Here is a 55,222-nt window from a genome sequence, read left to right as displayed (position 1 = left end):
GGCGCAGTTTTCGCTGAACACCTCTTTGCCCCGCCCCTCGGGCAAGGTGCCGGAGCTGCTGGCCAGAACGTAATCGGCCACCGCCTCCTGATCCTCGGGCGAGAGGTAGGTGAAGGCGGGCATGGCGTTGAACCGGGTGTCGGGATAGTTTTCGCTGTCGCGGATCCCATGCAAGATGGTGGTTTGAATGGCCTCGGGCGTGCCGCCCCACAACCACTCGTCGTCGGCCAGGGTGGGGAAGCCATAGGTGCCTGCGCCGCCGGCCTGATGGCAGGGCGCGCAGTTTTCCTTGAAGATCACCGCGCCGGCTCGTCTCGCATACTCGCGCAAGTCGGGGTCGGCGAGGACGGCGGTGATGTCGAGCGCGGCCAGCCGGGCGACTTTTTCTTGGTGATAGCGCTGGTTGGCGGCCTCGACCTGGGTGTCGAGAACGCTGCGGCTGTGCCAGCCCAGAAGTCCGGGGGTGTTGGTTTCGCCCAGTGGAATGGCCGGAAACAAGATGACATAGCCAATCGCCCAGACGATGCAGGCGTAGAACACCCACACCCACCACACGGGCAACGGGGTGTTGAGCTCCTTGATGCCGTCCCACTCGTGGCCGGTGGTCATGCGCCCGGTTTCGGGATCGTATTCGGGAAGGCCTGCCATGGGGATCACTCCTCGTCCGGGTCATCGCGCAAGGGCAGCGACCCCATCCGTTCCAGCCGCTCCCGGTTGGTCGGCCAGTAGGCCCAGGCCACGATGCCCACGAAGACGGCCATCAGCCACGGACCCCAAAAGGGGCGGATCCACTCTGAAAGGGGGGCGATGGTGTCCATGGCGGGGTCCTTGCACCAAGGGGAAAGGGGGTCAGCGCACGGCCTGGGCCCGGGCTGGGTCGTAGGTCGTGAAGTCCACCAGGGTTCCCAACATCTGGAGATAGGCGATAAGCGCGTCCATTTCGGTGAGGCGCTCGGGCTGGCCATCGAAATCGCCGCCGGCCACCTTGGGATAGCGGGCCTTGAGGGCGTCCTTGTCGCCCAAGGGGTCGGCTTGGGCCTTGAGGTCGTCTTGGGCATGCTCCAGGGCACCGTCGAGGGTGTCGTAGGGAACGCCCACGGCGATCAGCGCCTTGAGGTGGGCCTGGGCGTCGGGGAAGTCGAGGTCGCGCAGCAGGTGGGGGTAGCCCGGCATCACCGATTCCGGCACCACCGAGCGGGGATTGAGGAGATGGCGGCGGTGCCAGTCGTTGGAATACTTACCGCCCACGCGGGCCAAGTCGGGGCCCGTACGCTTTGATCCCCACTGGAACGGGTGATCATACATGCTTTCAGCCGCCAGTGAGTAATGCCCGTAGCGCTCCAGCTCATCGCGGAAGGGCCGGATCATCTGGCTATGGCAGGCGTAGCAGCCCTCGCGCAGGTAAATATTGCGCCCGGCCAGTTCCAGGGGGCTGTACGGTCTGACGCCCTGGACCTTTTCGATGGTGGTTTCCACGGTGAACAGCGGCACGATTTCCACCAGACCGCCGATGATCACGGTCAGGAAAATGCCCACAACCAGCAGCAAGGCGTTGGTTTCCAGGCGCGCGTGGTGGCGAACGAGGCTCATGGGGCGCTCCTGCTCACAAGGTCGGGACGGGGGTCGGCACGGGGGCTGGCGCCGGGCGACCGGCGGGACCAACAAGGGTGCGGGTGATGTTGTAGGCCATGATCAACGCGCCCACGACAAACAACAGGCCGCCCGTGGCCCGGATGACGTAGTAGGGGTGCATGGCTTTGACCGACTCCAAGAAGGAGTACTGCAAAAAGCCCATCTCGTCGTAAGCCCGCCACATCAGGCCTTGCATGATGCCCGACACCCACATGGCCGTGATGTAAAGAACAATGCCCACCGTGGCGATCCAGAAGTGGGCACTGACCAGGGCGGTGGAATAAAGACCGGGCTTTTTCCAGAGCACCGGCACCAGATAATAAAGGGCCCCAAAGGAGACGAAGGCCACCCAGCCGAGGGCGCCGGAATGCACGTGGCCCACCGTCCAGTCGGTGTAATGCGACAAGGCATTGACCGCTTTGACGCCCATCATGGGGCCCTCGAAGGTGGACATGCCATAAAAGGCCACGGAGACCACCAAGAAGCGCAACACCGGATCGGTGCGCAGCTTGTCCCACGCGCCCGACAAGGTCATGAGGCCGTTGATCATGCCGCCCCAGGAGGGCATCCATAGCATGATGGAAAAGACCATGCCCAGGGTTTGGGTCCAGTCGGGCAGGGCGGTGTAATGAAGATGGTGCGGCCCCGCCCAGATATAAAGAAAAATCAAGGCCCAAAAGTGAACAATGGACAGGCGATAACTGTAAACCGGGCGTTCCGCCTGCTTGGGGATAAAATAATACATGATCCCGAGGAAACCCGCCGTCAGGAAGAACCCGACCGCATTGTGGCCGTACCACCACTGGGTCATGGCATCTTGGACGCCGGCAAAGAAGCTGTAGCTCTTGATCCAACTCTCGCCCCCGAAGAACACCACGGGGGCCGCAAGATTATTGCCCAGGTGCAAGAGAGCGACGGTGATAATGAAGGCCAGATAAAACCAGTTGGCCACATAAATATGAGGCTCGCGGCGCTTCAAGAGAGTTCCGAGAAACTGGGCCAGATACAAAACCCATATCACGGTCAACACCAAGTCCGTATACCACTCCGGCTCGGCGTATTCCCGCCCCTGCGTAATGCCCAGAAGATAGCCGCTGCCGGCCATGACCAAAAAGACCTGATACCCCCCGAAGACCAACCAGCCCAGCCGCGCCCCGCCATAAAGCGCCGCCCGACAGGTTCGCTGCACCACGAACAAGGAGGTGCCCAGCAAGACGTTGCCGCCAAAGGCAAAAATCACCACCGACGTGTGAAGGGGGCGCACGCGGCCAAAGGTCGTCCATGGGGTGTCAAAATTCAGCGCGGGAAAGGCCAGTTGCCAAGCGATAAAATCCCCGGCCATAAAGCCCAAAACCCCCCAGATCACCGCAGCCAGGACGAAAGCCTTGACCACGCCCTCTTCGTAGGGGCCTGTATCCCTCCGATGCGCGCCCAGCGCGCGTGCCGCCTGCGTCACGGTAGCCTCCTCGTGAACGCCTGGGCCGGCCGCCGGGGGTGGATCCGATGGCCTGTCCGCCCGGGTGATGGGTCCGGTTATCAGAATAGTTTTAGAGTATGGGCTTGCCTCCTTGCCGCCATTGATGTGGATCAATATCCACCAGAAAGGATGGACCTGCCCTCCCCAGGCCCAGTCGTTTCCCCCGAATGTTTATGGAGTCCGTGCATGCTTCCCCAGGATACCCTCGCCTTCCCCAGCCCCGATCCGACCGCCCTGCCGGTGGTCCGCTTGCTGGCGGGCCATGCCAAGCGCTTGCGTCAGGGACACCCGTGGGTCTTTTCCAACGAGGTGGTGATGGACGCCGCCGCCAAGGCCCTGGCCCCGGGCCAGTTGGTGGTGGTGAGCGACGCCGGCGACGAGCGCCTCGCGGTGGCCACCTTCACGCCCCACTCGCTGATCGCCGCGCGCATTTTGGACCGCGACCCGAACGCGGTGATCGATGCGGCGTGGCTGGAGCGTCGGCTCAAGCGAGCCGCCGCCTTGCGCCATCGCCTGCCCGGCGGGACCCATGGCCGGCTTGTGCACGGCGAGGCCGATGGCCTGCCCGGCCTCGTCATTGACCGGCTGGGCGACGTGATCGCGGTGCAGGCCAACACCGCGGGCTGGGAGCGTTTGACCGAGCTGGTGCTCGATGTCTTGGAGCGGTTGTTCGCACCCCGGGCCCTTGTGCTGATCAACGACGCCGGGGTGCGCGCTCTGGAGGGCTTGCCCCTGGAAACCCGGCTGGCCCGCGGCCACCTGGAGGGGCCGGTGTCGGTGGAAGAAAACGGCTTTACCTATCGGGCGCACTTGCTCGACGGGCAAAAGACCGGCTGGTTCTTCGATCAGCGGCTCAATCGGGCCTTCGTGGCCTCGTTGTCCCGGGGGCAGAGCGTGTTGGATGTTTGCACCTACGCCGGGGGCTTTGGCCTGCTCGCCCTGGCGCAAGGTGCGCGCTCGGCGCATCTGGTGGATCGCTCGGCCGCCAGCTTGGCCCTGGCCGAAGAGGCGGCCCGCGCCGCCGGTCTTGCCGAGCGCCTGACCACCGAAACGGGCGATGCCTTCACCACCTTGGAGGCGTTGGGCCGGGCCGGGCGGCGCTTTGGCGTGGTGATCTGCGATCCTCCGGCCTTTGCCAAGACCCGCAAGGATGTCGCGGTGGCGGCCAAGGGGTATCGCAAGATGGCGCGGCTGGCGGCGGCTTTGGTCGAGCCCGGTGGTATTTTGTTTACGGCCTCGTGTAGCCACCACATGCCGGCCGATCGCTTTCAAGACGAGACGGCTCATGGCATTTCCCAGGCCGGACGCACGGCCCGCCTGCTCCAAACGGCGGGAGCGGGGCCCGACCATCCGGTGCACCCGGCTCTGCCCGAGTCCGCCTATCTCAAGGCCCTGACGTGGTCTTTGGATTGATCAAAGACGAGGGGGCGGTCGATATCAAGGAGCGTCTGTCCTTAAGGTTATAGCCGCATCCGACACGAGAAAAGATCTCCCCCAGCGGCCACCATCCCGCGCGCAACTCTGGACAAAGGTCTCTATCTGCCCCGCCTTTTCTTTGGTAAAGACCCCAAGAGTCCTTGGATCTGGTGGGAAATAGACCTTTTTGACTTGTCAGGGCTTCCATCTCCCGGCACCCTCGTCCATAGTCCATCACCCCTCAGGGGGGATAAAAACAGGTCTGTCCTCAAGCCCGGCGTTAGACCGGGCCGGGCAGGAGTCCGAGGGGTGAACAGGGCACCGTCCCGGCGACGGTCGCTGGGCGGCAACCGGTGCGAGCCGGGAAAGAGGTGACGTGGGAATGGATAATGGCGAGGTTTTTTCCGAAGCGATTCGGACGGTGGGGCGGGCCAGCGAGGCCGATCGCCATGTCGGGCGGCGCATTCGCGAACGGCGTGTCATGCTGGGGCTCTCCCAGCAGCAAATGGCCGACATGATCGGTGTAACCTATCAGCAGGCACACAAGTACGAGCGGGGAATCAATCGAATTTCGGCGGGACGCCTTTATGAGATTGCCCAGGTTCTTGGGGTTCCCGTGAACTTTTTCTTCGATGGTCTGGATCAAGAAGAGGTGGGGCCCCTCGCCACGCGCCAGCGCATGTGTCTGGAACTGGCCCGAAACTTTGTGATGATCCAGAACGAACGGCATCGAGAAGCCTTGACCCAGTTGGCGCGGGCCCTGGCTGTTCAGGACATGGCGGAGGAAAGACGCGAGGCCGGGGATGCGGCCTGAGGGACAATGATGCCCCTCGTTTCTGTCTCTCAGACCCCGAGGCGTCTGGGGAGGTTCGGCCTCCCCAGCCTTCTCTTTTTTTGATGAAGTGCTTGCAGGCCCGGCGTCTTACCCCCCAACGCCGGGCACCGTGCTGTAGCTCGAGAGCAACGAGCCCACCACCAAATACCAGCCATCCACCAGCACAAAGAAAATCAGCTTAAACGGCATCGCCAGCATCATGGGCGGCAGCATCATCATGCCCATCGACATCAAGACCGAGGCGATCACCATATCGATGACAATAAACGGCAGGTAAATCAAAAAGCCAATCTCGAACGCCCGGCGCAACTCGCTGATCATGAAGGCGGGCACCAGGGACCACGTTGACACCTGCTCCACCGTTTCAGCCTTCTCGCCGCGAAACTTGGCGAACAGCTCCAAGTCCTTGGGCCGGACATGGTGCAGCATGAAAGCCCGGAAGGGCTCGACCGTGCGCTCGAACGCCTGCTCCTCGGTAATATCCTCGCGGATCAAAGGGGCAACGCCGTCGTCCCAGGCCTGCTGAAAGGTCGGGGCCATGATGAAAAAGGTCATGAACATGGCCAAGCTGATCAGGACCATGTTGGGCGGTGTGGTCTGGGTGCCCAGGGCCTGACGCAAGATCGACAGTACCACGGCAATGCGCGTGAAACTGGTGACCATGATCAGAAGTCCCGGAGCCACGCTCAAGACGGTGAGCAGGGCCACCAACTGGAACAGTCGTGCCGTCGTCGAGCCGGAGTCAGGACCCAGGTCAAGGTTCAGCGATTGGGCCCACGCGGGATCGGGCAGCAGCAAGACACCCAGCAGCGGCAACAGCGCAAGCAGCGGCAACAAGGCGTGACGCGGGGCAAAACTCATGGGCTCTGTCCGGGGGGCGGGGGCGGGGAGGGCGCGGGGCGAAACACCGCCAGGGCGCGGGCGAACGACGGCGGGGTCGGCAGGGGGGGCGGGGGAATGGGCGCGGGGATGCCCGTTTCAACCACCACAATCGAAGAGGCGCCGATCACCACAAGATGCTCGACGTCATCGCGTCGCACAAGCACCAGTCGATGACGCGGGTCAAGCGGTAGGGCCTCGACCAGGGCCAAGCGCCGGCCGCCCCGTCGCAAGGGGCCCATCGCCCCCGCCCAGCGCCGCAGGCCATAGGCCATGAGAAAGATCAGGCCAATGACAAAAACCAGCGCCAGGACGAACGTGACATACGTGGAGGGATCCACCGCAAAAGACGGGCTGGCCATGTCGGGGGTCCTGGATCAAAGGTCCTGGGGGTCATCAGGGGGGGGGCGGCGGTCCCAGCCGGCCATAGGCCTGATAGGCGCCACGCGGATCGGCCGGGGGGCCGGCATGGGCGCGCAAGGCCGCCTCCAGGGCATCCAGGCTGGTCATCATCGCCTCCAGGGCCGGCAGGAACAAGCGGCCCTCGTCGCGCGGCAGGGCGAGGACGGCCAAGCACACCGCTTTCATTTTGCTGTCGAGAACCCCAAGCTCAACGGATCGGGCGTCGTCAATAAGGCGGCGCGCCGTGGCGATCACGGAAGCCACCTTTTCCAGGTCATCGGCGATCGCGTCCAGGCGGTCGGGCGAGGTCATGGTGGCGGATCCCCGGGCAAGGGGGGGAGGTCCCCGTTGAGGCGATAGACATAGGCCAGGATTTCGGCCACGGCCGCGAAAGCCTCGACCGGAATTTCGCTCTCCAGATCCAGGGCCGCCAGGATCTCCACCAAGTCGGCATCCTGACGCACCCGCACGCCGTGCTCGAAGGCCAAGGCCAGGATCTGCTCGGCCACGAAGCCCTGTCCCGACGCCACCACCCGGGGCACCGCGTCGTCATCGCCGGCTAGGTCATAGGACAGCGCCACGGCCTTGGTCCGTGTTTGGGGATCCTTGTCGCCTGGAGTGCTCACCGCGTCGTCCTTTCGCCGCAGCCCGGGCATCGCTCTCGTCGCGCCCCTGAGCCCACGCTATCTTCCCGAAGGCCTGTTAAGAAGGCGTTAATGAAGCCTTAACGGGGCGGCGCCGGCCGTCGCCGCCTGGGCAAAGGTCATGTGTCGAAAGGCTTGGCACCCGGGGTGAAAATACGGTATTAACGGTTTGTTATGGGCGAGGGCCGACACTCGCAAGAGGCGGGCTGCCTTGTCCTCTCCAAAGCCCGTGTTCCGCCCCAAAGGAACAGGCCGGTCGCCTCTTGCGGCCCGGCGTGAGAAAGGGATCCGACACCATGGATCTAACCAAGCTGGCGCTGTTCCAGATGGCGCAGACACGAATGGATTGGGCAACGCAGCGCCAGAAAATCCTGGCTCAGAACGTGGCCAATGCCGATACCCCGAAGTACCGGGCCCACGACCTGAAAAAACTCGACTTCGGCAAGCTGGCAGTGAGCGAAAACAACCGGACGCGGTTGGTGCGAACCGACGCTAGCCATCAGGCCTCGGTGGCTCCCGACCCCGGCACCTTCCGCATGGTCGAGGAACGCTATCCCTTTGAAAGTTCCGCCGATGGCAACGAGGTGGTCCTGGAAGAGCAGATGTCCCGGCTCTCGGAAACCAAAAACCAGTATACCCTGGCCACCGAGCTGGTCAAAAAACACCTCAGCATGATCAAAATGGTGACGCGCGGGGCGCGCTAAGGCACAACGCAGAAAGGGTGAGGAGGCGGCGTCATGGATGAGTTGCAGCAATCGGCCAAAATTGCCACCTCGGGCCTGAAAGCCCAGACCGAGCGGCTGCGGACCATCGCCCAGAACATGGCCAACGCCGACTCCATCGCCGAACGCCAGGGCGAGGATCCCTATCGCCGGCGTATCGTGTCGTTTCGCAATGTCGTGGACCGCGAAATCGGGACCGCGCTCGTCAAGACGGGACGGGTCAGTGAGGACATGACACCTTTCAATCGCAAATACGATCCCGGCAATCCCGCTGCCGACGACAAGGGCTACGTCTTGGCTCCCAACGTCAATCCCATGGTGGAGTTGATGGACATGCGCGAGGCCCAACGCAGTTATGAGGCGAACCTGAATGTGGTCGGTCTCACGCGAAAAATGACCCAAAGCACGATTGAGTTGTTGAAGTAGCCGAAAGGTTCCCCCGCCCCCGGGAGAAAGCCTCGGGGGTCCTTTTTGGGGGAAACGTGATGAGTGGGGCGCGGTTGTCGTCCAGGCTTTCAGGGAGGATCCCATGGCCGTTGATTTTGCCAGTGCCGTTTCCGCGTACAAGTCCGCGGCCGGCATGTTTCCCCAGACCACGGCCCTGACGGCCCAATCCGGGGAGAGTGCTGCCAAAACGCTGGACGATGGCGCCAGTTTCTCTGGCTTGATCCAGGATTCCTTGCAACAGACCCTGAATGCCGGGCGTCAGAGTGAAAAGCTCTCTCGCCTCGCCATCGAGGGCAAGGCAGACCTGCGCGATGTTGTCATGGCGGTCAATAACGCCGAGAGCACCTTGCAGACCGTGATTGCAGTACGCGACAAAGTTGTGAGTGCGTACGAATCCATCATGCGCATGCCGATTTAAGACGGCTCTGGTCTCGGGAAGGCATGTCCCATGGAAGAAGGTCTGATCCTTGATCTCTCCCGCGAGGCCGTGTGGTTGATGATCCTGGTCTCGGGGCCGGCCTTGCTGGTCGGCATGGTGATCGGCGTGGCCATCGCCTTGGTCCAAACCCTGACCCAGATCCAGGAAATGACCCTGGTCTTTGTGCCGAAGATCTTGCTGGTCTTTGGCACCTTGCTCCTGAGCCTGCCTTGGATGGTGAGGCAGATGACCGAGTTCATGACGCACCTCATGGATGTTGCCGCCACGTTGCCGTGACGGGCGCGGGCGGTTTGGACGCGATCGGCGGGCCTCGCCCTCTTGGCGGGGCGACGCTGTCCCCGACCGGCATGGCCCCGCGCCAGGGAGACCCGGGTGCTTGAGAACATACTGGCTCTGAACGTCTTTCACCTGCTCTTGGTGTTCACCCGCGTCGGCGCGGCTCTCATGATGATGCCGGGGTTCTCCGCCATCTATGTGACGGCCAACATTCGCTTGGTGTTGGCGGTGGTGATCAGCGCGGTGTGCCTGCCGGCGGTGGCCGACGTTCTCCCCGCGCAGCCGACCTCCAGCACCACCTTGGTGATGCTGTTATTCATGGAGGTCAGTATTGGCCTCTATCTTGGGATCATGGCGCAGTTCTTGCTGGTCTCGGTGGGGTTGGCTGGCAGTGTGATCGGCTTTTCCACGGGCTTGATGATGGCCCAGGCCTTCGACCCCATGATTTCGCAGCAAAGCGCCATTGTCAGTGGCCTGCTCAGTCAGTTGGTCATGGTCCTGATTTTTGTCATGGGCCTGCATCACGTGATGATTGAGGCCATTTTTGGCAGCTATGCGGTGTTTCCGCCGGGGGCCTTGCCTGATACCGGCGATGCGGTTCGCCTTTTGGTGCAGATCATGGGCGATGGCTTTCGCCTGGGCTTCCAGATCGCGGCGCCGTTTGCGGTTTATGGCATTATTTTCAACGCCACCTTGGGGGTGATCGCCCGACTGATGCCCCAGCTTAACGTCATGTTCATTGCCATGCCGGCTCAGATCATTTTTGGCCTCGGCTTGCTCATGACCTCGGGGCCGTTCATCCTGATGAGCTTTCTCAAGGCCTTTGAGCAGGGCTTGCGGCCCCTGGTCCCGTGACCGCCTCCCGGAGAGTCCGCCGTGGCCGATGAAGACAAGGATTCCAAAACCGAGGACCCCACGGGCAAACGCCTCTCGCAGGTGCGCGAGGAGGGGAACGTCGCGCAGTCCCAGGAAATCAAGCATTTTGTCATGCTGATGGGGGCGTTGGTTGCGGTGGGCACCATGGCGCCTTGGATTGCCGGCCGCCTGACCTTAGAGGTTCGCCCCTTTCTCGAGCGACCCCATGCCTTTCCCCTGGGGGTCGATGAGTTGCAACAACTCATGGCCCGCCTGACCTTCGACATTGGCCTGCTGCTGGCCTTGCCGGTAGGGTTGTTTGTGGCGGTGGGGGTGTTGGGGGGGCTGTCGCAATTTGGCCTGCTGTGGGCCCCCAAGAAGCTGGCGCCCGACTTCAACAAGATCAACCCGATTTCTGGCTTCAAACGGCTGTTTTCGGTGCGAGCCATCGTCGAGGGGATCAAGGGGATTCTCAAGGTTCTGGTGGTGTCGGCGGTGGTGTGGACCATCATGAGCCCGCGCCTGCGCTCTCCAGAAAAGATGATGGCTCAAGATCTTCTGGTCACCTTGCAGGACCTTTATGATCTTCTGGTCGTTCTTTTGATGGCTGTTTGTGTGGTTGAGGGGGCTATCGCTGTTTTTGACTTTGCTTATCAGAAGTATCAGTTTACCCAAGACCAAAAAATGAGCAAGCAAGAGGTCAAAGACGAACACAAGAACATGGAAGGTGACCCCCAGGTTAAGGGGCGGATTCGGCAGTTGCGCATTCAGCGCTCGCGCGAACGCATGATGGCCAAGGTCCCGACAGCCAGCGTGGTTATTACCAACCCGACCCACTTCGCGGTGGCGCTCAAATACGATATGGAGTCGATGAGTGCGCCGGTTCTGGTGGCAAAAGGTCAGGATTTCATTGCGCGCAAAATCCGTGAAGTCGCCGAGGAGAACGAAGTGCCCATCGTTGAGAATCCCCCCTTGGCCCGCGCTTTGCACGCCGCCGTTGAGATCGATGAGGAAATTCCCCCCGACCACTACAAGGCCGTGGCCGAGGTCATCGGCTACGTGATGCGCCTCAAAAAGAACGCGCTGTAAGGGTCCGCCATGAGAAAGCCGGACGATGAGTGACGCGGGGCTGTCACGCGAGCCCGCCCTTTGGGGCGTGGGCGTTGGATTGGCGGGGAGCATTGCGGCGGGCCTATGGTCCGCTCTGGGAGGGGGGGGGCCGCTGGCCGGATGGGCCGCCGCCGCCGGGGGCGGCCGTGGCCTTGGGATCTCTGCTGGCCCTGGGCCGAACCTTGACGCTGTGGCGCATCCGCGCCGCTTGGGGCGAAGAGGCGCTCTTGCTTCTTGATGCCGAGGACGGACCACGCCAAGTGACCGACGCCGCCGGCCGGGTACGGCTGGCGAATGCGCAGGGCCGCGCCCTGTGGGGTGAGGCGGGCCCCCTGGGGTGGCTGCAAGAGCGGCTGCACGGCGAAATGATGGCCCACGACGCCCTGGATCGTCTCGCCGAGGCGGCGCGCGCCGGCTTGCGCGAGGAGGTGGACCTACCGCTCGCCGATCCCGACGCGCTGACCGGGGAGCCTGAATGGCTGCGGGTTTCGGTCACGCCAAGCCCGGATCGCCGCTTTCGGCTGTGGTCTGCTCGCGATGTCACCGCCCGGCGCGCTATCGACGAGGTCTTGCTGCGCGAGCGGGAAGAATTGGCCGACTTTTTGTTTTTTCTGCCGGTGGGCTTGTATTCCGCCGACACGGAAGGCCGTCTGCGCTACGTCAATCAGGCCCTGGCCCAGTGGTTGGGGCGCGACCCGGATGCCATGATGGGCATGGCCTTGCCCGCCCTCATGGACAGCGCTCCCCCGGAGCCCGATGGGGCGTGGGCTGGACGCCTGCGCTTTTTGCCGCTCGACGACCCGCCCTTCGATGCCGAGGTACGCCAATCGACCTACGACGACGCCGGCCAGTTGTGGACGCGTTCGGTGGTGTTGCGCCTGCCCAAGGGCGAGGGCGAAGGCGATGCGGCGGGGATGGCCGAGGGAGACTGGCGCCGGCGCCGTCCTTGGTTGTTCGACGGGGCGCCGGTTGGCATTGCCCTGACCGACCCCGAGGGCGCGATTGTGGATTGTAACGCCTCCTTCCTGGCGATGATCGGGCGCGAGCGCGATGGGGTGCTCGATCAGCCGCTGGCCGCGCTGGCGGTGCGCGATGATCGGGCCGACTTGACCGAGCAAGGGGCGCGCGTCTTGGCGGGCGGCCTGCCCCGGGCCCAGACCGATATTCGCCTGCTGCGCGGCGAGCGCGAGGTGTCGGTGGGGGTCTTCCTGTCGCCGATGACGGGGCGGCCCGAGGATCCGCCCGATGGTCTGGTGGTCCACCTGATCGACACCACCGAGCAAAAGAACCTGGAGCAGCAGTTCGCCCAGGCGCAGAAGATGCAGGCCATGGGGCAGTTGGCCGGCGGGGTTGCCCATGATTTCAATAATTTGCTGACCGCCATGATCGGTTTCTCCGATCTTTTGTTGCAACGCCACGGCATCGGCGACCCGAGCTTTGCCGATATCATGCAGATCCGGCAAAACGCCAATCGGGCGGCGAATCTGGTGCGTCAGTTGCTGGCGTTTTCCCGCCGGCAGCCCTTGCGGCCCCGCTTGCTCAACGTGATCGACGCCTTGTCGGAACTCTCCCACTTGCTGCGGCGGCTGTTGGGCGAGCGGGTCACGCTGCGCCTCGTGCATGGGCGCGAGCCCGGGTACATTCGGGTTGATCCCGGACAGTTCGACCAAGTGATCATCAATCTGGCGGTCAATGCCCGCGATGCCATGCCCAAGGGCGGAGTCCTGACCATCTCGACCCGCCACGAGAAAATTGAAAGCGAACTGCGCCAAGGGGCCGAGGCGGTGCCGCCCGGCGATTATGTGCTGATCGACGTGGTGGACACCGGCACCGGCATCAGTCGCGAGCACCTGGGCCGCCTGTTTGAACCCTTCTTTACCACCAAATCCGAGGGAACGGCCGGCGCTGGCACGGGCTTGGGGCTGTCCACGGTGTATGGCATCGTGCGCCAGACAGAGGGGTATATTTTCGTCGAATCCACCTTGGGGGAAGGGGCTCGTTTCTCCATCTATCTGCCCCGCGGTGAGGCCCCGGACAAGACCGCCGCGCGTCCGGTGGCCGTCAGTGGGGCCCCGGAGCCGTCCACACCGTCTCGCCGTGGTGGCGAAGAAGAAGAGGAGGCCCGCGACCTCTCGGGCAAGGAAACCATCTTGCTGGTCGAGGACGAGGATGCGGTGCGGGTGTTCGGGGCCCGGGCTCTGCGCAACAAGGGCTATACCGTCTTGGAAGCCCGCAGTGGCGAGGGCGCCTTGGATCTGCTGGCCGATGGCGCGCGGATTGATTTGTTGATCACCGACATGGTCATGCCCGGCATGGATGGCGCTACCTTGGCCGGGCGGGTGCGGGCCGAGCGTCCCGGCCTTCGCATCATTTTGATCTCGGGCTATTCCGAGGACGTGATCCGCGGCGATGTGGTGAACGCGCCCGATACCCATTTCCTGCCCAAGCCCTTCAGCCTGAAGGCCCTGGCCGAAAAGGTTCGCGAGGTGCTGGCTTAACCCTGTGTTCTTTGAATGTCTCCTTATGTTCTCATTTTGATCTTGAATCTCGGGGCAAAAAAGGTACCCTGTTCCCGGGTTGCACGGTCGCAAGGCGCCGTGGGATAAGGAGGCTGCGGAGATGTCGCAAAGCGTGTTGCGCCTGGTGGATAAGGATACCATGGACAAGCAAAAGGCGTTGGAAGCAGCCGTTGGGCAGATCGAGCGGTCCTTTGGCAAGGGCTCGATCATGCGCCTTGGGCAGCGCGAACGGGTGGTGGAAACCGAGTCGATCAGCACCGGATCCCTCGGGCTGGACATCGCGCTGGGCGTCGGCGGCTTGCCGCGTGGACGCATTGTCGAGATTTACGGCCCGGAAAGCTCGGGCAAAACAACCTTGGCGATGCACGTCATCGCCGAGGCCCAGAAAAAAGGCGGAAGTTGCGCCTTTGTGGACGCCGAGCACGCCTTTGACCCCCTCTATGGTCGCAAGCTGGGGCTCAATCTCGACGAGTTACTGATCAGCCAGCCCGATACCGGCGAACAGGCCCTGGAAATCGCCGACACCTTGGTGCGCTCGGGGGCCATTGATGTTCTGGTGGTGGACTCGGTGGCGGCCCTGGTGCCCAAGGCGGAACTGGAGGGCGACATGGGCGATTCCCATGTCGGCTTGCAAGCGCGCCTGATGAGCCAGGCTCTGCGCAAGCTGACCGGGACCGTGTCGCGCTCCAATACCTTGATCATCTTCATCAACCAGATCCGCATGAAGATCGGGGTGATGTTCGGCAACCCGGAAACCACCACCGGCGGCAATGCCCTCAAGTTTTATGCCTCGGTGCGCCTGGATATCCGGCGCATTGGCGCGGTCAAGGATAAGGAAGATATCGTCGGCAACCAGACTCGGGTGAAGGTGGTCAAGAACAAGGTGGCCCCGCCGTTCAAGGTCGTCGAATTCGACATCATGTATGGCGAAGGCGTGTCCAAGATGGGCGAAATCCTGGACCTGGGCGTCAAGGCCAACCTGATCGAAAAGTCCGGGGCGTGGTTCTCCTACAACTCGACCCGTATCGGCCAGGGCCGCGAGAATGCCAAGCAGTTCCTGCGCGACAACCCGGTCATGGCCGAGGAGATCGAAAACGCCATTCGGGCCAACGCCGGCCTGATCGCCGATAAGATGATCGGCAGCCCCGGCACCGACGACGCCCCGGCCGAGGAGTAAGGAAAAGAAAAGGCTGGGGAGGCGCGGCCTCCCCAGACCCCTCGGTCTTTTCCTTTGAACAAGGCGAGGCTTACACGGATCGCTGGGTCCTGGGGGTGTCAGGGGCGGGCGCTCGGTCTGGCCATTCGCGCGCTACCACCGGTCCATCGGCCCGCAGGGCATGGCAGGAGTCAATCAAGGCGCTGATCTGGCCCTGGGCGGCGTCTTGGCGCTCCTCGCGGGCTCGGTGCAGGGTTTGGAAGGCGGTGGTGGCCAGGGGCCCTAAAAGCTCGGTCAAGTGGGTGCAGCCCGCCCGTCCGCCCAGGCGGCGCCGGGCCTCGGCGCGAAAGCCGGGGCCGATGGTCAAGCCAACGAGCGCGCCGTAGGCCGAGGCAATGTCTGGGCAGCCACAAAAGGGGCTGGCATCAATCACCGCCTCGGCCGCGTGAATGGTTAAGCCGACGTCGATGGTCAGGCGCAGGCTCAGGTCGTGCACCGGGTCGCCGGCGTGGATCGTGCCGCGATCGTGGTTGGGGAAGCTGTACGCCTTGGTGTCGATCAGGCGGCCCTCAATATCCCACAGGCCATCGGATCGCTCAAACCCCTGGCAGTCGATGCGCCGGTGGTGCAAGGGCGCGCGCGGCGCCAACGGAGGGGGCAGGGGCATGGGGGACCTTTTTTAAGACGGCGTCAAAGGGGTGACGCGCAACTGAGACAAGCGATTGCCCACCCGCTTGGTGACCTCGAAGCGAAAGCCGTGAAACTGGAAGATTTCCCCCACCCTTGGCAACGACCGCGATTCCCGAAGGACTAGGCCGGCCAGAGTCGCCGCTTCCTCGTCGGGCAGGGCCCAGTCGAACTCGCGGTTGAGGTCGCGCAGCGTGACCTCGCCATTGATGAGAAAGCTGCCATCGGGCTGGGGCCGTACCCCGGCCAGCACGATGTCGTGTTCGTCGGTGATGTCGCCGACGATTTCCTCCAGGATATCTTCCAAGGTGACGATGCCCAGCAGGCTGCCGTATTCGTCCACCACCAGGGCAAAGTGTTCGCGCCGTTGGCGGAAGGCCTGAAGCTGGCTCCACAGCGTGGTGGTATCGGGCACGAACCAGGGGGGGGCGGCCAAGCGCTCGACGTTCAGGCTCTCCAAAGGCCCCCGGTGCCCCTGCACCGCGCGCAGCAGATCCTTGGTGTGCAGCAAACCGACGATGTTGTCCTGGCGTTCCCGCCACAGGGGGATGCGGCTGAAGGGGCTCTCCAGAACCAGGGTCACGATGTCAGGGGTGGACTGCTCGACGTCGATCGACATCACGTTGGAGCGGTGGATCATGATGTCCGAGACCGGCACGTCCGTGAGATCGAGAATGCTGTGCAGCATGGCGCGTTCGTCCCGGACTGCCTTGTCCGGGCTGTCGGCGGTGTGAAGCTCAATAGCGCCGCGCAATTCCGACAAGGCCAACGCGCCCCCGGCGTCCTGGGGGCGCCTAACTCGCAAAAGATGCAAAAGCCCCTTGACCACGCCTTGGAAAACAGTGGTGACGGGAAACAGCAGCCACGTTAGCACCGCCATGATCGGCGCCACGCGCAGGGCCAGCGGGTTGGTGTGGATCAGCGCATAGGTCTTGGGCAAAATCTCGCCAAAAATCAGCAAGACCACCGTCATGGTCACGGTGGCATAGGCGACGCCCGCTTCATCAAACAGCGTGATGGCCAAGCTGGTGGCCAAGCTGGAGGCCAGGATATTGACCGCCGTATTACCGATGAGGATGGTGCCGATCAGGCGTTCGCGCGAGCGCAGCAGGCGGTTGACGACACTGGCCCGGCCATCGCCATCGCGCTCCAACTCGTGCATCAAGGGGCGGGACGCTGCTGTCAACGCTGTTTCCGAACTGGAGAACAGGGCCGAGAGCACGATCAGAATCAAGACGACAATCAGGGTGACGGTCATGGCCTCAAGGGGGCGGGCGGGCGGGGCGGGACTGCCTCAATCTTAGTCGGAAAAATAGCGAATCGATACCTATTAAGCGAGGGAGGGAAGGAAGGCTGGGGAGGCGGGCCTCCCCAGACCCCTCCATTCCTGGGGGGCCCGCCTCCCCAGCCTTCCTTCCTTCACCCGCCCACAAAGGCCCGCACGCTCTCGCGCACCCTCTGCGGGTCAACCTCGCGCTCCAGAAACGCCCGCCCAATCCCCCGGGCCAAAACAAAGGTGATCCGGCCATCCGCCACCTTTTTGTCGTGGCCCATGTGCTCCAGCAGGCGGTCCACGTCCCAGACCGGGGCGCTTGGCACCGCTCTTGGATCCACGGCCAGCCCCACGTCTTCCAGGTGACGGGTCAGGCGCAGCACGTCCTCGGCCGGGCACAGGCCCAAGCGCACCGACAGATCAAGCGCCAGAACCATGCCGAGCGCCACCGCCTCGCCATGAAACAAGGTGCGGGAGAACCCCGTTTCCGCCTCGAAGGCATGGCCAAAGGTGTGACCCAGGTTCAACAAGGCCCGCTGCCCGCTTTCGCGTTCGTCGGCCCCGACGATCCGGGCCTTAGCCCGGCAGGCGGTGGCGATGGCCTCGGCCCGGGCCTGAGGGGCGCCCTCCAGCAAGGCGGGGCCGTGCTGCTCCAGCCAAGCAAAGAACGGCGCGTCGTCGATCACCCCGTATTTCACCACCTCGGCATAGCCGGCGCGCAGCTCGCGCGGCCCCAGGGTATCGAGAACGGCGGTATCGGCCAGCACAAGGCGCGGCTGGTGGAAGGCGCCCACCAGATTTTTGCCGTGGCGGGTGTTGATGCCGGTCTTGCCGCCGACCGAGCTGTCCACCTGGGCCAGCAAGGTGGTGGGGATCTGCACGAAGTCCACGCCGCGCAGCAGCACGGCGGCGGCAAAGCCCGTGAGGTCGCCAATCACCCCGCCGCCCAGGGCGACCAGGGTGGTCGAGCGCTCGACCCGGGCGGCCAGCAGGGTTTCAAGCAGGCTTTCCAACTGGGCAAAGCTTTTGGTGCCCTCGCCTTGGGGCAGGACCACATGGTCATGGACCAGTCCGGCCGCATCCAGCGAGGCGAGCAGGGCGGGGAGGTGCAAGGGGGCGACGGCGGTGTCTGTCACCACGAACACCCGGGGACGGCGGATCACCGGGGCGATCAGGGCGCCCGCCTGACTCAATAGACCGGCCCCGATGTGGATGGGATAGCAGCGCTCGCCCAGGGGCACGGTCACGGTGATCACGGCAGGAACTCCGGGGAAGACGGGGAAACAACAAAGGCCGGGGTCCGGGCCAAGGCGTCCCAGGCGCGCCGGGCCGTGGTGTGCGGCGGCTCCTGGGTGGTATCGACCACCACATCGGCCTCGGCATACACCGGATAGCGCCGCTCCATCAGGCCGCGCAGGGTTTCGCGCGCATCGCCGGTGTTGAGCAGCGGGCGGTGGCTGCGTCCGGCCGTGCGCGCCACCAGGGTCTCCAGGTCGGCCCGCAGCCACAGCGAGACCCCCTGCGCCCGGATCAAGGCCCGGGTCTCCTCGGCCATGAAGGCGCCACCCCCGGTGGCCAGCACACAGGGCGAGCGCTCCAGCAGGCGTTCCATCACCCGGCGCTCGGTGGCTCGGAACTCGGCCTCGCCGTAGCGGGCAAAAATTTCGGCAATGGGCAGGCGGGCCGCCGTCTCGATCTCCGCATCGGCATCCACAAAGGGAACGCCGGCCATGCGGGCCAAGCAACGCCCCACGCAGGTTTTGCCGGCCCCCATCAGGCCCACCAAAACCACGGTCCGCTGCAACCCGGGAGCAGACCCATCGCCCAGGGGGGCGCACGGGGCGGAGGCCTCCGGGCCGCCGACCGGGTGGCGTTGATCCGAAAGAGGGGAGCCGGTACACTGCGCTTGCGATGTCATGGTCTGGATTGCATACACAGTTTCCGGGCGTTCCGGTAGACCCTATCGCGATCGGTTTCGTGTCGAACCGATTTTTCTCCGCACGTCTCTCTTCCCCGGTTTCTGGAACAAGAGTCCCATGCGTTATCTCATTCGCAGCATCCTGGTGGTCGTGATCCTTGGCGTGGTCGGTCTGGGGGTCGTTCTGGCCAGTTTGGACATGGCCCCGCCCACCCGGACCATCGTCAAGGTCATCCCGAATGACCGTTATTAGAGGGCTGGGCCTGCTCCGTGGGGCGTGGGGGTGGGGTTGGGGGCGGGGGGGAGCGCGGCGCAAGGTCCCGTGCCCTTGATGCCCTTCGAGACCCGCCCAGCGGCGCCGCCGGCCCTGGGAGAAGCCCTGCCCGGGCCGCGAGGGGTCCAGATCTGGGCCTTGGGAGGGGTGGACCTCGACGCCTTGGGGGTGCTGGGTGAGGGCAATCGTGGGCAAGAGCAGGGCGTGGGCGCGGACCTGTGGCGGGACCTGTCCCGACGCGAGGCGGCGGCGCTGCTGGCCGGGGTGCCGGTCGGCTTGCCCTCGCGGGCCATGACAGCCCTCGCCCGTCGCGTGCTGCTGACCACCGCCACCGCCCCCCGCGTCCGAGCCGGACGCATCGGCAGGGACCTTGCTGCCCCTGCGGGTCGATCTGTTGTTTCGCCTCGGGCTGCACGGCGATGTGATCGCCCTGCTCGCCCAGGCGCCATTGGGATCCCTGCCGCCCGCCCTGGAGCGGGGGCGCCGCGATGCCCTGATGCTGCAAGACCAGCTTGATGCGGTGTGTGCCGCCCCCCCGGAAGACGATCGCGATCCCGCCAGCGCCCGGCATGGTCTGCGGGTCCGGGTGGTGTGCGAGGCTCGCAGCGGCCAAGGCGAGGCCGCCGCGCTGGGCATGGGCTTGTTGCGCGAAACCCGGGAGGCCGACGAGACCTTCTTGATTCTGGCCGAGCGTCTGGCCGGCTTGTCCCAGGCCCGCTTGCGCAAGCCCACCCTGAGCGACGCTGTCGATGTCGTGCTTTACCGCGAGGCGCAAGAGCCGGTGCCCGCCGCCTTGCTGAAAGACGCCGCCCCGTGGCTGTTGCGCGCCGTGGCCTTGTCGGGGCCCAGCGCCCCGGCGGTTCGTTTGGAGGCCGCCGAGCGGGCCGAGGCCCGGGGCGCCTTGCCCACCGAGGCCTTGGTGTTTCTTTATGGCGATACCCCTCAGGCCGAGGCCGGAGCCAGCCCCAGCGGCCAAACGCCCCTGGCCCGGGCCGCCCTGGTCCAGAGCCTGCGCAATGCCGTTGGCGAGGGGGCGGTGCTTGTCGATCCCGCCGTGCTCGGCGGGGGCGACCTGTCGCAGGCTCTTCCCGCCGCCTTGCAAGTCCTGGCCGCGACGCGGTTGCGCGATGCGGCGTTGTATCAAACGGTGGCCCGGGTCTTGGCTCCGGCCCTGGCCCGCGTCCCGGTCCAGCGGTCCTTGGCCGAGGCCGCCCCGGAGATGGCCCGCGCCTTGTATCTGGCGGGCGATGTCGCGCACGGGGCGGGCTGGCTGTGGCTGCTGCAAGACGAAGCCCGGGTGCGGCCCGAGCTGGCGCCGCTGGCCCAGGCTCTGGCGTCGCTCGACCGCGTGGCGGGGGGCCATGGCTTGGCCTCGGAAGCCTTGTCTCGCCCCGAGGCCCCGGTCGCCTTGGGCCGCCCGGCGGCGTCGGGCTCCTTGAGCCGTCTGGAGCAGGAGGCCGCCTTGGGCCGGCGGGGTCGGGTGGCGTTGCTGGCGCTCGCGGTTTTGGGAGAGGCCGGCGGGCCAGTGCAGGCGTCCGCCGAGGTTCTGGCCCGGGTATGCGCCGCCTTGGAGCAGGTGGGGCTGGTCGAGGAGGCCCGCGCCCTGGCCGTGGAAGCCCTGGGGTCGCGCGCATGAGGGAGGCCTCCGTCCTGCCGACCGGGTTCGGGGCCCAGAGCGAGGCTTTTTTGGAAATGATGGTGGCCGAGCGCGGGGCGGCGCCGCGCACCTTGGAGGCCTATCACCGCGACTTGGTGGACTACGGGGCGTTTTTGGCAAGCCATGACGCCACCGCCGTGTCGGTCTCGCGCGCGCTGGTGCGGGCCTATCTCGGCGGGATGGCGGCGGCGGGGCTGGCGCCGCGCACCCAGGCCCGGCGTTTGGCGTGCTTGCGTCAGTTCCATGGTTTTTTGCGCGCCGAGCGCCACCGCGAGGACGATCCCACCCTGGGGCTGGAGGGACCGCGCCAGGGACGGCCCCTGCCGCGCGTGCTCTCGGAAGCCGACGTGGCCGCCCTGATCGCGGCGGCCAACCGGGTTGAGGGCGGGCGAGGGGTTCGGCTGCGGGCCTTGATGGAGTTGCTCTACAGCACCGGCTTGCGGGTGTCGGAGCTGGTCGGCCTGCCGCTGGCCGCCGTGGCCCGTGATCCCGAGATGATGGTGGTGCGCGGCAAGGGCGACAAAGACCGCTTGGTGCCCTTGGGCGAGCCGGCGCGGGCGGCGGTGCGGGCCTGGCTGGCGGTGCGGGCCGAGACCTTGCCGCCAGAGGGGCCGGCCCAGCGTCGGGCCCAGGCGTTTTTGTTTCCCTCGGATGCCCGGGAGGGCCACCTAACGCGCGATGGCTTTGCCAAAATGCTGGGGGAACTCGCGGTCGCGGCGGGGATCCCGCCCAGCCAGGTCTCTCCCCACGTTTTGCGCCATTGCTTCGCCAGCCATATGTTGAGCCACGGCGCCGACCTGCGTGGGGTGCAAATGCTCCTGGGGCACGCCGACATCGCGACCACCCAGATCTATACCCATGTCCTGGACGAGCGCCTGAGCACCTTGGTGCGCTCGGCCCATCCGCTGGCCCACGCCCGCCGGCCCAAGGCATGAGGGCGGCGGGGTGGCTTGGCGGGGCGGCCCTCCTGGTCCTGCTGGCGATCCCGGACGGGCGCGCCGCCGAGAGCCACGTGGTGGTGGACGCCGGATCCGGGGCGGTGCTGCTGGCCAATGACCTGGACCTTCGCATTCCGCCGGCCTCGCTCACCAAAATGATGACCGCCTATCTGGTGTTCGAGGCCCTGCGCGACGGCCGGCTCAAGCCCACCGACAGCTTCACCGCCTCGGCCCGCGCCGCCGCGACCGCTCCGGTGGTCGTGGGGCTGGCGCCGGGCGAGACGGTGCCGGTGATGGACTGCCCCTGYGYGCCTTGCTGGGGCTATCGKCCAATGACGTGGCGGTGATGATCGCCGAGGCGCTGGAGGGCTCGGAGGAAGCCTTTGCCCGGCGCATGACGGCGACCGCCCAGCGGCTGGGCCTGCGCCACACCCGCTTTGCCAGCGCCTCGGGGTTGCCGGCCCCCTTGGAGGCGCAGCACACGACGGCGCGCGACATGGCCGTGCTCGCCCTGGCCCTGGGGCGGGACTTTCCCCAGCACCGCGCCTTGTTTGCCTTGCAGGGCTTTTCATACAAGGGTCGGCCGATGGCCGGGCACAATGCCTTGTTGGGGCGGGTGCCCGGCGCCGATGGCATGAAGACCGGGTTCACCTGTGCGTCGGGCTATAACATTGTTGGCTCGGTAACACGCGACGGGCGGCGCCTGATTGGCGTCTTGCTGGGCTCGGCCACCGGGCCCGAGCGCACCGGGCGGATCGAGGCCCTGCTCCAGAAGGCGTGGGCGGTGGAACTGACGGAAAAAACCCCTTTTATCACCGACCCCGAGCCCCCCGGCCCCGTGCGTCCGGTGGCCGACAACCGGGCCCGCACCCCGCTTTGTGCCGGGAGCGTGGTCAGTGCGGCGGTGGGCGAGCGCCTGAGCGGCGGCGGGTATGCCTTGGATGTGGGATTGGGTAAAACCCAGGGCGAGGCCGGGGCGCTGGCCGCCCGGGTGGCGGCGCGGGTCGGGGGAGTGGCTTATACCTTGCCGCGTGCGGGGACCGGCTTGATGCGGTGGGCGGGGTATGTGGGGGGGCTGCCCGAGGCCACGGCGCGTCGGATTTGCGGGCAGCGTCAGGCGGCGGGGGAGTGGTGTTTGGTGCGCACGCCGGAGATGATCCGGGCTGATGTGGCCAGTGCGGCGCGGTTGCGCCGGGCGGCGCGATAGGAAGGGAAGGCTGGGGAGGCGGGGCCTCCCCAGACCCCTCTGTTCTTGGGGCATCTCAGCCAAACTCTTGACATTTTCTGGCCTGGGGTATTCCTTTCGCGCTTTCCGGGGACCGGCCCCGGACAGGGTCAAAAGGACTGGAGCGGACCATGACGCGCGCGTTCGTATTTCCCGGCCAGGGGTCCCAGGCGGTGGGCATGGGCAAGGAGCTTGCCGAGGCGTTCCCCATCGCCCGGGAAGTGTTCCAGGAAGTGGACGATGCGCTCGGCGAGCCGCTGTCACGCCTGATGTTTGAAGGCCCGGCCGAGACCCTGACCCTGACCGAAAACGCCCAGCCGGCCTTGATGGCCGTGTCGGTGGCGGTGGCGCGGGTGCTGGCCAGCGGCGGGATCCGGCTGGCGGAAAAGGCGAAATTCGTGGCGGGGCATTCGCTGGGCGAGTACTCGGCCCTGACGGCGGTCGGTTCGCTAGCGTTGGCCGACACCGCGCGGTTGCTGCGCACCCGTGGGCTCGCGATGCAAAAGGCGGTGCCGGTGGGCGAAGGCGCCATGGCCGCCTTGTTGGGCCTGTCGCTGGAGGACGCCCAGGCTGTGGCCGCGGCGGCGGCGGCCGCCGAACCGGGCAGCGTGTGCGAGGCGGCCAACGACAACGCGCCGGGGCAGGTGGTGGTCAGCGGCCACCGGGCGGCGGTGGAGCGCGCCATTGTCCTGGCCAAGGAAAAGGGCGCCAAGCGCGCGATGGCGCTGCCGGTGTCCGCCCCCTTCCATTGTGCCTTGATGGCGCCGGCCGCCACGGCGATGGCCGAGGCCCTGGCCCAGGTGACGCTGCGCGCCCCCGAGGTGCCGGTGGTGGCCAACGTGACAGCGCGGGCCGAGAGCGATCCCGACGTGATCCGTCGCTTGCTGGTTGAGCAGGTGACCGGCGCGGTGCGTTGGCGCGAGGGCGTGCTGTACATGGCCGAACACGGGGTAAGCGAGTTGGTCGAGGTGGGCTCGGGCAAGGTGCTCGCCGGCTTGGCCAAGCGGATTCATCCCGATCTGAGCGCTCTGTCGATTCAGGGCCCGGCCGATGTTGAAGCGTTTGCCAAGGCGGTGTAAGCCAGCGAGAGCACAAAAAGGGAGAGTGGTATGTTCGACCTGAGCGGCAAGAAGGCCCTGGTGACCGGCGCCTCGGGCGGCATTGGTGCCGCCATTGCCCAGGCCCTGGTAGCGCAAGGGGCCACGGTAGCCCTCTCGGGCACCCGGCGCGACGCGCTCGACGCGGTGGCCGCGCCCCTGGGCGAGGCGGCCCGGGTGGTGGCGTGCAACCTGTCGGATCCGGCGGCGGTCGAGGCCCTGGTGCCCGAGGCCGAGGCGGCCCTGGGCGGGCTCGACATTCTGGTCAACAACGCCGGTCTCACCCGCGACATGCTGGCCGTGCGCCTGCGCGACGAGGACTGGGATCAGGTGATCGCCGTCAACCTCACCGCTTCGTTTCGGCTGGCCCGCGCCGCCGTCAAGCGCATGATGAAGCGCCGTTGGGGCCGGATCATCGGCATCACCTCGGTGGTGGGCGTGACCGGTAATCCCGGCCAATGCAATTATGCCGCCTCCAAGGCCGGCTTGATCGGCATGAGCAAGTCGCTCGCCGCCGAAGTGGCCCAGCGCGGTATCACGGTCAATTGCGTGGCCCCGGGCTTCATCGCCACCGCCATGACCGACAAGCTCAACGACGGCCAGAAAGAGGCGATCTTGGGCGCGATCCCGGCCGGCGCCATGGGCTCGCCGGACGATATCGCCGCTGCCGTGGTTTACCTCGCCAGTGCGGAAGCCCAGTATGTGACCGGTCAGACCCTGCACGTCAACGGCGGCATGGCCATGATCTGAGGTTCCGGGAGGCCGGGCCCGGACGGGCCGCTGGTCAACCCGAAACAAGTGTGTTAGCAAGGCGCCCATGGCTCTCCCGAGCCCTCCCCGGGGCCGGGGGCGTCCTGGAAGTCCCTGCCGTCCCCCAACCCGTCACCAAAGTGTTGACTTTCCGAGGAACCAAACAAGATGAGCGACGTCGCCGAGCGCGTGAAGAAGATCGTTGTCGAGCACCTGGGCGTTGACGAGGCCAAGGTCACCGAGACCGCCAGCTTCATCGATGATCTGGGGGCGGACAGCCTCGACACCGTCGAGCTGGTCATGGCTTTCGAAGAAGAATTCGGCTGCGAGATCCCCGACGACGCCGCCGAGAAGATCCTGACCGTCAAGGACGCCATCGAGTTCATCGAGAGCCACAGCGGCTGATCAGCGCGTCGTCTGGACGGCACGCGCGCTGCCTGCGACGGCGGGTGCGGGGCCCCGGTGCTATGGCGGGGGCCGGCTAGCCGTCGGGCGCGGGCGGCGGGCGGTCTCGTGCTTTTTGCCAGGCAGCCCGGGCCGCCGGACCCCTTGGATTTGAGGGAAAAGCCATGAGACGAGTTGTCGTCACCGGCCTCGGTCTGGTCACGCCCCTGGGATGCGGCGTGTCCACCGTTTGGGAACGCCTCACCCAGGGCGTTTCCGGCATTCGGGCCATCGATCGTTTTGATGTTTCCGACCTGCCGGCCCGCATTGCCGGCCTCGTGCCCCCGGCCTCCGAGGGCGCCCACGGGTTCGATCCCGATACCATCGCCAGCGCCAAAGATCGCCGGCGCATGGACCTCTTCATCGTCTATGGTCTGGCCGCCGCCGTCGAGGCCGTGACCGATTCCGGCTGGACCCCCACCGACGAAGAAGAGCTGGAACGCACCGGCGTGATGATCGGCTCAGGCATCGGCGGTCTGCCGTCCATCGCCGATACCGCCGTGCTGCTGCACGAGCAGGGCCCGCGCAAGGTCAGCCCGTTCTTTATCCCGGCCAGCCTGATCAACTTGGTCTCCGGCCATGTGTCGATCCGCTACGGCTTCAAGGGCCCCAACCACGCCGTCGTCACCGCCTGCTCCACCGGCGCCCACGCCATCGGTGATGCCGCGCGCCTGATCATGTTTGGCGATGCCGACGTGATGGTGGCCGGCGGCGCCGAAGCGGCGGTCTGCCGGATTGGCATGGCCGGCTTCGCCGCCGCGCGCGCCCTGTCCACCCACTACAACGACACCCCCCAGGAAGGTTCGCGCCCCTGGGACAAGGGCCGCGATGGCTTTGTCATGGGCGAGGGCTCGGGCGTCCTTGTGCTGGAAGAACTGGAGCACGCTAAAAAGCGCGGCGCCAAGATTTACGCCGAGGTCATCGGCTATGGCCTGTCGGGGGATGCCTACCACATTACCGCGCCGGCCGAGGATGGTAACGGCGGCTACCGTGCCATGCGCAATGCCCTGCGCAACGCCAAGTTGCCGATAGAGGCTGTGGACTATATCAACGCCCACGGCACCTCCACCCCCCTGGGCGACGAGATCGAGCTGGGCGCCGTCAAGCGTCTGTTCGGCGATCACGCCTACAAGCTGACCATGTCCTCGACCAAGTCGGCGATTGGTCACTTGCTGGGGGCGGCGGGCAGCGTCGAGGCCATCTTCTCCATTTTTGGCCCTGCGCAACGGTCTGGTGCCGCCCACCCTCAATCTGCGCGACCCCTCGGACGGCTGTGACATCGACTTGGCGCCGCTGACCGCCAAGGAGCGTCCCATCCGTTACGCCGTGTCCAACTCGTTTGGCTTCGGCGGCACCAACGCCTCCTTGGTGTTCACCGGCGCCCCCTGACCTTTGACCCCGGACGTCCGATCATGCTGCGGTGGCTGAGGACCCTGGTCCTTGTTGTTGGGGTCCTTGCCGTCCTGATCGGGGGCGGGGCCTATCTCGCCCGCGAGGGGATCTTGGCCGCGTTTGACGCGCCGGGTCCCCTGGCCCAGCCCCGAACGGTGATGATCCCGGCCGGGGGGGGCGTCGCGGGCATCGCCGCCACCCTGGGCGAGGCCGGGGTGGTGGGCGAGCCCCTCTTGTTTGAGGCCGGAGTGCGGCTCGCCGGGCGGGCCCGTGATCTCAAGGCCGGGGAATACGAGTTTCCCGCTGGTGCCACAGGGCGCGCCATCATGGACGCCCTGGTCAGTGGCCGGGTCAAAGTCTACCGCTTGACCGTGCCCGAGGGCCTGACCGTGCGGGCCGTGCTGGCTTTGCTGGCTGAGACCCCGGAACTGAGCGGCCCCCTCCCGCTGCCGCCGCCCGAGGGCAGTCTGTTGCCCGAGACCTACCATTTCCATCGCGGCGACAGCCGGGAAAAGCTGCTGGCCCGCATGCGCGAATCGCAGCAGGCCCTCCTGAGCAGCTTGTGGACGACCCGGGCCGACGATCTTCCGCTGGCCACCCCGGCCGAAGCGGTCGTGCTGGCCTCGGTGGTCGAGCGCGAAACCGGCGAGCCCGATGAACGGGCCCGGGTGGCCGGCGTGTTCGTCAACCGCCTGCGCAAGGGTATGCCCCTTCAGTCCGATCCCACGGTGATCTACGGCGTTTCCGAGGGCCTGGGGGTGCTCGACCGCGCCCTGACCCGCGCCGATCTGGCGGTGGCTCATCCGTGGAACACCTACGTGATCCCGGGCCTGCCGCCGTCACCGATTTGCAACCCGGGCCGGGCCGCGCTTCAGGCGACGCTCAACCCGGCGCGGACTCAGGATCTTTATTTTGTGGCCGATGGCACGGGGGGGCACCGCTTTGCCGAGACCCTCGACGCCCATAACCAGAATGTGCGGGCGTGGCGTCGGATTCAGGCGGAGCCGTAAAAAAGGATAGGCTGGGGAGGCGCGGCCTCCCCAGGCCCCTCCCTTCCTTAGATGGTAAAGTCGAGGTTTTTCTCGGCTTCGCTGGTGATCCCGCCTTGGAACGCCCGGGTGCACAAGTCGTCCACAGTCAGGCTGTCCAGGCGATCCATCAACTGATCGCGTAGCTCGTTCCACAACGGACGCACCACGAACAGGCCCAGCTCGGAGCCCGGCAGATCGGTCGCCAACTCCTCGGACGCTTCCAGGTCGCCCACCACCCGCACGATTTCGCCCACGGTAATGCGCCGGCGTTCGCGCGCTAGCCGGTAGCCGCCGCGCGGGCCGCGCACGCCGGTCAGGATACCGTTGCGCACCAGATGTTGCAGCGTTTGCTCCAGGTAGCGCCGGGGAATGCCCTGGCGCCGGGTGATTTCCCGGCTTTGCACCGGTTCGCCCCCCGCGTGATAGGCGATATCGAGCACCGCCTCAATGGCGAAGAGCATCTTCTTCGACAGCCGGATCATCGCAGTCCGCCTTTCACCAGAGACCAACCGGCCGAGCCGGGGGACGTGGGGAGGGGAGCCTTCGGCGTGGTCAAGGTCATGGGAGTCAAGGTCATGGGGCCGCCTTCCGTGCTGAAAGGTCGGCCAGGGTCTGGGCGATACGCTCCGCCAACCGGGAGGCGACCGCTTCCTTGTCCATGGTCGGCCAGTCCTCGGTGCCCGAGGACGTGAGAAGATGAACGGTATTCTTGTCGGCGCCGAACACCCCGCCGCCGGCCACGTCGTTGGCCAGGATCCAGTCGCATCCCTTGCGCTGGTGCTTGGCCCGGGCATGGGGCAGCAAGGCATCGGTTTCAGCGGCGAAGCCCACCACCAGGGCCGGCCGGCGTGGGCCGGGGGCGGCCAGGGTGGCCAGGATGTCGGGGTTGGGCACCAAGCTCAGAACCGGCGGCGCCTCGTCTCCCGAGGGACCCTTCTTGATTTTGGCCGGGGCCGGATTGGCAATCCCCCAGTCGGCGACCGCCGCCGCGCACACGGCCACGTCGGCCGGTAGGGCCGACTGACAGGCCGCTAGCATCTCGCGCGCCGTCGCGACCTTGACCACCTGGACCCCGCGCGGGTCGGGTAGGCTGACCGGGCCGCTCACCAAGGTAACCCGCGCCCCCAAGTGGGCCAGCGCGGCGGCAATGGCGTGCCCCTGGCGCCCAGAGGAGCGGTTGCCGATGTAGCGCACCGGGTCGATGGGCTCGTGGGTCGGGCCGCTGGTGACCAGGGCATGACGGCCACTGAGCGGCCACTGCGCGGCATCGGAGGCTGGCAGCGGCTCTCGCCCCAACGCGGTGGCAATGGCATCGACCAACACCGGGATTTCAACCATGCGGCCCAGCCCTTCCTCGCCGCAGGCCGTATCGCCGCGTGCCGGCCCGACCCGCCGGATGCCGCGCGATTCCAGGAGAGCGAGGTTGGCCTGTGTCGCCGGATGGGTCCACATCAAGGGGTTCATCGCCGGGGCGATCAACACCGGCGCCGCCGAGGCCAGCAGCACCGCCGAGGCCAAATCGTTGGCCAAGCCCGCCGCCATGCGTGCCATCAGGTCGGCGGTGGCCGGGGCCACGACCACCAGATCGGCATCGCGCGACAGCCGGATATGGTCCATGGCCGCTTCCGCCTCGGGATCGAACAGGTCTTCGTGCACGCGCTCGCCCGACAGGGCGGCCACCGACAAGGGCGTGATAAAACGGGCCGCCGCCGGGGTCAGCACACAGCGAACCCGGGCCCCTCGTTCCCGCAGGCGTCGAATCAGATCCAGCGATTTGTAGGCTGCGATACCGCCTGCGATGATCAGTAGAATGCGACTGCCGTTCACGTCCCGGGACTCCATCCGCGGGCGCTGGCCCAAAACCGCGCCCACGGGCGCGAGGAACGCACCGGGACGCGGGGATCGGGGCCGAAGGCCCCTGCGCGCCATGCCAAGACCAAATAGACTTGGGGCTTCGTGTGGTCCCCCGACCCGGAGGGGAGCCCCCGGATCGAGTTCTTACTCGAAACCTCATCTGTATAGGATCACCAATCCCGGCCGTGTGCAAGCGCCGTCGTGCGACGAGTCGCGCGACGGCCGGGAGGGTGATTAAACAAGGTGAGGGAAGTAGTCTGGACTTATTTAAGGATAAGCAGCAGCCCCAAGACCAGGACCAAAACCCACGGCAAAGCGGCGGCCCAGGAGCGTTTGCGACCCCGCAGGGCCTTGACTGTCTCCGGGTCGAGGCGCAAGCCCCCCGACTGGATTTTGCCCAACGTGCTTTCGGTGGCCGCCAAAATGCGCGGCAGACGTTCGATCGAGTCGCCCAAGGTGGTGAGGCCGTCCTTGAGGCGGGCCTGGGGGCCAAGATTATCGGCCATCCAAGATTCGATCAGCGGGCGGGCCATTTCCCACATGTTCACGTCGGGGGCCAGGGTGCGGCCGACCCCTTCCGACACCAGCATGCTCTTTTGCAGCATCAGGAGTTGAGGCTGGGTGTGCATGTCGAAGGTTTCGGTGACGTGGAACAGTTGCCCAAGCAGGCGGGCAATGGAGATTTCCGCGAGCGGCCGCCCCAAGATGGGCTGGGCGATGGAACGGCAGGCTTGGGTGAAGGCATCGACCGATTGGTCGGCCCCGACCCACCCGGCCTCGAAGTGCACCTCAGCCGCCCGCCGATAGTTGGCGGTCAGGAAGGAGAGGAGCATCTCGCCCAGGTGGCGGCGGGTCTGGCGATCGACACGGCCCATGATGCCGAAATCAACGGCAACGATGGTGCCGTCCCGGTCCACGAAGATGTTGCCCGGGTGCATGTCGGCATGGAAAAACCCGTCGCGAAAGACCATGCGGAAGAAGGCGTTGGACACCCGGGTCACGAGATCGACCGGGCGCAGGCCCGCCGCCGCCAAAGCCTCGCGATCATTGATGGGGATGCCGTTTACCCGTTCCAGGGTCATGACGCGGCGACCCGTGCGCATCCAGTCGATGGCCGGCACGCGGAAATCGTCGTCGTCGGCGAAGTTTTCGGCGACTTCGCAGGCGGCGGCCGCCTCGAAGCGCAGGTCCATCTCCATGACCACCGCGTCCTCGAAGGCGCGGGCGGTCTCGACGGGGCGCAGGCGTCGGGTCGAGGGCTGGGCCGCCTCGGCGAGACGCGCCAGCCAGTGCAGGAGTTCCACGTCCTTGCGGAAGGCTTCCTCCACGCCGGGACGCAGCACCTTGACCGCCACTTCCTGGGTCCGGCCCTCGGCGTCGGGGGCGGTGACGGCGAAGTGAACCTGGGCGATGGAGGCGGCGGCGACCGGGGTTTCGTCGAAGGAACTGAACAAGCTCTCCAGGGGCTGGCCCAGTTCCTCTTCGACCGCCTTGCGGACCTCGGTGAAGGAGAAGGGGGGCAGGGCGTCTTGGAGGTCGGACAGGTCGGCGGCGATTTCCTCGCCCAACAAGTCGGCGCGAATGGAAAGGGCCTGTCCCAGCTTGATAAAGGTGGGGCCAAGGTCGGTGAAGGCTGCCGCCAGCTTCTGCCCCGGCCGCCCCGGAACCGCCCGCCGACTGACCGCCCGTGCCACCAAGGCCACGGGCTTCAAGACGGCGAGGGAATCGAGAAGGAACAGGGCATCGTGGCGGGCCAGGACCCGGGCAATGGTCAGCAGCCGGGCCACATTGCGCAGGTGTCCCGCCATGTCAGAGGCGCCAGCCCAGGTGCATGGCGGCGATGCCGCCCGACAGGTTGCGGTACCGAACCTGACGGAAGCCAGCAGCTTCCATGCGGCTCACCAGTTCTTCCTGGGGGGGGAAACRACGGATGCTCTCGGCCAGATAGCGGTAGGCTTCCTCGTCCTGGGCGACGTAGCGGCCCATGAGCGGCAGCACCTTGAAGGAGTAGGTGTCATAGAGCTTGTCGAACAGCGGCAGCACGACCCGGCTGAACTCCAAGATCATCATCTTGCCGCCCGGGCGCAGCACGCGCCACGCGTCGCGGATGGCTTGGTCGATGTGGGTGACGTTGCGCAGGCCAAAGGCGATGGTATACACGTCCACACTGCGATCGGGCAGGGGCAGGTGCTCGGCGTCGCCCACCACCCACGACAGGCCCGAGGTCAGGCCGCGATCAAGGGCGCGGTTGCGTCCGACGTGGAGCATCTCATAATTGATGTCGCAGACCGTGACCTGGGTCGGCTGGCCGGACAGGGGGACGTGGGAGCCTTCGGCGCGGCGGTTGGCGCGGTTCAGGATGCGAAACGCGATGTCGCCGGTGCCGCCTGCCACGTCCAGGTACTGACGACCCGGGCGCGGGTCGAGCCAGTCCACAAACGCATCTTTCCACAAGCGGTGGACACCGCCGCTCATGAGGTCGTTCATGAGGTCGTAGCGTGGGGCCACGGAATTGAAGATTTCCCGCACCATGCCGGCCTTCTCGTCGGCCTTGACGGTCTGGAAACCGAAATGTGTCGTCTCGTTATCCTGTGTCATGCGCGCACCTTAGAGCATCCGACCAATGGGAGGAACAGGTTTTTCCCCCTTCCTCGGGCGTGGATCCCCAGGCGACCGGCCGGAAGGTGCCGCCTTGGGACCGGCCCCGCGGCCCCCTCTTTTCATCCTGGACAGCGAGCCTCGCGATGCCCGAGTTGCCCGAAGTCGAAACCCTGCGCAAGGGCCTTTTTCCCCATCTCGTCGGTCGACGCCTGATCCGCGTCGAGGCCCGGCGCCCCTCCTTGCGCCTGCCGCTGCCCCCCGACCTCGCGTCCCGCCTGACCGGGCGGCGGGTCAAGGACCTGACACGGCGGGCAAAATACCTGATTTTCACCCTGGAGGACGGCCTTGAGGGGCTGCTCCATCTTGGCATGTCGGGACGCGTGACCGTGGCGCCTTGGGAAAATCATCCCGCGCCGGGGCGCCACGACCATGTGCTGATCGACACCGACGCCGGCCAGCGCCTGACCTTTTGCGATCCGCGCCGGTTTGGCCTGCTGGTCTTCGCCGGCCCCGAGGGCGCCTTGGCCCATCCCCTGCTGGCCGGCCTGGGGCCCGAGCCGCTCGATCCCGCCTTGACGGCGCCGATCCTGGCCGCCAGGCTGGCCGGGCGTCAGGGGCCGTTGAAAACCGTATTGCTCGACCAAAAGGTGCTGGCCGGCCTTGGCAACATTTATGTCTGCGAGGCCCTGTTTCGCGCCGGCCTCTCGCCGTGGCGGCCGGCCGCCGATCTTGATCTCGGGGAGGTCGGGCGCCTGTTGGCGGCGATCCAGGGCGTTTTGGGCGAGGCCCTGGCGGCGGGCGGCAGCTCGTTGCGCGATTATCGGCAAGCAGACGGCAGCTCTGGGCTCTTCCAGTTGGAGGTGGCGGTTTACGGAAGGGAAGGGGAGCCTTGCCCGGGCTGTACCTGCCTTGTGGGGCAAACCGGCGGTATTGTTCGGGCCGTCCAGGCCGGACGCTCGACGTTTTTCTGTCCCCGTCGTCAGGCGTGATGGTGTAGGATCCCCCCCCCATGAACACGACACCATCTCGGACAGCGACCGGGCGGCGGCCCTTCGCCCAGCCAAAACGCGGGAGACAGCACAGCATGACGGGGCTCTGGGCAGCGGTCGGGCTTGTCCTGGCCCTGGCGATGGCGACGCCGGTGTTCGCCGGGGACGACGGCCCCCGCTTCATTCTGGGGATGGACGACATCCCCCTGATGCCGGTGCTCACCCCCATGCCCGGAGCCGGCATGGTGTTTGACAGCCCGGCTGGCCGTCTGGTCGAGGCCTATGCCACCGGCACGGTCTCCGCGTCCCAGGTGCTGTCCTTCTATCGCGACACCTTGCCCCAACTCGGCTGGCAGGTGCACGGCCCGCACTCCTTCGTGCGCGATGGCGAGATTCTCGATCTTGACTTCACCGGGGGCTCGTCCACCCTGACCGTGCGCTTTTCCCTGGCGCCTGGGGGCTGACGCACCCGCAAGGCTTTTTCATCTCTTCCCGGTCCGTCTTCCCCCTCCTTTCTTCGTCACCCCATCGTAACGGAGCAGGCACCCATGGCCTACGACACCATCCTCGTGGAAACCAGCGGCAAGGTCGGGGTGATCACCCTCAACCGACCCAAGGCGCTCAACGCGCTGTCCTCGGGTCTGATCCGGGATCTTGGCGCGGCGCTGGATGCCTTCGAGGCCAACCCGGACGTTCGCGTCATCGTCCTGACCGGCTCGGAGAAGGCCTTCGCGGCCGGCGCCGACATCAAGGAGATGGCCGGCAAGTCCTACATGGATGCCTATCTCGAGGACTTCATCACCCTGGGCTGGGAACGCGTCACCAAGTGTCGCAAGCCGGTGATCGCCGCAGTGGCCGGTTTCGCCCTGGGCGGCGGCTGCGAGTTGGCCATGATGTGCGACATGATCATCGCCGCCGACAACGCCAAGTTCGGCCAGCCCGAGATCAACCTGGGCACCATGCCCGGCGCCGGCGGCACCCAGCGCCTCACCCGCTTTGTCGGCAAGTCCAAGGCCATGGACATGTGCCTGACCGGGCGCATGATGGATGCCGACGAGGCCTGGAAGTGCGGCCTTGTCAGCCGCATTGTGCCGCTTGATGACCTGCGCGACGAGGTGATGAAGATCGCCGAGACCATCGCCGACAAGAGTCTGCCCATTGCCATGATGGTCAAGGAAGCGGTCAACACCGCCTACGAAACCACCCTGGCCCAGGGCATCCACTACGAACGCCGGGTGTTCCACGCCACCTTCGCCACCGACGACCAGAAAGAAGGCATGACCGCCTTCATCGAAAAGCGCCAGCCCAGCTTCACCGACCGCTAAACAAACCGAGGGGTCTGGGGAGGCCGCGCCTCCCCAGCCTTGCTTTTTTTACGCCGCCGCGCGGAAGATCGCTTCGATTTCCGCCTGATCAGCCCGACGCGGATTGGTCAAGCCACAGGCATCCTTGAGAGCATTGGCGGCGAGAACCGGAATGTCCGTTTCCTTGACCCCCAACTCGGTCAGCCCGCCCGGGATGCCGATATCGGCCGACAGGCGGCGGATGGCGGCGAGGCAGGCCTGGGCGCCCTCGGCATCCGTCATGCCCACCGTGTCCACCCCCATGGCGTGGGCCACGTCCTTGAGACGGGAGGCGGCGACATCGGCGTTGAAGGCCTCGACGTGGGGCAGCAACACCGCGTTGCACACCCCATGCGGCAGGTCATAGAACCCGCCGAGCTGGTGGGCCATGGCGTGGACATACCCCAGCGACGCATTGTTGAACGCCATGCCGGCTAGGAAGCCGGCGTAGGCCATGGCCTCGCGCGCCGCCAGATTGCTCCCTTCGGCGACGGCGGTGCGCAAGGTGTTGGAAATGATCGACACGGCCTTGAGGGCGCAGGCGTCGGTGATCAGCGTTGCGGCGACGGACACATAGGCCTCGACGGCGTGGGTCAGGGCATCCATGCCGGTGGCGGCGGTGAGCAACGGCGGCTTGCCCAGCATCAGCTCGGGGTCGTTGACCGACAGCAAGGGCGTGACGTGGCGATCGACGATGGCCATCTTCACCTGACGCAACTCGTCAGTGATGATGCAAAAACGGGTCATCTCGCTGGCCGTGCCGGCCGTGGTGTTGATGGCGATGAGGGGCAACTGGGCCCGGTTGGACTTGTCCACCCCTTCGTAATCGCGGATCGAGCCGCCGTTGGTGGCGGTCAGGGCGATGCCCTTGGCGCAGTCGTGCGACGAGCCGCCGCCCAGCGAAATCACGCAATCGCAATGCTCGGCCTGCAACAGGGCCAGTCCGGCCTCGACATTGCCGACCGTGGGGTTGGGCTGGGCGCCATCGAAGATACAGCTCCTGATGTCGTGGTCAGCGAGCAGCTTGGCTACCTGGCTCGCCATGCCAAGACTGTTGAGCACGGTATCGGTGACGATCAAGGCGCGGGCGAAACCGTGGCGACGCACCTGGGCGATCGCCCCTTGCAGGCAGCCGGCCCCCATGAGGTTGAGGGAAGGAATGAAAAAAGCGGTCTCAGCCATGACGGATCCTCCTAAGGCGCATAATGTGCGCACTTTTTTTGAAAAAACCGGGGAAGACACTCTCCCCCTGAACCGAGGGGCCTGGGGAGGCCGCGCCTCCCCCAGCCTTCCCCTCTTCTCGCCGAGCTAGAAGAAGCCCAAAGCGCCCGGCGCATAGCTCACCAAGATGTTCTTGGTCTGCTGGTAATGGTCGAGCATCATGTGATGGGTCTCGCGGCCGATGCCCGATTGCTTGTAGCCGCCGAAGGCCGCGTGGGCGGGGTACAGGTGGTAACAGTTGGTCCACACACGCCCGGCCTTGATCCCCCGGCCGAAGCGATAGGCGCGGTTGGCGTCGCGGGTCCACACGCCCGAGCCCAGGCCGTAGAGGGTGTCGTTGGCGAGGTGGAGCGCCTCGTCCTCGTTCTTGAAGGTGGTCACCGCGACGACGGGGCCGAAGATCTCCTCCTGGAAGATGCGCATGCGGTTGTCGCCCTTGAACACCGTGGGCTGGATGTAATAGCCGCCTTCCAGGGTGTCCCCGAGATGGGCGCGGCCACCGCCGGCCAGGACCTCGGCCCCTTCATTGCGGCCGATGTCGATGTAGCTCAGGATCTTTTCCATCTGCTCGCCGGAGGCCTGGGCGCCCAGCATGGTCTCGGTGTCGAGCGGGCTGCCCTGGCGAATGGCGGCGACGCGGGCCAGGGCGCGCTCCATGAAGCGGTCGTAGAGCGTGTCTTGGATCAGGGCGCGTGACGGACAGGTGCACACCTCGCCCTGGTTGAGGGCGAACATCACGAAGCCCTCAATGGCCTTGTCCAGGTAGCTGTCATCCTCGGCGGCCACGTCGGCAAAAAACACGTTGGGCGACTTACCGCCCAGTTCCAGCGTGACCGGGATCAGGTTTTGGCTGGCGTAGCCCATGATCAGGCGGCCGGTGTTGGTTTCGCCGGTGAAGGCGATCTTGGCGATGCGGTTGGAGCAGGCGAGCGGCTTGCCGGCTTCCAAGCCAAAGCCATTGACGATGTTGATCACCCCGGGCGGCAGCAGGTCGGCGATCAGTTCCATGAACACCAAGATGCTGATCGGGGTCTGTTCGGCCGGCTTGAGCACCACGCAGTTGCCGGCGGCCAGGGCCGGGGCCAGCTTCCAAGCGGCCATGAGAATCGGAAAGTTCCAGGGGATGATCTGCCCCACCACGCCCAGCGGCTCGTGGAAGTGATAGGCCACCGTGTTGGCGTCGATCTGCGCCAAGGTGCCCTCTTGCGCCCGGATACACGCGGCGAAATAGCGGAAGTGGTCGATGGCCAGCGGAATGTCGGCGGCCAGGGTCTCGCGGATCGGCTTGCCGTTATCGACCGTTTCGGCATAGGCCAGCTTTTCCAGGTTGGCTTCCATGCGGTCGGCGATGCGGTTGAGGATCAAGGCGCGTTCGGCGACGCTGACATGGCCCCAGGCGTCGGCGGCGGCGTGAGCGGCATCCAGGGCCAGCTCGATATCGGCGGCCGTCGAGCGGGCGGCCTGGGTATAGACCGCGCCGGTGATCGGGGTCACGGTGTCGAAGGTGGCGCCCTCCACCGGCGGACACCAGCGTCCCCCGATGAAATTGTCGTAGCGCGGCTTGAAGGAAACGGGGGCCGTTTCGCTTCCGGGTCCGGCATACAGCATAACGTCTTCCTCCCTTTGGTTTTTTGGCCTTTAGGCTTTTGGCGTCTTGCCCAGGCGGTCGCCCCTGGAACACAGCACAGGGCGTGCCAAGGCTCAGAGCCTTGAAAACAAACACGGTGCATCGCAAGAACGCCCTGTCCGCCTCGTCCGCTGACCGGCGCGGGTGTGCCAAAATGGAACAGGCCGGGGCAGGGGGAGCGTGGCGAAATCTAGCGAGCCGGGTAAATCGGCATTGCAATGCGCCTTTAAAGGGCCGCAAAAATAACGTGAAAAAGGCCGGGGAGGCTCGCCTCCCCAGACCCCTCGGGGCTTGAGGGATAAAAGAAGAGGCGGCCGCTCGTGTGCAGGGCGCCCAAGGGAGGACACAGCCATGGACTCGTTTCAAAGCACGGGGAATGCTCCGCTGCGCCCTGTCCGTCGCTTGCTTGAGAGCGGTTCCGTTCCCCCTCCCCCCTTTCTCGCTCCCCCGCTGGCCCGGTCGTGGGAGCGCTGCTTGAAAGCGGGGCTGGTGCCCTTTGCCCGGCCCTATGGCGGCGATCCTCTGCCGGCGCTTCGGCTGCGCGAGGTGGTGGAGCGGCGCCGCGCTTTGGTGCGTCAGGCCCGGCCGGTCATGGAGGAGCTTTATGCCCGGGTGCGAGGGACCGGCTCCATGGTGATCCTGGCCGATGACCAAGGCGTGGTGATCGAAGCGCTGGGCGATCCTGAGTTCCTGCGCCGGGCCGAGCGGGTGTCCTTGCAAGCCGGCGCGTGTTGGCATGAAAACGACCGAGGTACCAACGCCATCGGTACCGCCCTTGCCGAGGGAGGGGCGGTGGTCGTGCATGGTCCAGAGCACTTCTTCGACTGCAACCGCTTTTTGAGCTGTACCGCCGCCCCGGTGCGCGGCTCCGATGGCCGGGTGCTCGGGGTGCTCGATATTTCCGGCCCCGGTCAGGGCCGCCCGCCCACCTTGGCCGGCTTGGTCGAAACCGCCGGCCGTACCCTCGAAAACGCCCTGTTCGCCGAGCACCATGCCAGCGCGTGGTGCTTGCACCTGCATCCCCGGGTGGAGGGCCTGGGGCGTTTGGGCGAAGGCTTGGTGGCCGTCAACGGCGCGGGGCAGATCGTCGGCGCCAACCGCGAGGCCCAGGCCCTGCTGGGAATCCCGCCCGAAGCCCTGGGCCGCATTGCCCTGGAGAGCGTGCTCGACACCGGGCTTGATGCCTTGAAAGACCTCACCCGGCGCGGCGGCGTGGCGCGCTTGGCCGGACGCGACGGGCACTCCTTGTTCGTGCAGGGCCAGGAAGGCGCGCGTCGGCGCCAGCCCTCGGGCAAGGCGGTCCCTCCCGATGCCCTGGCCGCCCTCGATACCGGCGACGAGCGCTTGCGCCTGTGCCTGGAGCGGGCCCGCAAGGTCATGGACAAAGGGATCCCCCTGTTGCTGCATGGCGAATCCGGGGTGGGCAAGGAAAAGGTGGCGGCGGCCATCCACGCCTCGGGGCCGCGCCGCGACCGGGCCCTGGTGGCGGTCAACTGCGCCGCCTTGCCCGAAACCTTGATCGAGGCCGAGTTGTTCGGCTACGCCCCCGGGGCCTTCACCGGCGCCCGGCGCGAGGGCGCCCCGGGCCGGCTGCGCGAGGCCCACGGCGGCACCTTGTTCCTCGACGAAATCGGCGACATGCCGCTCGCCTTGCAAGCGCGCCTGCTGCGGGTGTTGCAGGAGCGCGAGGTGGTGCCCCTGGGCGGCGGCAAGCCCATCGCCGTTGATTTCGCCCTGATCGCCGCCAGCCACCGCTCCTTGAAGCAGGCGGTGGAGCAGGGGCGCTTTAGGGCCGACCTGTATTACCGCCTGAACGGCGTCACCTTGACCCTGCCCCCTTTACGCGAGCGCAGCGACTTTCCCGCCCTGGTGCATCGCATCTTGGAGGATCTGGCCCCGGGGGCCGGGGTGGCCCTGGAGCCCGACGTTGCCAATACCCTGGCGCGCTATCGCTGGCCGGGAAACCTGCGCCAGTTGTTCAATGTGCTGCGCTTTGCCTGCGCCTTGCTCGATCCGGGCGAGCGCTCGATCGGCTGGGCTCATCTGCCCGAGGACTTGATCGAAGACCTGGGGACCGGTCCAGCCCCCGACACCTCGTTGCGCGCCACCGCCGACGCGGTGATGGCCCGCACCGTGGCCGAGTGCCAGGGCAACCTCTCGGAAGCGGCCCGTCGGCTGGGGGTGAGCCGCAGTACCTTGTACCGGCGCTTGAAAGGCGGGCGGGGAGGGGAGGCGTAGAAGGGAAGGCTGGGGAGGCTTGCCTCCCCAGACCCCTCGTTGATTTTGGCGCTACGAGCGAGGCCGGGCCCCAGGAATGGAGGGGTCTGGGGAGGCAAGCCTCCCCAGCCTTCCCTTTAAGGTGCCTTAACCACCAACGTATCGCAAAACGGCGTTTCCAAAAGGCGGGTGGCGACGCTGCCCCAGAGGGCGCGGAACAAGCCGGTGCGGCCGTGGGTGCCGATGATCAGCAGATCAGCCGAGGTGCGGCGGAAGGCTTGGCCCAAGGCGGCCTCGGGCGTTCCCTCGGCAATCTCGCTGGTCAGGCGGTCGGCAGGGTGGCCGGCCTCGATCAGCGCCCGGGTCAGCAACTCCATTTCAGCGGCGAGAAAGGCCTCGTGCTCCAGGCGCCGGCTGTAGTCGAGGCTCCCTAACTCGGCGGCTTCCGGGCGGTCGGCGAAGGGATTGTCGTCGGCGTGGACCAGATGCAGGCAGGCGTCGGGGGCGACCTGCCGGGCTTGGCGCAGGGCGGCGCGGGACTGGACCGAGAAGTCCACGCCGATGACCACGTTCTGGTAGGGCTGCCGGGGGGCGTCGCGCACCACCAGGGCGGGACGCTGGCACTCGCGCAGCAGGTGGCCGGCGGCGGTCTCGATGAAGGGCGAGGCCTCGGGATCGGGGTCACGGCGGCCCAGCACCAGGAGGTCGGCGTCCAGGCTTTTGAGCTGGGCCAGGATCACCGGACGCAACCGGCCTGCGACCACCTCGAACGAGGTGCGCGGCCCCTGGATGTCCTCCAGTTGCCGGGCGAGGACGGTGCGGGCCCACTCTAGGGCCGGGCCTTGCAGATCGTGGGGGAGGCTGGCGTCCACCACGTGGACGACGTGGATGGTGTCGGTGGGCTGGCGGGCGAGGCTTGCGGCGCGGGCCAGGGCGCGATCGGCCGCTGCGGTGAGATCGGACGCCACCAGAACTTTCATCGCAGGATCCTCTCGGCTGAGACAGGGAGACTTTTCCCTTATACCGCTTGGTCCAGGGGATGGCTAGGGAGGCGCGGCCCCAGGAATCGAGGGGTCTGGGGAGGCCCGCCTCCCCAGCCTTCCCTTTCTCTACACGCGCCACACCACGGCCCCCCCCATCATGCCGGCCCCAGCGGCACACAGCAGCAGGCGCTCCCCCGGGTGCAGCGGCCTCTCCTGGTGGGAGAGGGACAGCGACAGGGGAATGGTGGCGGCCGAGGCGTTGCCGTACTCGACGATGCTGCGCGCCGTGCGCCGGGGGTCGAGGCCCAACTGCTCGCCGACCGCATCAAAGAGGCGGGCGTTGGCTTGGTGGGGCAGGAAGCGATCGAGGGTCGCGGGGCTTTCGCCGGCCTGGGCCAGGGCGCGGCGCGAGCAGTGGGTCATCATACGCACCGCGTGGGCGAACACCGCTTGGCCATCGCGCAGGGTCATCAGCACGTCGCGGGGATCCAGGTCGGGGTGGAAGGGCTGCTTGCTGCCGCCGGCCGGGATGGTGATCAGGTCGTAGTGGCGGCCATCGGCATCAAGATCGACCCCCACCAAGCCGGTGCCGGGCGGGCCATCGGGGGTGAGGACCACGGCGCCGGCGGCGTCGGCAAAGACGATGGCGCTGGCCCGTTCCAGGGGATTCATGCGTCGGCTGAGGAGGTTGGCGGCAATGACCAGCACCGCCCGGCCCTGGGTGCGCACAAAGCCATCGGCCAGGGTGAGGGCGTAGAGAAAGCCGGAGCAGGCGCCGGTCAGGTCGATGGCCCCGGTGCGGCGCAGTCCCAGGCGGTGGGCGACCAGAGGCGCGGTGGGCGGCAGTAGGTGGTCGGGAGTCGAGGTGGCCAGCAAGACCAGCCCCACGTCGTCGGGGTCGATCCCGGCGGCGGTCAGGGCATGCTGGCCGGCCGGGAGGGCGAGGTCGCTGAGGCTCTGGTCGGGGGCGGCCCAGCGCCGGGCCTGGATGCCGGTGCGCCGTTCGATCCACCCGGGCTCCAGGCCCAGGCGCTCTTCCAGCACGGCGTTGGCAATGCGCTGTTCTGGGACAAAGTGGCCGACTCCGGCGAGGCGGCTGGCGAGGCCTGGAGTCATGGGGTCCCCCCGGCGATGCGGGCCACGGCTTCGTCGATGGCCTCGTAGGCCAGATCCAGTTCGCTGCCCGTCACGCAGTAGGGGGGCATCAGATAGATGACGTTGCCGAGCGGTCGGATGATCACGCCGCGCTCGCGGAAAAAGCGGCGCAGGCGTGGGCCGATGTCGGAAAGATAGCCCGGGGTGAAGACCCGGACGTCCAAGGCGGTGAGGGTGCCGCACTGGCGCACGTTGACAAAACGGGGGTCGTGGGCAAAGCGGGCCAGCCGCTCGCGCTGGTGGGTGGCCAGGGTGTCGAGGCGCGCTTGGACCGGCTCGGTGTCCCAGACCTGGAGATTGGCCAGCCCGGCGGCGCAGGCCAGCGGGTTGGCGGTATAGGAACTGGAGTGGAAAAAGGTCTTGCGCCGGTCCTCGGCCAGATGGGCGGCAAAGATCGGCTCGGTGCACAAGGTGGCGGCCAGCGGCAAGGCGCCGCCGGTCAGGCCCTTGGACAGGCACAAGATGTCGGGGGTGAGGGCGGCCTGGGTGCAGGCAAACAGGGTGCCGGTGCGGCCCCAGCCGGTCATAACCTCGTCGGCGATGAGCAAGACCCCGGCGTGCTCGGCGATGCGCTTCAGCTCGCCCAGTACCCAGGCCGGATACATTTTCATGCCGCCGGCTCCGAGAACCAGGGGCTCGATCAGCAGCGCGGCGACCTCGCCGGTCTGGCACTGGGCGGCGAAGGCATCCAAGGTGGCCTGTTCGTGGCCGGGCTCGGGAAACGGCAGCGTGGCGACCTCGAACAGCAAGGGCGCATAGGGGGCGTTGAACACGCCGCGCGCTCCCGCCGACATGGTGCCGATGGTATCGCCGTGATAGCCGTGCTCCATCACCACCAGCCGCGATCGAGGGATGCCCTGGTTGTGGAAGAAACCGAACGCCATCTTGATCCCGACCTCCACCGCCGTGGAGCCGCTGTCGGAATAGAAAACGCGCGTCAGGCCGGGCGGCGCCCGCTCGATCAGGCCCCGGGCCAGGGCTTCGGCCGGCGCGTGGGTGAACTCGGCGAAAATCACTTGGTCCAGGGTGTGCGCCGCCTGTTCGATGGCGGCCATGATCACCGGGTGGCGATGCCCGTGGGTGATCACCCACCACGAAGAGATGGCGTCGAGATAAGTCCGGCCTTGGGCATCCTCCAGCCAGGCGCCTTGGGTGCGCACGATGTGAGGCGGGGCCGGGTCGAGGTGGTGCTGGGTAAAGGGGCGCCAGACCGGCGACGGGGAGGCGGGCATCACGGGGTCTCCGCAGGGGCTGGGTGAACGTCCGGGAAATGGGTGAGGAACGCCGTGCGTAGGGTGTCCGGGGTCAGGGAGGGCAGAACCGGCAGGCGGCCCAGGCGGGGAACGCCGGTCATCTCCGGGATCAGGGCCTCGGTATCGGGCTGGGGATCGCCGACAAACGCCACCCCGACCACCGGCACGTCCCGATGACCCAGGGCCTCCAGGGCCAGCAAAGTATGGTTGAGGGTGCCCAGCGCGGTGCGGGCCACCAGGACGACCGGGATCCGCCACAGCGCGAAAAGGTCGGCGAAGGTGTCGCAGCGGGTGAGGGGAGTCATCACGCCCCCGGCCCCCTCAATGACCAGGGACGGGGCCGCTGGCGGCACCAAGCCGACCAGATCGATCGTCACGCCATCAAGGGCGGCGGCCCGGTGGGGCGAGGCCGGGGTGGTGAGGCGCCACGCCTCGGGGATAATCTGCGCCGGCCCCACGCCGGCCAGCCGGGCAACGGTGGCGCTGTCGGTCTCGCCGTCAAGGCCGGCTTGCACCGGCTTCCAATAGGCGGCGTTCAGGGCTTGGGTCAGGGCGGCGGCCACCACGGTTTTGCCGATCCCGGTATCGGTGCCGCTGACCACAAGGCGGCGGGGCAGGATCACGGACATGCAAGCTCCTCGGCCAGGGCCGTGGTCAGGGCCGCCACAGCGGCCTCATCGGCGTGGAGGGTGAGGCTCAGGCGCAAGCGCGCCGTGCCCAGCGGCACCGTGGGCGGGCGGATGGCCCGCACGTCGAAGCCCCGCGCCTGGAGGCGGTTGGCGAGAGCGACGGCGCGGGCGTTGTCGCCCACGATCACCGGGAGGATGTGCGAGCCGCTGCCCGGCCGGCCGGTTTTGGCGCCAAGCTGCTGGTTGGCCTGGGCCACCATATCGGCCAGCCGGGCGCGTCGCCCGTCGTCCTGGGCCACCAGCGCCAAGGCGGCACGCACCAAGGCGGCCTGAAGGGGCGAGGGGGCGGTGGCATACAAAAAGGGTCGGGCCTGGGCCACCAGGGTGTCGCACAAAACAGCCGGGGCCCCCACCAGCGCGCCGGTCGTGCCGAGGGCCTTGCCGCAGGTGTGCACGACGATGACGTTGTCCTGGCCTTCCAGAGCGGCGGCGAGGCCGCGTCCTTGGGGCCCCAGCACGCCGGTCGCATGGGCCTCGTCGATCACCAAAAAGGCGTCGTGGCGCTGGGCGATGAGGGCAAGGTCGGCGAGCGGCGCCGGGTCGCCGTCCATGGAGTAGAGGCTTTCCACGACAATCCACGGCACCCCGCGTCCGCCCGCCTGCCGCCAGCGTTCCAAGGTGGTGGCGATGGCGTTGGCGTCGTTGTGGGGCACCGCCAGGGCGTGGGCGCGGCCGGCCTTGATGCCGGCGTGGGCGCTGGCGTGGATCAGGGTATCGTAGACGATCAAGTCGCCGCGTCGCGGCAAGGTCGAGAGGACCGCCAGATTGGCGGTGTAGCCGCTGTTGAAATAGAGCACCCGCTCGGCGCCAAAAAAAGCGGGCGGCTTCGGCCTCCAGGGCTTGGTGTTCCGGGTGGTTGCCGCGCAGCAGGCGCGAGCCACCGGCCCCAACCGGCACGCCGCGCGCCAAAGCGTCGTGGGCGGCTTGGGCCAGGGCCGGGTCGTTGGCCAGGGCGAGGTAATCGTTGGACGAGAAGTCGAGGCCCTGGGCCGGCAGCAGGGCCCGGCCCCGGCCCCGGCGCGCCAGTTGGTCGAGATCGGCTTGGTAGCGGGCGAGGCGGGGGGGAGGGTGGGGCATCGGTGAGGGCCTGATAATAGATAATATTGAGGCATGATCTATGGTGGTGGCATCATACGGGGGTTTTAGGGGATTGCACGGGAATTTTTATCTATAAAAATAGGAGGGGGGGTGAAGGGGAAGGGGAAAAAGGAAAGCAAGGCTGGGGAGGCGGGGCCTCCCCAGACCCCTCCCTTCCTAGGGGAATCCGCTTGAAAGCCTGGGCCGTCCGGGGGAAACTTGAGGCACCAGAAAGGGAGAACTCGGGTGACCTATTGTTTGGGCATGCTGCTCAACGACGGGTTGGTCATGGCTGCCGATACGCGGACCAATGCCGGCGTTGATAATGTTGCCACGTTTCGCAAATTAAGGGTGTGGGAGCGTCCGGGCGAGCGGGTGATCGTGCTGCTTTCGGCCGGTAATCTCGCCATCACCCAGTCGGTGGTTGCGCTGCTGGAAGATTCGGTGCGTCTGGAGGAGGGCGACGAGATCGCCCCGGCCTCGCATGGCCGCCTGATGACCGTGCCCGGCCTGACAGCGGCCGCTCGCGCGGTGGGCGAGGCGGTGCGTGCTGTGCATCACCGCGATGCCGCTGCCTTGCGTGAACAAGGCAACGATTTCATCTGTTCCTTCCTGCTGGCCGGCCAAGTACGGGGCGGGCCGATGCGCCTGTTCATGATCTATGCCGCCGGCAACTACATCGAAGCTGGGGAGGACACGCCCTTTTTCCAGATTGGCGAAACCAAGTACGGCAAGCCGATCTTGGACCGGGTCATTTCCCACGAAACGCCGCTGGCCGAGGCCGCCAAATGCGCCTTGGTATCCTTCGATTCCACCATGCGCTCCAACCTCTCGGTCGGGCCGCCGCTTGATCTCCTGATCTATCGCCGCGACAGCCTCGGCAGCGCGGTGCGTCGGCGCCTGCGGGCCGATGACCCCTATTTGCTGACCTTGCGCGACCAATGGGGCGAGGGGGTGCGCCGCCTGTTCCACGACCTCCCCGACCTGCCCTTCGCCGAAGACCTGCTGCCCGGGGCTCCCGGCTAAACGTGCGGTCTGGGGAGGCCCTGTCTCCCCAGCCTTCCCTTCCCGTGCTCAGGGATCCTTGGGCAACAACTCCATCCGCCCGAAAACACTGCCCGGCGGTCCGACCCGTGGCGGCGGTGCGGGCAGGGTGAAAAAGAAGGTCGTCCCCTGGTCCAGCCCCGGCGACTCCACCCACATCCGCCCGCCATGATGCTCCACCACCTTGCGGCAGATGGCGAGGCCGATACCGGTACCGCCGCCGTACTCGGCGCGGCCGTGCAGGCGCTGGAACAGGCGGAAGATGCGCTCCTCGTAGCCCTGGCCGGGTTGCAAGCCGATGCCGTTGTCCCGCAGCCACAAACGCCAGAACGATCCCTCGGGCACCGCGCCGAAGGTGAGGCGCAAGGGCCGGTCGGGCGAGCGGTATTTGAGGGCGTTGCCCAGCAGGTTGGTGTAGAGCTTTTCCAGGTCGGCCGGGATGCCCAGCACAACGGGCAAGGAGGCCGCGCCTTCGGTTTCGGCGCCGGCCTCGATCGGCGCGCGCAGCAGCCGCTCGGTGACGTCGGCGAGATCGACCGGCTCTAGCGGGCGGCCCGGGCGGCCGATGCGCGAGAACTCCAGAAGGTCGCACACCAAGTCGTCCATGCGCAGCGCGCCTTGGTGCACATAGTGGAAGAACTCCTGCTCCTCCGGCTCCAGGCGGTCGGCCAGTCGCCGCGAGAGCAAGGTGGTGTAGGAGGTGATGTTGCGCAACGGCTCGCGCAGGTCGTGAGCCGAGGCGTAGGCAAAGGACTCCAGGTCGGAGTTGGAGCGCTCCAGTTCGAGGGTGTTGCGCCGCAAGCGGTCCTCGGCCTTGCGAATGGGGGTGACGTCCAGGAAGCTTACCGGCACGGCGGCCAAGCCCTCGGCGGTTTGCGGCACAGGAAACGACAGCAGCACCACCCGGCGCTCGCCCCCCAGGGTGCGCAGTACGGTTTCGCTTTGGAAGACGCTCTCCCGGGCCCAGACCGCGCAAAACTTGTTGATGAGCACCCCATGGGTTTCCGGGGTGACGATCCGGGCGAGGCCCGACAGGATCTCGGCTTCGTCGCGCGCGCCGAACAGGCGCAGCGAAGCGCGGTTGACGTGGCGCACGCGCACGCAGGCCAGCAACTCCCAGACCAATTCGGGGGTCTGGCGCAGGTGGGCGCGCAGATCGACCACGCCTTGATGGCGCAAGATTTCCAGGCGCCCGGCCAAGTCGGTAAAGTCTTCGTTCCAGATGGCGATTTCGGCGCTCTCAAACAGTGTCTCGAAGCGGGCCTCGGCGGCACTGATGTCGGTCAGGCGCCGTTCCAAGGTGGCGCGCGACGAGTCCAATTGCTGGGTCAGGGCATCGACGGCGCGGGCCAGATCGCCGATTTCGTCGGCGCGGGTTGTGTCGAGGCGGCGGGAATAATCTCCCCGCGCCACCGCCTGGACCGAGCAGGTCAGGGTGTCCAGGGGGCGCAGGATGTGCCGGGCCACCAGGGCCATGATCCCGGCCATCAGGGCGACCGAGACCAAAATCAGCCACAGGGTCTCCCGGTTCCCCTCTTCCAAGGGGGCGTGGTAAATCGTCGCGGGGACGATGTTGATGACCTGCCAGCCCAGCGGGGCCGGCTCATCGACAGGGGCGATTTCCAGGGCGTAGCGTTGGCCTCCGACCTCCACCTCCCGGGGGGGAACTGAGTCTCAAAAGCGTGGGCGCTGGCGGCAATCAGGGGATTCTTGCTCTCGCGGGCGGCCAAGCGGCGGGGGGGCTGGGGGCTCCCGGGGTGCACGATCTCGTCGCCGGTGGACGTGGCCACCAAGTTCCCCTGGCGATCGATGATGAAGGTCAGGCCTGGGGTGGTGGTGTGCAGCCGGGCTAGGTAGGCGCTGATCTCGGACAACTGGAGATCAGCGCCCGCCACCCCGAGAAAGACCCCCTGGGGTCCGGTAATGGCGAGGCTGCACGGCTGGGACAGGTCCTGGGTGTCGTAGACGGCGTAGATGGAGCCGCACACGAAATCCCGGTCCTTGGCACCGTCTTGGTACCAGGAGCGCTCGCGGGTGTCGTAGCCGGGATAGAGTTGCGGCGGTCCCAGGGCTTGTCCCTTAGCATCCACCGGCGTGCGGATCAGCGGGCCGGCGATGAGACCTTCGGTTCGGATCAGCCAGCCCGCGGTGCCGGGGCCGGTGCCCGCGCCGGTGTGGAGGCCGGCTACGATGCCGCCGTCGCGGGTTCCCAGCTTAACGGCGGTGATAACCGGGTTGTACAACGTCTTGAGCAGGAAGGCCCGTTCCACCTGGGAGGGATTGTCCAGGGACAACAGGCCGGTTTCGAAAGCAAAGGCCACCTCACGCAAGGAGGTGCGTGCGCCTTCCAGGGAAAACCGCAAATGGTCTGTGACCTGACGGGCGATTTCGTGGCGGAGTGCGGCCGATACTTGTTCGACCGTCCGTCGTGACGTGTTAAAGGCAAAGGCACTGATGGCCAGTCCCGACGCCACCGTCAGCGTGACCGCCGAAGCCAGGAGGACGGAGCGCAGGGAATGCAGGGCCATGGGGAGGTATACTTTTTAAAATAATCAAAACGCCCGCTTTTCTTGGCGCGCGCCAACCCAGGGGCGCCCGGACGCAAAGGACGGTTGGTCGCTGAATCCTGACACTCCCGATCCGGCGCGGCAATGGTTTGTTCTCGAGGGGGAGTGAAAGAGGGTTTTTGGGGAGAGGGGGCGTTGGGGGCGGGGTGATTCCCTTCCCATCCAGAACGGCCGGCGGGGGAGGCTGGTCTCCTGCGCGGCCCCCTCTTTCCTTTTTCGTTGTCCCGGCAGTGGATCAAATTAACGCTTTTTTTGTGGGGAGGCGCCGACAGTGGACGCCCCGGGAACGCTGGCGGCGGGGTGCTTGCCGGGGCGGGCGCGGGTCGGGTAGGGTTCGCGGGTTTGTCTTCGGGGGCCGTCGTGGGCGCCTGGGGGGTTTTTCCTTTGATAGCACGGGGCGGACGCCATGGCCTTGAACGATCCACGGGAACTCGGCGCGCCCGGTTTGTGCCTGGGGACCGTCGATCTCAGCCCTGTTTTCTTTGTCCTGGGCTTGTTCACCACCGGGTTGGGGCTGGCCATGCTGGCCCCGGCCTTGCTGGATGCCCTGGTCCGTGATCAGGACTGGCTGGGCTTTTTGTGGGCCTCGGGGATCACGGTGTTTGTTGGGCTGGGGCTGGCGTTTGCCAACGCCCGGCCCCACCTGCACCTGTCCATGCGCCAGGGGTTTATCCTGACGGCGTCGGCGTGGTTCACCCTGGGGGTGTTCGGCAGCCTACCGTTCATGTTTTCGTCGGAGCACCTGAGCTTTAGCGATGCCTACTTCGAGACCATTTCGGGGTTGACCACCACCGGATCCACGGTGATTTCTGGCCTGGACACCCAGCCGCCGGGCATTTTGTTCTGGCGGGCCTTGTTGCAGTGGATCGGCGGCATCGGCATCATCGGCATGGCCATCGCCTTGTTGCCGGCGTTGCGAGTCGGCGGCATGCAGTTGTTTCGCATGGAAAGCTCCGACACCACCGAGCGCGGACTTACACGCATCGGGGCGTTGGGGGTGTCGATTTCCGCCGTTTATCTGGCTCTGACCGCCCTGATCATGGTGGCCTATCTGGCCGTCGGGCAATCACCGTTCGATGCGGTGTGTCTGGCCTTTGCCACGGTGTCCACCGGCGGCTTTGCCAATTCCGATGCCTCGCTGGCTGCCTTGCCGCCGTTGGGCCTTTGGCTGTCCACCATGGGCATGATGCTGGGGTCCTTGCCGTTTCCCCTCTATGTCCGGGCGGCGCGGGGCGACTTCGGGTTGTTGTGGCGCGATGCCCAGGTGCGGGGCTTTGTGGTGTTTCTCGCCACCTGTTGGCTGGGTGTGGCCCTGTGGCGGGTGATGCAAGGAGAGGTCGGGTTTTTTCACGCCCTGACCACCTCGGCCTTTAATCTGACGTCGGTGGTGACCACCACGGGCTTTGCCTCCGAGGACTACACCTTGTGGGGGCCGTTTCCCGTCTTGATGTTTTTCATGCTGACCTTTGTGGGCGGCTGTACGGGATCAACGGCGGGCGGCATCAAGACGTTTCGCCTTCAGGTCTCTCTTAAAATTCTGCGCGCCCATATCCGTCGGCGCTACTTGCCTCATGCCGTGATCTTGCCGACCTACGCCGGGCGGCCGATCGACGACGACATCGCCATTTCGGTGTTGCTGTTCTTCTTCGCCATGGGCTCGACCACCTCCCTGATCGCCGTGATTCTGACGGCGTTGGGCCTCGACTGGGTGACGGCCCTCTCAGGAGCGGCGACGGCGGTCTGTAACGTCGGGCCCGGCCTGGGGCCCATCATCGGCCCGGTCGGTAACTTCGCGCCCTTGCCCGATTCCGCCAAGTGGGTGTTGTCGGTTGCCATGGTGCTGGGGCGCTTGGAGTTCTTTACCGTCTACGTGCTTCTCAGCCGACGCTTCTGGAGCGAGTGATCCGGGGGGAAAAAGAGAAGGCTGGGGAGGCGGGCCTCCCCAGACCCCTCCGATCCTGGGGTCTCTCTCTCGATGGTCTCGTTGCAGGCCTTGAACCCAGTCCCGGGCCGCGCTAGCCTTGCGCCTTGTCCCCGTGCCGGTTGACCGGCGCGGGGTTTGGTCTGGCCGGCTTCCGGTGACGGCATCCGCGCCGCGCCTTTTTATTCCCCCCGTATCCCGACGTTTTTTCGCCCCAATCAGATCCCGCGAGGACTCCATGTCGATCATCGCCGAGCGCCTGTCCGCCATCAAGCCGTCGCCGACCATCGCCGTGACCACCAAGGCCAACGAGATGAAGGCCGCGGGGCGCGATGTTATCGGCCTTGGCGCCGGGGAGCCGGACTTCGATACCCCCGAGCACATCTGCGCCGCCGCCACCGAGGCCATGACCAAGGGCGAAACCCGCTACACTCCGGTGGGCGGCACCGTGGCCCTGCGCAAGGCCATCGCCGCCAAGCTCAAGCGCGAGAACGGCCTGGAGTATTCGCTCAACGAAATCACCGTGGGCTGCGGCGGCAAGCAGACCATCTACAACGCCATGATGGCCACCGTGGAACCCGGGGTCGAGGTCATCATTCCGGCGCCCTATTGGGTCAGCTATCCCGACATTACCTTGCTGTGCGGCGGCACGCCGGTGTTCGTGCCCTGCGCGGCCGAGAACGGCTTCAAGCTCCAGCCGCGCGATCTGGAGCGGGCCATCACCTACCGCACGCGCTGGGTGATCCTCAACAGCCCCTCCAACCCGACCGGGGCCGCCTACACCGCCGAGGAACTGGCCGCCCTGGCCCGTGTCATCCTGGCCCATCCCCACGTGTGGGTGATGACCGACGATATGTATGAGCATCTTGTTTACGACGGCTTCAAGTTCTCGACCATCGCCCAGGTCGAGCCCCGCCTCAAGGACCGCACCTTGACCTTGAACGGCGTGTCCAAGGCCTTTTCCATGACCGGCTGGCGCGTGGGCTATGCCGCTGGCCCGGCCGAGCTGATCTCGGCCATGAACACCTTGCAAAGCCAGTCCACCACCCACACCAGCTCGGTAAGCCAAGCCGCCGCCGTGGCCGCCCTCAACGGACCGCTCGACTTCCTGGCCGAGCGCAACGCCTTGTTCCAGGAGCGCCGCGACCTTGTGGTGGCGCGCATCAACGACTGTCCGGGGCTGTCGGTGAGCAAGCCGGAAGGCGCTTTTTACGTGTATGTGTCGTGCGCCGGCGTCATCGGCAAGACCCTGCCCAACGGCAAGCTTCTGGAGACCGATGCCGACTTCGTGACCGAACTCCTGGAGGCCGAGGGCGTGGCCGCCGTTCAGGGCGAGGCCTTCGGATTGTCGCCTTACTTCCGCATCAGCTACGCTACGGCGACCCCGGTCCTGGAAGAAGCTTGCACGCGCATCAAGCGCTTCTGTGAAAGCTTGAAATAGGTCAAGGCATTACATCCATTGCAAGAAAGAAGAAAGGGCGCTCGTCTTGGGCGCCCTTTTCCCTTGCCAGGGCCGGTCGCCCCTGAAAGCATGAGGGTTCTTCCAAGGCCGGTGAATGCACCGGATCTTTAGGTTTTTCCCCGTTGCTCAGGAGTGCCAGCCATGCCCGACAGAGCGTCCGCGCCCCGTGTGGCCGCCATTGTGGGACCGTATGCCAGCGGCAAAACGACCCTGATGGAATCCCTCTTGCTGGCCACCGAGGCGATCCACCGCAAGGGCACGGTCCCCGAGCACTCGACCGTTGGCGATGCCTCCCCCGAGGCGCGCGAGCGCGAAATGACGGTGGAAGTCAATGTGGCCCAGACCAGCTATCTGGGCGGTCCTTGGACCTTCCTGGATTGTCCGGGATCGGTGGAGTTCCTCCAAGACACCTACAACGCCCTGGCGGTGGCCGATGTGGTCGTGGTGGTCTGCGAGCCCGACCCGGCGCGGGCCGTGATGCTCACGCCGTTGCTCAACTTCCTGGATCGTCGAGGCATTCCCCACCTGATTTTCATCAATAAAATGGAAAGCGCCGACGCTTCGGTGCGCGCCATGATCGAAGCCTTGCAAGCGGTGTCGGCGCGTCCGCTGATTGCCCGCGAAATCCCCATCCGCGAGGGCGACAAGGTGGTGGGCTACGTTGATCTGGTCAGCGAGCGCGCCTATCGCTATCAGGCGGGCCAGCCCAGCGCTTTGATCCAGATCCCCGAGGACCTGCAAGATCGCAAGAGCGAGGAGCGCCAAGCTCTCCTGGAGCATCTGGCCGACTTCGACGACGCCTTGCTGGAAGAATTGCTGGCCGATACCACACCGCCCAAAGAAGAAGTTTATCAGGCCCTGGCCAAGGATCTGAGCGAGGATCTGTTGGTGCCGGTGTTCTTCGGCAGCGCCTTGCAAGACAGCGGTGTGCGCCGCTTGCTCAAGGCCTTGCGTCACGAGGCCCCGACCCTCGACGAAACCCGCGCCCGCCTCGGCCTGGAAGGCCCGGGACCCGTGGTCCAGATCTTCAAAACCCACCACGCCGAGCACGTGGGCAAGCTGTCCCTGGCTCGGGTGTGGACCTCGGGCCTCAAGGACGGCGCCAGCCTGAACGGCGATAAGGTGACAGGCCTTTATGCCTTCCCGGCCGGGGCCCAGACCAAGATCTCCGAGGTGCCGGCGGGAGCTATCGTCGGCATCGGCCGTTTGGAGAACCAGGCCACCGGCGCGCTCCTCAACGGCGAGAGCGCCGCCGACGCACCCCCGACCCTCACCTCCTTGTTCGCCCTCGCCCTGCGCACCCGCAAGCAAGGCGATGACGTGAAACTGACCGCCGCGCTGGGCAAGCTGTGCGAGGAGGATCCCTCCTTGCGCCTGGAAATGAACACCGAGACCGGCGAGCTTCTGCTTTGGGGGCAAGGCGACATCCACCTCCAGGTGGCCCTGGCCCGGCTGGCCCGCCAGTTCCACGTCGAGGTCGATGTCTCGCGGCCCCAGGTGCCCTACAAGGAGACCATTCGCGCGGCGGTGAGCCAGCAGGGCCGGTTCAAGCGGCAGTCGGGCGGGCACGGGCAGTTTGGCGATGTGCACCTGACCATCGCGCCCCGGCCGCGTGGCGCCGGCTTCGAGTTCACCGACACCATCACCGGCGGCGTGGTGCCCAAGCAGTACATCCCGGCCGTCGAGCATGGCGTGACCGAGTATCTGGCGCGCGGGCCGCTGGGCTTCCCGGTGGTGGACATCGTTGTCACCCTGACCGATGGCTCGTATCACGTGGTGGACAGCTCCGAGCAGGCATTCCGCTCCGCCGCTCAGTTGGCGATGCGCGAGGGCATGCCCAAGGGCGATCCCGTGTTGTTGGAGCCGATCCTGACCGTTGAGATCAGCGTGCCGACCGAGGCGACCAGCCGCGCCCAGCGTGCCCTCAGCACCCGGCGCGGCCAGATCCTTGGGTTCATGCCCAAGGAAGGCTGGGCCGGCTGGGACGTGGTGCAGGGCTATCTGCCCCAGGCGGAAATGCACGACCTGATCGTCGAGATCCGCTCGGCCACCATGGGCGTTGGCACCTTCCAGTGGACGTTCGACCACTTGCAGGAGGTGACGGGACGGGCGGCCGAGGAGGTGGTCGAGGCGCGTAAGGCGTTTTTGGCTGGGTAAGGGAAGGCTGGGGAGGCTCGCCTCCCCAGACCCCTCCGCTCATGGGGCATGCTTCGCGCGAAGGGCCCATTTGATCGAGGGGTCTGGGGAGGCCGCGCCTCCCCAGCCTTCTTTAAAGCCGACGGCTCACCACCGGCCGCACCTCGCCCTCGGCTCGCGCCGCCCGCACTTCGGCTAAAAGGCGGTCGCGGTCGCGGGGCAAAGTCCCGGCCAGGGCCAGGGCATTCGATGCGTGGTTGGAACGGAAGATAACCGGGCGCGGCGGGTTCAAGGTCTCAAGCATCAGCTCCAACTCCCCCAGCAAGCCCTCGTCATCCTGCGGCTCGAAGGTGTTGTCAAAGCGCGCCCGGAACGGGCCTTCGCGTTCCGGGGTCAGCATAAGGCACAGCGCCGACAGATAAACCGGCGGCGCCTTGTTGATCATCACCGCCGTAGCCCAGGCGTGTTCCCGGGCCCGGACCCGGCCGGCCAGCCCCAGGATGATGGTGGCCGAGACCTTGAGGCCCGCCGCCTGCGCCCGGTTGACCGCCCGGCCGGCGGCCTCTGGTGAGGCACCCTTGGCGGCGCGGCGCACAGTCTCCGGGTCGCCGCTTTCCAGCCCGACATAAAGCAAAGACAGCTTGGCGGCGCGCAGGGCGGCCAGCTCGTCTTCGCTCTTGCGCAGGATGTCGCCGGGCGTGGCATAGCACGACACCCGGGCCAGACTGGGGAAGGCGTCTCGCAGAAAGGAAAGGATCTTCAACAGGTGGTCGGTCGGCAGGCGAAAGGCGTCGCCATCGGCCAGGAACACCCGGTGGGCGTCGGGCCAAGCAATGGCGGCGGTGCGGATCTCGCACTCCAGCGCGTCGAGGGAACGCACCGTGTAGGTTTTGCTCCGGTACATGGAGCAAAAGGCACACTGGTTATGGCCGCAGCCCAGGGTGACCTGAAAAATCAGCGACTCGGCTTCCGAGGGCGGTCGGAACAACGGCATGTCATAAAGAAAGGGCACCACGGATCTCCTGAGCCCGCCCCTCTTTCGTCCCGAGAGGCCTGGGGAGGCCGTCCCTCCCCAGCTTTTTTTAAAGAGCCCGCCAGCCGATGTCCCGCCGACAGAACCCTTCCGGCCAGTCCACCGCATCAACGCCGGCATAGGCGCGGGCCTGAGCCTCGGCGAGGGAGGGCCCCCGTGCGGTGATGCCCAGCACCCGTCCTCCGGCCGCGACGACGCGCCCCTCGGCATCGAGTTTGGTGCCGGCATGGAAAACGTCAACCCCGGGAAGCTGGGCGGCCCGGTCAAGGCCCCGGATCTCGGTGCCGGTGCGCGGCGTGCCGGGATACCCCTCGGCGGCCATGACCACGACCAAGGCGGCGTCGGTGGACCAGCGCAACGAGATCTCGCCCAACTCCCCCTGGGCGGCGGCAAGCAAGACGGGCAGGAGGTCGGATTCCAAGCGGGCCAGGAGGACCTGGCACTCGGGATCGCCAAAGCGCACGTTGTATTCCAGAACCTTAGGCCCCTCGCGGGTGATCATCAAGCCGGCGAACAGCACCCCGTGATAGGGAAAGCCCAGCTCGACCAGGGTGC

General features: G+C 66.4%; 54 protein-coding genes and 2 pseudogenes (2 of these 56 cut by a window edge). 29 read left to right on the top strand and 27 right to left on the bottom strand.

Going from position 1 to position 55,222, the window contains the following annotated elements:
* The 4 genes in view from ccoP to ccoN are tightly spaced (at most 31 nt apart) and all read right to left on the bottom strand, a layout consistent with a single transcriptional unit that may run on beyond the window.
* Positions 1–648: the 5' portion of a cytochrome-c oxidase, cbb3-type subunit III gene (ccoP, locus tag RSPPHO_RS07460; RefSeq protein WP_041794724.1), read on the bottom strand. Its footprint begins 228 nt before the window's first position; the window shows 648 of its 876 coding nt (coding positions 1–648); its start codon is at positions 646–648; the stop codon falls past the left edge of the window.
* Between the two features lie 5 nt (positions 649–653).
* Complete coding sequence (locus tag RSPPHO_RS18820) at positions 654–818, bottom strand: cbb3-type cytochrome oxidase subunit 3 (protein WP_014414659.1); 165 nt, start codon at positions 816–818, stop codon at positions 654–656.
* A gap of 31 nt (positions 819–849) precedes the next feature.
* Entirely contained in the window at positions 850–1,590 is a 741-nt protein-coding gene (gene ccoO, locus RSPPHO_RS07455) for a cytochrome-c oxidase, cbb3-type subunit II (protein WP_041794723.1), read from the bottom strand.
* 13 nt (positions 1,591–1,603) lie between these two features.
* On the bottom strand, positions 1,604–3,088 hold the full coding sequence (ccoN, locus tag RSPPHO_RS07450; protein WP_081581678.1) for a cytochrome-c oxidase, cbb3-type subunit I: 1,485 nt from the start codon (positions 3,086–3,088) through the stop codon (positions 1,604–1,606).
* Between the two features lie 207 nt (positions 3,089–3,295).
* On the opposite strand from ccoN, the gene RSPPHO_RS07445 reads away from it, so the two are divergent.
* Both RSPPHO_RS07445 and RSPPHO_RS07440 read left to right on the top strand, forming a co-directional pair.
* Positions 3,296–4,522: a class I SAM-dependent rRNA methyltransferase gene (locus RSPPHO_RS07445; RefSeq protein WP_051013748.1), complete on the top strand. Its 1,227-nt coding sequence runs from the start codon at positions 3,296–3,298 to the stop codon at positions 4,520–4,522.
* A 385-nt stretch (positions 4,523–4,907) separates the two neighbouring features.
* On the top strand, positions 4,908–5,339 hold the full coding sequence (locus RSPPHO_RS07440; RefSeq protein ID WP_041794722.1) for a helix-turn-helix domain-containing protein: 432 nt from the start codon (positions 4,908–4,910) through the stop codon (positions 5,337–5,339).
* Positions 5,340–5,447: 108 nt separating this feature from the next.
* Here RSPPHO_RS07440 and fliP read toward each other — a convergent pair whose 3' ends face one another.
* Genes fliP through RSPPHO_RS07420 form a run of 4 tightly spaced genes read right to left on the bottom strand, consistent with a single transcriptional unit; the run spans position 5,448 to position 7,297 of the window.
* The gene (gene fliP / locus RSPPHO_RS07435; RefSeq protein WP_014414654.1) at positions 5,448–6,221 is read right to left on the bottom strand and encodes a flagellar type III secretion system pore protein FliP; all 774 of its coding nucleotides are present in this window, start codon (positions 6,219–6,221) and stop codon (positions 5,448–5,450) included.
* Positions 6,218–6,601 (bottom strand): FliO/MopB family protein, encoded by a 384-nt coding sequence (locus RSPPHO_RS07430; protein WP_014414653.1) that lies wholly within the window; start codon positions 6,599–6,601, stop codon positions 6,218–6,220. Before RSPPHO_RS07430 ends, fliP begins: the two co-directional genes overlap by 4 nt.
* Before the next feature lie 34 nt (positions 6,602–6,635).
* The gene (locus RSPPHO_RS07425; RefSeq protein WP_014414652.1) at positions 6,636–6,953 is read right to left on the bottom strand and encodes a hypothetical protein; all 318 of its coding nucleotides are present in this window, start codon (positions 6,951–6,953) and stop codon (positions 6,636–6,638) included.
* Positions 6,950–7,297, bottom strand: a complete 348-nt coding sequence (locus RSPPHO_RS07420; RefSeq protein WP_014414651.1) for an EscU/YscU/HrcU family type III secretion system export apparatus switch protein — start codon at positions 7,295–7,297, stop codon at positions 6,950–6,952. The genes RSPPHO_RS07425 and RSPPHO_RS07420 overlap by 4 nt, the downstream gene beginning before the upstream one ends.
* Positions 7,298–7,581: 284 nt before the next feature.
* Between RSPPHO_RS07420 and flgB the strand changes: the two genes are divergently transcribed.
* The 8 genes from flgB to recA all read left to right on the top strand — a co-directional run bounded on the left by flgB (position 7,582) and on the right by recA (position 14,830).
* Positions 7,582–7,989, top strand: coding sequence for a flagellar basal body rod protein FlgB (flgB, locus tag RSPPHO_RS07415; RefSeq protein WP_041794721.1), 408 nt, complete (start codon positions 7,582–7,584; stop codon positions 7,987–7,989).
* A 33-nt stretch (positions 7,990–8,022) separates the two neighbouring features.
* On the top strand, positions 8,023–8,433 hold the full coding sequence (gene flgC, locus RSPPHO_RS07410; RefSeq protein WP_014414649.1) for a flagellar basal body rod protein FlgC: 411 nt from the start codon (positions 8,023–8,025) through the stop codon (positions 8,431–8,433).
* A 103-nt stretch (positions 8,434–8,536) separates the two neighbouring features.
* Complete coding sequence (gene fliE, locus RSPPHO_RS07405) at positions 8,537–8,872, top strand: flagellar hook-basal body complex protein FliE (RefSeq protein WP_014414648.1); 336 nt, start codon at positions 8,537–8,539, stop codon at positions 8,870–8,872.
* Positions 8,873–8,902: 30 nt separating this feature from the next.
* Positions 8,903–9,169, top strand: coding sequence for a flagellar biosynthesis protein FliQ (gene fliQ, locus RSPPHO_RS07400; protein WP_014414647.1), 267 nt, complete (start codon positions 8,903–8,905; stop codon positions 9,167–9,169).
* Between the two features lie 96 nt (positions 9,170–9,265).
* On the top strand, positions 9,266–10,024 hold the full coding sequence (fliR, locus tag RSPPHO_RS07395; protein WP_041794720.1) for a flagellar biosynthetic protein FliR: 759 nt from the start codon (positions 9,266–9,268) through the stop codon (positions 10,022–10,024).
* 21 nt (positions 10,025–10,045) lie between these two features.
* On the top strand, positions 10,046–11,113 hold the full coding sequence (gene flhB, locus RSPPHO_RS07390; protein WP_014414645.1) for a flagellar biosynthesis protein FlhB: 1,068 nt from the start codon (positions 10,046–10,048) through the stop codon (positions 11,111–11,113).
* Positions 11,114–11,142: 29 nt separating this feature from the next.
* Positions 11,143–13,632, top strand: a complete 2,490-nt coding sequence (locus tag RSPPHO_RS07385) for a hybrid sensor histidine kinase/response regulator (protein WP_014414644.1) — start codon at positions 11,143–11,145, stop codon at positions 13,630–13,632.
* 121 nt (positions 13,633–13,753) lie between these two features.
* Complete coding sequence (gene recA, locus RSPPHO_RS07380; protein ID WP_041794719.1) at positions 13,754–14,830, top strand: recombinase RecA; 1,077 nt, start codon at positions 13,754–13,756, stop codon at positions 14,828–14,830.
* Between the two features lie 70 nt (positions 14,831–14,900).
* Here the strand turns inward: recA and RSPPHO_RS07375 are convergent, their stop codons facing one another.
* The 4 genes from RSPPHO_RS07375 to RSPPHO_RS19790 form a co-directional block, all read right to left on the bottom strand.
* On the bottom strand, positions 14,901–15,476 hold the full coding sequence (locus RSPPHO_RS07375; protein ID WP_014414642.1) for a DUF2889 domain-containing protein: 576 nt from the start codon (positions 15,474–15,476) through the stop codon (positions 14,901–14,903).
* Between the two features lie 12 nt (positions 15,477–15,488).
* A complete protein-coding gene (locus RSPPHO_RS07370; RefSeq protein WP_014414641.1) occupies positions 15,489–16,754 on the bottom strand; it encodes an HlyC/CorC family transporter in 1,266 nt (421 codons plus the stop codon).
* A 161-nt stretch (positions 16,755–16,915) separates the two neighbouring features.
* Positions 16,916–18,025 carry a 3-dehydroquinate synthase gene (aroB, locus tag RSPPHO_RS19795; RefSeq protein WP_041794718.1) on the bottom strand — a complete coding sequence of 370 codons (1,110 nt, stop codon included), beginning with the start codon at positions 18,023–18,025 and terminating at the stop codon, positions 16,916–16,918.
* Positions 18,022–18,687, bottom strand: a complete 666-nt coding sequence (locus RSPPHO_RS19790; protein WP_157879130.1) for a shikimate kinase — start codon at positions 18,685–18,687, stop codon at positions 18,022–18,024. The genes aroB and RSPPHO_RS19790 overlap by 4 nt, the downstream gene beginning before the upstream one ends.
* Before the next feature lie 118 nt (positions 18,688–18,805).
* Here RSPPHO_RS19790 and RSPPHO_RS21480 point away from each other — a divergent pair, with 118 nt between their 5' ends.
* The 10 genes and pseudogenes from RSPPHO_RS21480 to mltG all read left to right on the top strand — a co-directional run bounded on the left by RSPPHO_RS21480 (position 18,806) and on the right by mltG (position 27,474).
* Positions 18,806–18,940 (top strand): hypothetical protein, encoded by a 135-nt coding sequence (locus tag RSPPHO_RS21480; RefSeq protein ID WP_277905318.1) that lies wholly within the window; start codon positions 18,806–18,808, stop codon positions 18,938–18,940.
* Positions 18,941–19,331: 391 nt separating this feature from the next.
* Positions 19,332–20,597 carry a hypothetical protein gene (locus RSPPHO_RS19785; RefSeq protein ID WP_014414638.1) on the top strand — a complete coding sequence of 422 codons (1,266 nt, stop codon included), beginning with the start codon at positions 19,332–19,334 and terminating at the stop codon, positions 20,595–20,597.
* Positions 20,594–21,553: a site-specific tyrosine recombinase XerD gene (locus tag RSPPHO_RS07350; RefSeq protein ID WP_157879129.1), complete on the top strand. Its 960-nt coding sequence runs from the start codon at positions 20,594–20,596 to the stop codon at positions 21,551–21,553. Before RSPPHO_RS19785 ends, RSPPHO_RS07350 begins: the two co-directional genes overlap by 4 nt.
* Positions 21,550–21,903, top strand: coding sequence for a D-alanyl-D-alanine carboxypeptidase family protein (locus RSPPHO_RS21475; protein ID WP_014414636.1), 354 nt, complete (start codon positions 21,550–21,552; stop codon positions 21,901–21,903). The genes RSPPHO_RS07350 and RSPPHO_RS21475 overlap by 4 nt, the downstream gene beginning before the upstream one ends.
* On the top strand, positions 21,870–22,763 hold the full coding sequence (locus RSPPHO_RS17695; RefSeq protein ID WP_014414635.1) for a D-alanyl-D-alanine carboxypeptidase family protein: 894 nt from the start codon (positions 21,870–21,872) through the stop codon (positions 22,761–22,763). Before RSPPHO_RS21475 ends, RSPPHO_RS17695 begins: the two co-directional genes overlap by 34 nt.
* Before the next feature lie 149 nt (positions 22,764–22,912).
* Positions 22,913–23,860 (top strand): ACP S-malonyltransferase, encoded by a 948-nt coding sequence (gene fabD / locus RSPPHO_RS07340; RefSeq protein ID WP_014414634.1) that lies wholly within the window; start codon positions 22,913–22,915, stop codon positions 23,858–23,860.
* A gap of 30 nt (positions 23,861–23,890) precedes the next feature.
* Positions 23,891–24,628 (top strand): 3-oxoacyl-[acyl-carrier-protein] reductase, encoded by a 738-nt coding sequence (gene fabG, locus RSPPHO_RS07335; protein WP_014414633.1) that lies wholly within the window; start codon positions 23,891–23,893, stop codon positions 24,626–24,628.
* A gap of 168 nt (positions 24,629–24,796) precedes the next feature.
* The gene (locus tag RSPPHO_RS07330; RefSeq protein WP_014414632.1) at positions 24,797–25,033 is read left to right on the top strand and encodes an acyl carrier protein; all 237 of its coding nucleotides are present in this window, start codon (positions 24,797–24,799) and stop codon (positions 25,031–25,033) included.
* Positions 25,034–25,197: 164 nt separating this feature from the next.
* Positions 25,198–26,461 (top strand): annotated as a pseudogene (gene fabF / locus RSPPHO_RS07325) (beta-ketoacyl-ACP synthase II).
* Between the two features lie 23 nt (positions 26,462–26,484).
* Positions 26,485–27,474 carry an endolytic transglycosylase MltG gene (gene mltG / locus RSPPHO_RS07320; RefSeq protein ID WP_014414629.1) on the top strand — a complete coding sequence of 330 codons (990 nt, stop codon included), beginning with the start codon at positions 26,485–26,487 and terminating at the stop codon, positions 27,472–27,474.
* A gap of 47 nt (positions 27,475–27,521) precedes the next feature.
* Here mltG and RSPPHO_RS07315 read toward each other — a convergent pair whose 3' ends face one another.
* From RSPPHO_RS07315 to ubiE, 4 genes are all read right to left on the bottom strand, one after another.
* Entirely contained in the window at positions 27,522–27,977 is a 456-nt protein-coding gene (locus RSPPHO_RS07315) for an RrF2 family transcriptional regulator (RefSeq protein WP_041794717.1), read from the bottom strand.
* 91 nt (positions 27,978–28,068) lie between these two features.
* Positions 28,069–29,337 carry a bifunctional phosphopantothenoylcysteine decarboxylase/phosphopantothenate--cysteine ligase CoaBC gene (gene coaBC / locus RSPPHO_RS07310; RefSeq protein WP_157879128.1) on the bottom strand — a complete coding sequence of 423 codons (1,269 nt, stop codon included), beginning with the start codon at positions 29,335–29,337 and terminating at the stop codon, positions 28,069–28,071.
* 275 nt (positions 29,338–29,612) lie between these two features.
* The gene (gene ubiB / locus RSPPHO_RS07305; protein WP_014414626.1) at positions 29,613–31,157 is read right to left on the bottom strand and encodes a 2-polyprenylphenol 6-hydroxylase; all 1,545 of its coding nucleotides are present in this window, start codon (positions 31,155–31,157) and stop codon (positions 29,613–29,615) included.
* Between the two features lies 1 nt (position 31,158).
* Positions 31,159–31,947, bottom strand: coding sequence for a bifunctional demethylmenaquinone methyltransferase/2-methoxy-6-polyprenyl-1,4-benzoquinol methylase UbiE (ubiE, locus tag RSPPHO_RS07300; RefSeq protein ID WP_014414625.1), 789 nt, complete (start codon positions 31,945–31,947; stop codon positions 31,159–31,161).
* Positions 31,948–32,093: 146 nt separating this feature from the next.
* Between ubiE and mutM the strand changes: the two genes are divergently transcribed.
* The 3 genes from mutM to RSPPHO_RS07285 all read left to right on the top strand — a co-directional run bounded on the left by mutM (position 32,094) and on the right by RSPPHO_RS07285 (position 34,264).
* Complete coding sequence (gene mutM / locus RSPPHO_RS07295; protein WP_041794715.1) at positions 32,094–32,939, top strand: bifunctional DNA-formamidopyrimidine glycosylase/DNA-(apurinic or apyrimidinic site) lyase; 846 nt, start codon at positions 32,094–32,096, stop codon at positions 32,937–32,939.
* Between the two features lie 95 nt (positions 32,940–33,034).
* On the top strand, positions 33,035–33,403 hold the full coding sequence (locus RSPPHO_RS07290; protein WP_041794714.1) for a hypothetical protein: 369 nt from the start codon (positions 33,035–33,037) through the stop codon (positions 33,401–33,403).
* 84 nt (positions 33,404–33,487) lie between these two features.
* Positions 33,488–34,264, top strand: a complete 777-nt coding sequence (locus RSPPHO_RS07285) for an enoyl-CoA hydratase (protein ID WP_014414622.1) — start codon at positions 33,488–33,490, stop codon at positions 34,262–34,264.
* 48 nt (positions 34,265–34,312) lie between these two features.
* Here RSPPHO_RS07285 and yiaY read toward each other — a convergent pair whose 3' ends face one another.
* Both yiaY and adh read right to left on the bottom strand, forming a co-directional pair.
* Complete coding sequence (gene yiaY, locus RSPPHO_RS07280) at positions 34,313–35,464, bottom strand: L-threonine dehydrogenase (RefSeq protein ID WP_041794713.1); 1,152 nt, start codon at positions 35,462–35,464, stop codon at positions 34,313–34,315.
* 126 nt (positions 35,465–35,590) lie between these two features.
* Complete coding sequence (gene adh, locus RSPPHO_RS07275) at positions 35,591–37,111, bottom strand: aldehyde dehydrogenase (RefSeq protein WP_014414620.1); 1,521 nt, start codon at positions 37,109–37,111, stop codon at positions 35,591–35,593.
* Between the two features lie 370 nt (positions 37,112–37,481).
* Between adh and RSPPHO_RS07270 the strand changes: the two genes are divergently transcribed.
* Positions 37,482–39,368 (top strand): sigma-54-dependent Fis family transcriptional regulator, encoded by a 1,887-nt coding sequence (locus RSPPHO_RS07270; RefSeq protein WP_041794712.1) that lies wholly within the window; start codon positions 37,482–37,484, stop codon positions 39,366–39,368.
* Positions 39,369–39,484: 116 nt separating this feature from the next.
* On the opposite strand, the gene RSPPHO_RS07265 is transcribed toward RSPPHO_RS07270, so the two are convergent.
* The 5 genes from RSPPHO_RS07265 to RSPPHO_RS07245 all read right to left on the bottom strand — a co-directional run bounded on the left by RSPPHO_RS07265 (position 39,485) and on the right by RSPPHO_RS07245 (position 44,224).
* On the bottom strand, positions 39,485–40,327 hold the full coding sequence (locus RSPPHO_RS07265; RefSeq protein ID WP_014414618.1) for a universal stress protein: 843 nt from the start codon (positions 40,325–40,327) through the stop codon (positions 39,485–39,487).
* Between the two features lie 129 nt (positions 40,328–40,456).
* Positions 40,457–41,446 (bottom strand): beta-ketoacyl-ACP synthase III, encoded by a 990-nt coding sequence (locus RSPPHO_RS07260; protein WP_041794711.1) that lies wholly within the window; start codon positions 41,444–41,446, stop codon positions 40,457–40,459.
* Positions 41,443–42,717, bottom strand: a complete 1,275-nt coding sequence (locus RSPPHO_RS19780; RefSeq protein ID WP_041794710.1) for an adenosylmethionine--8-amino-7-oxononanoate transaminase — start codon at positions 42,715–42,717, stop codon at positions 41,443–41,445. The genes RSPPHO_RS07260 and RSPPHO_RS19780 overlap by 4 nt, the downstream gene beginning before the upstream one ends.
* The gene (gene bioD, locus RSPPHO_RS07250) at positions 42,717–43,367 is read right to left on the bottom strand and encodes a dethiobiotin synthase (RefSeq protein WP_014414615.1); all 651 of its coding nucleotides are present in this window, start codon (positions 43,365–43,367) and stop codon (positions 42,717–42,719) included. Before bioD ends, RSPPHO_RS19780 begins: the two co-directional genes overlap by 1 nt.
* The gene (locus RSPPHO_RS07245) at positions 43,358–44,224 is read right to left on the bottom strand and encodes an aminotransferase class I/II-fold pyridoxal phosphate-dependent enzyme (RefSeq protein ID WP_197535632.1); all 867 of its coding nucleotides are present in this window, start codon (positions 44,222–44,224) and stop codon (positions 43,358–43,360) included. The genes bioD and RSPPHO_RS07245 overlap by 10 nt, the downstream gene beginning before the upstream one ends.
* Before the next feature lie 46 nt (positions 44,225–44,270).
* Between RSPPHO_RS07245 and RSPPHO_RS20500 the strand changes: the two genes are divergently transcribed.
* A complete protein-coding gene (locus RSPPHO_RS20500; RefSeq protein ID WP_197535631.1) occupies positions 44,271–44,510 on the top strand; it encodes a hypothetical protein in 240 nt (79 codons plus the stop codon).
* A gap of 240 nt (positions 44,511–44,750) precedes the next feature.
* Positions 44,751–45,530: a proteasome-type protease gene (locus RSPPHO_RS07240; RefSeq protein WP_041794709.1), complete on the top strand. Its 780-nt coding sequence runs from the start codon at positions 44,751–44,753 to the stop codon at positions 45,528–45,530.
* Between the two features lie 48 nt (positions 45,531–45,578).
* On the opposite strand, the gene RSPPHO_RS17690 is transcribed toward RSPPHO_RS07240, so the two are convergent.
* Positions 45,579–47,024, bottom strand: coding sequence for a sensor histidine kinase (locus RSPPHO_RS17690; RefSeq protein ID WP_242390654.1), 1,446 nt, complete (start codon positions 47,022–47,024; stop codon positions 45,579–45,581).
* A gap of 32 nt (positions 47,025–47,056) precedes the next feature.
* Positions 47,057–48,076, bottom strand: coding sequence for a cache domain-containing protein (locus RSPPHO_RS20940; protein ID WP_014414611.1), 1,020 nt, complete (start codon positions 48,074–48,076; stop codon positions 47,057–47,059).
* A gap of 445 nt (positions 48,077–48,521) precedes the next feature.
* Between RSPPHO_RS20940 and RSPPHO_RS07225 the strand changes: the two genes are divergently transcribed.
* The 3 genes from RSPPHO_RS07225 to RSPPHO_RS07215 all read left to right on the top strand — a co-directional run bounded on the left by RSPPHO_RS07225 (position 48,522) and on the right by RSPPHO_RS07215 (position 53,655).
* The gene (locus RSPPHO_RS07225; protein ID WP_014414610.1) at positions 48,522–50,018 is read left to right on the top strand and encodes a TrkH family potassium uptake protein; all 1,497 of its coding nucleotides are present in this window, start codon (positions 48,522–48,524) and stop codon (positions 50,016–50,018) included.
* A 256-nt stretch (positions 50,019–50,274) separates the two neighbouring features.
* Complete coding sequence (locus RSPPHO_RS07220; RefSeq protein ID WP_041794708.1) at positions 50,275–51,477, top strand: pyridoxal phosphate-dependent aminotransferase; 1,203 nt, start codon at positions 50,275–50,277, stop codon at positions 51,475–51,477.
* A gap of 162 nt (positions 51,478–51,639) precedes the next feature.
* On the top strand, positions 51,640–53,655 hold the full coding sequence (locus RSPPHO_RS07215) for an elongation factor G (RefSeq protein WP_041794707.1): 2,016 nt from the start codon (positions 51,640–51,642) through the stop codon (positions 53,653–53,655).
* Between the two features lie 112 nt (positions 53,656–53,767).
* Here RSPPHO_RS07215 and RSPPHO_RS07210 read toward each other — a convergent pair whose 3' ends face one another.
* Positions 53,768–54,646: a radical SAM protein gene (locus RSPPHO_RS07210; RefSeq protein WP_157879127.1), complete on the bottom strand. Its 879-nt coding sequence runs from the start codon at positions 54,644–54,646 to the stop codon at positions 53,768–53,770.
* A 70-nt stretch (positions 54,647–54,716) separates the two neighbouring features.
* Positions 54,717–55,222 (bottom strand): annotated as a pseudogene (gene purD / locus RSPPHO_RS07205) (phosphoribosylamine--glycine ligase) (it continues 762 nt past the right edge of the window).

The sequence above is a fragment of the Pararhodospirillum photometricum DSM 122 genome, assembly GCF_000284415.1.
GTDB classification, from domain to species: Bacteria; Pseudomonadota; Alphaproteobacteria; order Rhodospirillales; family Rhodospirillaceae; genus Pararhodospirillum; species Pararhodospirillum photometricum.
This window is presented reverse-complemented; position numbering and strand designations above follow the sequence as displayed.

Coding starts and splice junctions, on each gene's coding strand:
- RSPPHO_RS07285 (WP_014414622.1), top strand. CDS start 33,488: ATGGCCTACGACACCATCCTCGTGGAAACCAGCGGCAAGGTCGGGGTG.
- RSPPHO_RS20940 (WP_014414611.1), bottom strand. CDS start 48,076: ATGGCCCTGCATTCCCTGCGCTCCGTCCTCCTGGCTTCGGCGGTCACG.
- RSPPHO_RS07425 (WP_014414652.1), bottom strand. CDS start 6,953: ATGACCTCGCCCGACCGCCTGGACGCGATCGCCGATGACCTGGAAAAG.
- RSPPHO_RS17690 (WP_242390654.1), bottom strand. CDS start 47,024: ATGGCCCTGGTGGCCCGGCACATCCTGCGCCCCCTGGACACCCTGACC.
- RSPPHO_RS07265 (WP_014414618.1), bottom strand. CDS start 40,327: ATGAAAGTTCTGGTGGCGTCCGATCTCACCGCAGCGGCCGATCGCGCC.
- RSPPHO_RS19790 (WP_157879130.1), bottom strand. CDS start 18,687: ATGACATCGCAAGCGCAGTGTACCGGCTCCCCTCTTTCGGATCAACGC.
- recA (WP_041794719.1), top strand. CDS start 13,754: ATGTCGCAAAGCGTGTTGCGCCTGGTGGATAAGGATACCATGGACAAG.
- fliE (WP_014414648.1), top strand. CDS start 8,537: ATGGCCGTTGATTTTGCCAGTGCCGTTTCCGCGTACAAGTCCGCGGCC.
- RSPPHO_RS07260 (WP_041794711.1), bottom strand. CDS start 41,446: ATGACTCCAGGCCTCGCCAGCCGCCTCGCCGGAGTCGGCCACTTTGTC.
- adh (WP_014414620.1), bottom strand. CDS start 37,111: ATGCTGTATGCCGGACCCGGAAGCGAAACGGCCCCCGTTTCCTTCAAG.
- fabG (WP_014414633.1), top strand. CDS start 23,891: ATGTTCGACCTGAGCGGCAAGAAGGCCCTGGTGACCGGCGCCTCGGGC.
- RSPPHO_RS07430 (WP_014414653.1), bottom strand. CDS start 6,601: ATGGCCAGCCCGTCTTTTGCGGTGGATCCCTCCACGTATGTCACGTTC.
- RSPPHO_RS18820 (WP_014414659.1), bottom strand. CDS start 818: ATGGACACCATCGCCCCCCTTTCAGAGTGGATCCGCCCCTTTTGGGGT.
- RSPPHO_RS07350 (WP_157879129.1), top strand. CDS start 20,594: ATGAGGGAGGCCTCCGTCCTGCCGACCGGGTTCGGGGCCCAGAGCGAG.
- fliQ (WP_014414647.1), top strand. CDS start 8,903: ATGGAAGAAGGTCTGATCCTTGATCTCTCCCGCGAGGCCGTGTGGTTG.
- RSPPHO_RS07420 (WP_014414651.1), bottom strand. CDS start 7,297: ATGCCCGGGCTGCGGCGAAAGGACGACGCGGTGAGCACTCCAGGCGAC.
- yiaY (WP_041794713.1), bottom strand. CDS start 35,464: ATGGCTGAGACCGCTTTTTTCATTCCTTCCCTCAACCTCATGGGGGCC.
- flgB (WP_041794721.1), top strand. CDS start 7,582: ATGGATCTAACCAAGCTGGCGCTGTTCCAGATGGCGCAGACACGAATG.
- mutM (WP_041794715.1), top strand. CDS start 32,094: ATGCCCGAGTTGCCCGAAGTCGAAACCCTGCGCAAGGGCCTTTTTCCC.
- fabD (WP_014414634.1), top strand. CDS start 22,913: ATGACGCGCGCGTTCGTATTTCCCGGCCAGGGGTCCCAGGCGGTGGGC.
- mltG (WP_014414629.1), top strand. CDS start 26,485: ATGCTGCGGTGGCTGAGGACCCTGGTCCTTGTTGTTGGGGTCCTTGCC.
- RSPPHO_RS07270 (WP_041794712.1), top strand. CDS start 37,482: ATGGACTCGTTTCAAAGCACGGGGAATGCTCCGCTGCGCCCTGTCCGT.
- ccoO (WP_041794723.1), bottom strand. CDS start 1,590: ATGAGCCTCGTTCGCCACCACGCGCGCCTGGAAACCAACGCCTTGCTG.
- bioD (WP_014414615.1), bottom strand. CDS start 43,367: ATGTCCGTGATCCTGCCCCGCCGCCTTGTGGTCAGCGGCACCGATACC.
- coaBC (WP_157879128.1), bottom strand. CDS start 29,337: ATGGAGTCCCGGGACGTGAACGGCAGTCGCATTCTACTGATCATCGCA.
- RSPPHO_RS19780 (WP_041794710.1), bottom strand. CDS start 42,717: ATGCCCGCCTCCCCGTCGCCGGTCTGGCGCCCCTTTACCCAGCACCAC.
- RSPPHO_RS07440 (WP_041794722.1), top strand. CDS start 4,908: ATGGATAATGGCGAGGTTTTTTCCGAAGCGATTCGGACGGTGGGGCGG.
- RSPPHO_RS07315 (WP_041794717.1), bottom strand. CDS start 27,977: ATGATCCGGCTGTCGAAGAAGATGCTCTTCGCCATTGAGGCGGTGCTC.
- RSPPHO_RS07375 (WP_014414642.1), bottom strand. CDS start 15,476: ATGCCCCTGCCCCCTCCGTTGGCGCCGCGCGCGCCCTTGCACCACCGG.
- RSPPHO_RS07215 (WP_041794707.1), top strand. CDS start 51,640: ATGCCCGACAGAGCGTCCGCGCCCCGTGTGGCCGCCATTGTGGGACCG.
- RSPPHO_RS21480 (WP_277905318.1), top strand. CDS start 18,806: ATGCGTTATCTCATTCGCAGCATCCTGGTGGTCGTGATCCTTGGCGTG.
- RSPPHO_RS07290 (WP_041794714.1), top strand. CDS start 33,035: ATGACGGGGCTCTGGGCAGCGGTCGGGCTTGTCCTGGCCCTGGCGATG.
- RSPPHO_RS07330 (WP_014414632.1), top strand. CDS start 24,797: ATGAGCGACGTCGCCGAGCGCGTGAAGAAGATCGTTGTCGAGCACCTG.
- RSPPHO_RS07445 (WP_051013748.1), top strand. CDS start 3,296: ATGCTTCCCCAGGATACCCTCGCCTTCCCCAGCCCCGATCCGACCGCC.
- flgC (WP_014414649.1), top strand. CDS start 8,023: ATGGATGAGTTGCAGCAATCGGCCAAAATTGCCACCTCGGGCCTGAAA.
- fliP (WP_014414654.1), bottom strand. CDS start 6,221: ATGAGTTTTGCCCCGCGTCACGCCTTGTTGCCGCTGCTTGCGCTGTTG.
- ubiB (WP_014414626.1), bottom strand. CDS start 31,157: ATGGCGGGACACCTGCGCAATGTGGCCCGGCTGCTGACCATTGCCCGG.
- RSPPHO_RS07370 (WP_014414641.1), bottom strand. CDS start 16,754: ATGACCGTCACCCTGATTGTCGTCTTGATTCTGATCGTGCTCTCGGCC.
- RSPPHO_RS07220 (WP_041794708.1), top strand. CDS start 50,275: ATGTCGATCATCGCCGAGCGCCTGTCCGCCATCAAGCCGTCGCCGACC.
- RSPPHO_RS07225 (WP_014414610.1), top strand. CDS start 48,522: ATGGCCTTGAACGATCCACGGGAACTCGGCGCGCCCGGTTTGTGCCTG.